This window comes from Mycobacterium sp. NAZ190054, from assembly GCF_001545925.1.
Classification (GTDB): Bacteria; Actinomycetota; Actinomycetes; order Mycobacteriales; family Mycobacteriaceae; genus Mycobacterium.
Genome location: NZ_LMVQ01000560.1, coordinates 1 through 51,049 on the forward strand (window position 1 = coordinate 1; position 51,049 = coordinate 51,049).

48 protein-coding genes and 3 tRNA genes are annotated in these 51,049 nt (G+C 69.1%); 33 read left to right on the forward strand and 18 right to left on the reverse strand.

Features of this window, described 5'->3' with window-relative positions; all coding sequences use genetic code 11:
- The 4 genes from ASJ79_RS27125 to ASJ79_RS27140 form a co-directional block, all read left to right on the forward strand.
- Positions 1–2,147: beta-ketoacyl synthase N-terminal-like domain-containing protein (locus ASJ79_RS27125; RefSeq protein ID WP_304439126.1), on the forward strand; the 2,147-nt coding region annotated here is incomplete at its 5' end.
- 22 nt (positions 2,148–2,169) lie between these two features.
- The gene (locus ASJ79_RS27130) at positions 2,170–2,562 is read left to right on the forward strand and encodes a holo-ACP synthase (RefSeq protein ID WP_197420393.1); all 393 of its coding nucleotides are present in this window, start codon (positions 2,170–2,172) and stop codon (positions 2,560–2,562) included.
- A gap of 79 nt (positions 2,563–2,641) precedes the next feature.
- The gene (locus ASJ79_RS27135) at positions 2,642–3,460 is read left to right on the forward strand and encodes a formate/nitrite transporter family protein (protein ID WP_067962020.1); all 819 of its coding nucleotides are present in this window, start codon (positions 2,642–2,644) and stop codon (positions 3,458–3,460) included.
- 26 nt (positions 3,461–3,486) lie between these two features.
- Positions 3,487–4,845 carry a dipeptidase gene (locus ASJ79_RS27140; protein WP_067962021.1) on the forward strand — a complete coding sequence of 453 codons (1,359 nt, stop codon included), beginning with the start codon at positions 3,487–3,489 and terminating at the stop codon, positions 4,843–4,845.
- On the opposite strand, the gene bcp is transcribed toward ASJ79_RS27140, so the two are convergent.
- The gene (bcp, locus tag ASJ79_RS27145) at positions 4,822–5,295 is read right to left on the reverse strand and encodes a thioredoxin-dependent thiol peroxidase (RefSeq protein ID WP_067962024.1); all 474 of its coding nucleotides are present in this window, start codon (positions 5,293–5,295) and stop codon (positions 4,822–4,824) included. The genes ASJ79_RS27140 and bcp overlap by 24 nt on opposite strands.
- 144 nt (positions 5,296–5,439) lie before the next feature.
- On the opposite strand from bcp, the gene ASJ79_RS27150 reads away from it, so the two are divergent.
- On the forward strand, positions 5,440–5,661 hold the full coding sequence (locus tag ASJ79_RS27150) for a DUF3618 domain-containing protein (protein ID WP_067962090.1): 222 nt from the start codon (positions 5,440–5,442) through the stop codon (positions 5,659–5,661).
- A gap of 12 nt (positions 5,662–5,673) precedes the next feature.
- On the opposite strand, the gene ASJ79_RS33510 is transcribed toward ASJ79_RS27150, so the two are convergent.
- On the reverse strand, positions 5,674–5,844 hold the full coding sequence (locus ASJ79_RS33510; RefSeq protein WP_197420394.1) for a hypothetical protein: 171 nt from the start codon (positions 5,842–5,844) through the stop codon (positions 5,674–5,676).
- A 347-nt stretch (positions 5,845–6,191) separates the two neighbouring features.
- Here ASJ79_RS33510 and ASJ79_RS27155 point away from each other — a divergent pair, with 347 nt between their 5' ends.
- Entirely contained in the window at positions 6,192–6,563 is a 372-nt protein-coding gene (locus ASJ79_RS27155) for a hypothetical protein (RefSeq protein WP_067962026.1), read from the forward strand.
- A 109-nt stretch (positions 6,564–6,672) separates the two neighbouring features.
- Here the strand turns inward: ASJ79_RS27155 and ASJ79_RS27160 are convergent.
- Positions 6,673–6,745, reverse strand: a tRNA-Lys gene (locus ASJ79_RS27160).
- A gap of 158 nt (positions 6,746–6,903) precedes the next feature.
- Between ASJ79_RS27160 and ASJ79_RS27165 the strand changes: the two genes are divergently transcribed.
- Positions 6,904–8,124: an Ig-like domain-containing protein gene (locus tag ASJ79_RS27165; protein WP_156448671.1), complete on the forward strand. Its 1,221-nt coding sequence runs from the start codon at positions 6,904–6,906 to the stop codon at positions 8,122–8,124.
- 91 nt (positions 8,125–8,215) lie between these two features.
- On the opposite strand, the gene ASJ79_RS27170 is transcribed toward ASJ79_RS27165, so the two are convergent.
- From ASJ79_RS27170 to orn, 3 genes are all read right to left on the reverse strand, one after another.
- Positions 8,216–8,614, reverse strand: coding sequence for a VOC family protein (locus ASJ79_RS27170; protein ID WP_067962028.1), 399 nt, complete (start codon positions 8,612–8,614; stop codon positions 8,216–8,218).
- A gap of 111 nt (positions 8,615–8,725) precedes the next feature.
- Positions 8,726–8,798: transfer RNA gene (locus ASJ79_RS27175), tRNA-His, on the reverse strand.
- Between the two features lie 27 nt (positions 8,799–8,825).
- Positions 8,826–9,461: an oligoribonuclease gene (gene orn, locus ASJ79_RS27180; RefSeq protein WP_067962094.1), complete on the reverse strand. Its 636-nt coding sequence runs from the start codon at positions 9,459–9,461 to the stop codon at positions 8,826–8,828.
- Between the two features lie 81 nt (positions 9,462–9,542).
- Here orn and ASJ79_RS27185 point away from each other — a divergent pair, with 81 nt between their 5' ends.
- Positions 9,543–11,156 carry a helicase HerA-like domain-containing protein gene (locus ASJ79_RS27185; RefSeq protein WP_067962029.1) on the forward strand — a complete coding sequence of 538 codons (1,614 nt, stop codon included), beginning with the start codon at positions 9,543–9,545 and terminating at the stop codon, positions 11,154–11,156.
- 76 nt (positions 11,157–11,232) lie between these two features.
- Here the strand turns inward: ASJ79_RS27185 and cmrA are convergent, their stop codons facing one another.
- Positions 11,233–12,036 (reverse strand): mycolate reductase, encoded by an 804-nt coding sequence (gene cmrA, locus ASJ79_RS27190; RefSeq protein ID WP_067962095.1) that lies wholly within the window; start codon positions 12,034–12,036, stop codon positions 11,233–11,235.
- Positions 12,037–12,061: 25 nt separating this feature from the next.
- Here cmrA and ASJ79_RS27195 point away from each other — a divergent pair, with 25 nt between their 5' ends.
- Positions 12,062–13,387: an MFS transporter gene (locus tag ASJ79_RS27195; protein ID WP_067962031.1), complete on the forward strand. Its 1,326-nt coding sequence runs from the start codon at positions 12,062–12,064 to the stop codon at positions 13,385–13,387.
- On the opposite strand, the gene ASJ79_RS27200 is transcribed toward ASJ79_RS27195, so the two are convergent.
- On the reverse strand, positions 13,384–14,181 hold the full coding sequence (locus ASJ79_RS27200; protein WP_067962097.1) for an MmpS family transport accessory protein: 798 nt from the start codon (positions 14,179–14,181) through the stop codon (positions 13,384–13,386). The genes ASJ79_RS27195 and ASJ79_RS27200 overlap by 4 nt on opposite strands.
- Positions 14,182–14,317: 136 nt before the next feature.
- Here ASJ79_RS27200 and ASJ79_RS27205 point away from each other — a divergent pair, with 136 nt between their 5' ends.
- The 3 genes from ASJ79_RS27205 to ASJ79_RS32885 all read left to right on the forward strand — a co-directional run bounded on the left by ASJ79_RS27205 (position 14,318) and on the right by ASJ79_RS32885 (position 16,638).
- The gene (locus tag ASJ79_RS27205; RefSeq protein WP_156448673.1) at positions 14,318–16,144 is read left to right on the forward strand and encodes a S9 family peptidase; all 1,827 of its coding nucleotides are present in this window, start codon (positions 14,318–14,320) and stop codon (positions 16,142–16,144) included.
- An 87-nt stretch (positions 16,145–16,231) separates the two neighbouring features.
- On the forward strand, positions 16,232–16,435 hold the full coding sequence (locus ASJ79_RS31720) for a hypothetical protein (RefSeq protein WP_082754093.1): 204 nt from the start codon (positions 16,232–16,234) through the stop codon (positions 16,433–16,435).
- A gap of 47 nt (positions 16,436–16,482) precedes the next feature.
- Positions 16,483–16,638 (forward strand): hypothetical protein, encoded by a 156-nt coding sequence (locus ASJ79_RS32885; protein WP_156448672.1) that lies wholly within the window; start codon positions 16,483–16,485, stop codon positions 16,636–16,638.
- Positions 16,639–16,642: 4 nt separating this feature from the next.
- On the opposite strand, the gene ASJ79_RS27210 is transcribed toward ASJ79_RS32885, so the two are convergent.
- Positions 16,643–17,260, reverse strand: coding sequence for a TetR/AcrR family transcriptional regulator (locus tag ASJ79_RS27210; RefSeq protein ID WP_067962034.1), 618 nt, complete (start codon positions 17,258–17,260; stop codon positions 16,643–16,645).
- 92 nt (positions 17,261–17,352) lie between these two features.
- Between ASJ79_RS27210 and ASJ79_RS27215 the strand changes: the two genes are divergently transcribed.
- The 8 genes from ASJ79_RS27215 (at position 17,353) to ASJ79_RS27250 (ending at position 26,758) form a co-directional block, all read left to right on the forward strand.
- Entirely contained in the window at positions 17,353–18,903 is a 1,551-nt protein-coding gene (locus ASJ79_RS27215; RefSeq protein WP_067962037.1) for a carboxyl transferase domain-containing protein, read from the forward strand.
- A 5-nt stretch (positions 18,904–18,908) separates the two neighbouring features.
- Entirely contained in the window at positions 18,909–20,903 is a 1,995-nt protein-coding gene (locus ASJ79_RS27220) for an acetyl/propionyl/methylcrotonyl-CoA carboxylase subunit alpha (protein WP_067962039.1), read from the forward strand.
- The gene (locus ASJ79_RS27225) at positions 20,900–22,060 is read left to right on the forward strand and encodes an acyl-CoA dehydrogenase family protein (RefSeq protein WP_067962041.1); all 1,161 of its coding nucleotides are present in this window, start codon (positions 20,900–20,902) and stop codon (positions 22,058–22,060) included. Before ASJ79_RS27220 ends, ASJ79_RS27225 begins: the two co-directional genes overlap by 4 nt.
- Positions 22,057–22,551 carry a MaoC family dehydratase gene (locus tag ASJ79_RS27230; RefSeq protein ID WP_067962043.1) on the forward strand — a complete coding sequence of 165 codons (495 nt, stop codon included), beginning with the start codon at positions 22,057–22,059 and terminating at the stop codon, positions 22,549–22,551. The genes ASJ79_RS27225 and ASJ79_RS27230 overlap by 4 nt, the downstream gene beginning before the upstream one ends.
- 1 nt (position 22,552) lies before the next feature.
- The gene (locus ASJ79_RS27235) at positions 22,553–23,368 is read left to right on the forward strand and encodes a CoA ester lyase (protein ID WP_067962045.1); all 816 of its coding nucleotides are present in this window, start codon (positions 22,553–22,555) and stop codon (positions 23,366–23,368) included.
- A 99-nt stretch (positions 23,369–23,467) separates the two neighbouring features.
- Positions 23,468–24,553 carry a pyruvate dehydrogenase (acetyl-transferring) E1 component subunit alpha gene (pdhA, locus tag ASJ79_RS27240; RefSeq protein ID WP_067962047.1) on the forward strand — a complete coding sequence of 362 codons (1,086 nt, stop codon included), beginning with the start codon at positions 23,468–23,470 and terminating at the stop codon, positions 24,551–24,553.
- 1 nt (position 24,554) lies between these two features.
- Positions 24,555–25,604: an alpha-ketoacid dehydrogenase subunit beta gene (locus ASJ79_RS27245; RefSeq protein WP_067962049.1), complete on the forward strand. Its 1,050-nt coding sequence runs from the start codon at positions 24,555–24,557 to the stop codon at positions 25,602–25,604.
- Positions 25,601–26,758, forward strand: coding sequence for a dihydrolipoamide acetyltransferase family protein (locus ASJ79_RS27250; RefSeq protein ID WP_067962051.1), 1,158 nt, complete (start codon positions 25,601–25,603; stop codon positions 26,756–26,758). The genes ASJ79_RS27245 and ASJ79_RS27250 overlap by 4 nt, the downstream gene beginning before the upstream one ends.
- Position 26,759: 1 nt before the next feature.
- On the opposite strand, the gene ASJ79_RS27255 is transcribed toward ASJ79_RS27250, so the two are convergent.
- From ASJ79_RS27255 to ASJ79_RS27280, 6 genes are all read right to left on the reverse strand, one after another.
- Positions 26,760–27,512 (reverse strand): enoyl-CoA hydratase, encoded by a 753-nt coding sequence (locus ASJ79_RS27255; protein ID WP_067962054.1) that lies wholly within the window; start codon positions 27,510–27,512, stop codon positions 26,760–26,762.
- Positions 27,513–27,516: 4 nt separating this feature from the next.
- Positions 27,517–28,290 (reverse strand): acyl-[acyl-carrier-protein] thioesterase, encoded by a 774-nt coding sequence (locus ASJ79_RS27260; RefSeq protein WP_067962056.1) that lies wholly within the window; start codon positions 28,288–28,290, stop codon positions 27,517–27,519.
- An 11-nt stretch (positions 28,291–28,301) separates the two neighbouring features.
- The gene (locus tag ASJ79_RS27265) at positions 28,302–28,913 is read right to left on the reverse strand and encodes a bifunctional 2-polyprenyl-6-hydroxyphenol methylase/3-demethylubiquinol 3-O-methyltransferase UbiG (RefSeq protein WP_067962058.1); all 612 of its coding nucleotides are present in this window, start codon (positions 28,911–28,913) and stop codon (positions 28,302–28,304) included.
- A 24-nt stretch (positions 28,914–28,937) separates the two neighbouring features.
- Complete coding sequence (locus ASJ79_RS27270) at positions 28,938–30,326, reverse strand: PE-PPE domain-containing protein (protein WP_067962060.1); 1,389 nt, start codon at positions 30,324–30,326, stop codon at positions 28,938–28,940.
- Between the two features lie 60 nt (positions 30,327–30,386).
- A complete protein-coding gene (locus ASJ79_RS27275; RefSeq protein WP_067962062.1) occupies positions 30,387–31,121 on the reverse strand; it encodes a dienelactone hydrolase family protein in 735 nt (244 codons plus the stop codon).
- A 70-nt stretch (positions 31,122–31,191) separates the two neighbouring features.
- Positions 31,192–31,593 carry a hypothetical protein gene (locus ASJ79_RS27280; protein WP_067962064.1) on the reverse strand — a complete coding sequence of 134 codons (402 nt, stop codon included), beginning with the start codon at positions 31,591–31,593 and terminating at the stop codon, positions 31,192–31,194.
- 83 nt (positions 31,594–31,676) lie between these two features.
- On the opposite strand from ASJ79_RS27280, the gene ASJ79_RS27285 reads away from it, so the two are divergent.
- On the forward strand, positions 31,677–32,462 hold the full coding sequence (locus ASJ79_RS27285) for a TetR/AcrR family transcriptional regulator (protein WP_067962066.1): 786 nt from the start codon (positions 31,677–31,679) through the stop codon (positions 32,460–32,462).
- A gap of 57 nt (positions 32,463–32,519) precedes the next feature.
- On the opposite strand, the gene ASJ79_RS27290 is transcribed toward ASJ79_RS27285, so the two are convergent.
- Positions 32,520–32,593, reverse strand: a tRNA-Arg gene (locus tag ASJ79_RS27290).
- 99 nt (positions 32,594–32,692) lie between these two features.
- Here ASJ79_RS27290 and ASJ79_RS27295 point away from each other — a divergent pair.
- The 9 genes from ASJ79_RS27295 to ASJ79_RS27335 all read left to right on the forward strand — a co-directional run bounded on the left by ASJ79_RS27295 (position 32,693) and on the right by ASJ79_RS27335 (position 48,869).
- Positions 32,693–34,180 (forward strand): wax ester/triacylglycerol synthase family O-acyltransferase, encoded by a 1,488-nt coding sequence (locus ASJ79_RS27295; protein ID WP_067962068.1) that lies wholly within the window; start codon positions 32,693–32,695, stop codon positions 34,178–34,180.
- Positions 34,177–35,835, forward strand: coding sequence for an HAD-IB family hydrolase/lysophospholipid acyltransferase family protein (locus tag ASJ79_RS27300; RefSeq protein WP_067962071.1), 1,659 nt, complete (start codon positions 34,177–34,179; stop codon positions 35,833–35,835). Before ASJ79_RS27295 ends, ASJ79_RS27300 begins: the two co-directional genes overlap by 4 nt.
- Positions 35,832–38,183, forward strand: a complete 2,352-nt coding sequence (locus ASJ79_RS27305; protein WP_067962074.1) for a glycerol-3-phosphate 1-O-acyltransferase — start codon at positions 35,832–35,834, stop codon at positions 38,181–38,183. The genes ASJ79_RS27300 and ASJ79_RS27305 overlap by 4 nt, the downstream gene beginning before the upstream one ends.
- Before the next feature lie 31 nt (positions 38,184–38,214).
- The gene (locus ASJ79_RS27310) at positions 38,215–40,233 is read left to right on the forward strand and encodes a cytochrome c oxidase assembly protein (RefSeq protein ID WP_067962076.1); all 2,019 of its coding nucleotides are present in this window, start codon (positions 38,215–38,217) and stop codon (positions 40,231–40,233) included.
- A gap of 282 nt (positions 40,234–40,515) precedes the next feature.
- Positions 40,516–40,986, forward strand: coding sequence for a single-stranded DNA-binding protein (locus ASJ79_RS27315; RefSeq protein ID WP_067962101.1), 471 nt, complete (start codon positions 40,516–40,518; stop codon positions 40,984–40,986).
- A 109-nt stretch (positions 40,987–41,095) separates the two neighbouring features.
- Positions 41,096–42,769 carry an energy-dependent translational throttle protein EttA gene (ettA, locus tag ASJ79_RS27320; protein ID WP_067962078.1) on the forward strand — a complete coding sequence of 558 codons (1,674 nt, stop codon included), beginning with the start codon at positions 41,096–41,098 and terminating at the stop codon, positions 42,767–42,769.
- Between the two features lie 114 nt (positions 42,770–42,883).
- Positions 42,884–47,770, forward strand: a complete 4,887-nt coding sequence (locus ASJ79_RS27325) for an NAD-glutamate dehydrogenase (RefSeq protein WP_067962080.1) — start codon at positions 42,884–42,886, stop codon at positions 47,768–47,770.
- On the forward strand, positions 47,767–48,186 hold the full coding sequence (locus ASJ79_RS27330; protein WP_082754094.1) for a thioesterase family protein: 420 nt from the start codon (positions 47,767–47,769) through the stop codon (positions 48,184–48,186). The genes ASJ79_RS27325 and ASJ79_RS27330 overlap by 4 nt, the downstream gene beginning before the upstream one ends.
- Positions 48,183–48,869: a hypothetical protein gene (locus ASJ79_RS27335; RefSeq protein WP_231751064.1), complete on the forward strand. Its 687-nt coding sequence runs from the start codon at positions 48,183–48,185 to the stop codon at positions 48,867–48,869. Before ASJ79_RS27330 ends, ASJ79_RS27335 begins: the two co-directional genes overlap by 4 nt.
- A 7-nt stretch (positions 48,870–48,876) precedes the next feature.
- On the opposite strand, the gene ASJ79_RS27340 is transcribed toward ASJ79_RS27335, so the two are convergent.
- Positions 48,877–49,278: a globin gene (locus tag ASJ79_RS27340; RefSeq protein WP_197420395.1), complete on the reverse strand. Its 402-nt coding sequence runs from the start codon at positions 49,276–49,278 to the stop codon at positions 48,877–48,879.
- Between the two features lie 152 nt (positions 49,279–49,430).
- Here ASJ79_RS27340 and ASJ79_RS27345 point away from each other — a divergent pair, with 152 nt between their 5' ends.
- From ASJ79_RS27345 to ASJ79_RS27355, 3 genes are read left to right on the forward strand one after another with little or no spacing between them, the layout of a single operon-like run.
- Positions 49,431–50,096 (forward strand): HNH endonuclease, encoded by a 666-nt coding sequence (locus ASJ79_RS27345; RefSeq protein WP_067962086.1) that lies wholly within the window; start codon positions 49,431–49,433, stop codon positions 50,094–50,096.
- Between the two features lie 25 nt (positions 50,097–50,121).
- Entirely contained in the window at positions 50,122–50,355 is a 234-nt protein-coding gene (locus tag ASJ79_RS27350; protein ID WP_067962105.1) for a hypothetical protein, read from the forward strand.
- Complete coding sequence (locus ASJ79_RS27355; RefSeq protein WP_067962088.1) at positions 50,342–50,818, forward strand: DUF5130 domain-containing protein; 477 nt, start codon at positions 50,342–50,344, stop codon at positions 50,816–50,818. The genes ASJ79_RS27350 and ASJ79_RS27355 overlap by 14 nt, the downstream gene beginning before the upstream one ends.
- A 44-nt stretch (positions 50,819–50,862) precedes the next feature.
- Here the strand turns inward: ASJ79_RS27355 and ASJ79_RS27360 are convergent.
- Positions 50,863–51,049: HNH endonuclease (locus tag ASJ79_RS27360; RefSeq protein WP_197420396.1), on the reverse strand; the 187-nt coding region annotated here is incomplete at its 5' end.

Sequence of the window (51,049 nt, forward strand, 5' to 3'; positions counted from 1 at the left end):
TGAGCGCCGTGGATACACCGGCCAGCTTGTCCGGCGTGGTGCCGAGCGCCTCCCGGTTCTCCGCGACGAACGTCTGCACCTCGCCGACGGCGTCGTTGAGATCCCTGACCGCGGTGGCCACTTCGTCGGGGCCGGCTGACGAGGAGGACGACGAGGCCGCCGGTCACCTGATCGCCGCGCTGCCGTCACCGCCGCGGCCGGCCACCCCGGCGCCCCCGCCGGAGTGGGCGGACCTCGACGTCGACCCGGCCGATCTGGTCGTCATCGTCGGCGGTGCCGAGCTGGGCCCGTACGGGTCGTCGCGCACCCGCTTCGAGATGGAGGTCGACAACGAGCTCTCGGCGGCCGGTGTGCTGGAGCTGGCGTGGACCACCGGGCTGATCAAGTGGGAGGACGATCCCCAACCCGGTTGGTACGACACCGAATCCGGTGAGCTGGTCGACGAGTCCGAGCTGGTGGAGCGCTACCACGACGAGGTGGTGAGCCGTTGCGGCATCCGCGAGTTCGTGGACGACGGTGCGATCGATCCCGATCACGCGTCCCCGCTGCTGGTCAGTGTCTTCCTGGACAAGGACTTCCGGTTCGTGGTGTCCAGTGAGGCCGACGCGCGCGCGTTCGTGCAGTTCGATCCCGAGCACACCGTGGCCCGGCCGATCCCGGATTCCGGTGACTGGGAGGTGATCCGCAAGGCGGGCACCGAGATTCGCGTGCCGCGCAAGACGAAACTGTCGCGCACCGTGGGCGCGCAGATCCCGACCGGCTTCGACCCGACCGTGTGGGGCATCAGCCCGGACATGGCGACGTCGATCGACCGGGTGGCGCTGTGGAACATCGTGGCGACCGTCGATGCGTTCCTGTCCTCGGGTTTCACCCCGTCGGAGCTGATGCGCTGGGTGCACCCCAGCCTGGTGGCTTCCACGCAGGGCACCGGCATGGGCGGCATGACGTCGATGCAGACCATGTATCACGGCAACCTGCTGGGCCGGAGCAAGCCCAACGACATCCTGCAGGAGGTCCTGCCGAATGTCGTTGCCGCACATGTGATGCAGTCCTACGTCGGTGGTTACGGCGCGATGGTGCACCCGGTGGGTGCGTGCGCCACGGCCGCGGTGTCGGTCGAGGAGGGCGTGGACAAGATCCGCCTCGGCAAGGCCGAACTCGTGGTGGCGGGCGGCTTCGACGACCTGACCCTGGAGGCCATCATCGGCTTCGGTGACATGGCGGCCACCGCCGACACCGAGGTGATGCGCGCCAAGGGGATCAGCGATTCGAAGTTCTCCCGCGCCAACGACCGGCGCCGGCTCGGCTTCCTGGAGGCCGAGGGTGGCGGCACCGTGCTGCTGGCCCGCGGCGACCTGGCGCTGAAGATGGGTCTGCCGGTGCTGGCCGTGGTCGGCTACGCCCAGTCGTTCGCCGACGGTGTGCACACCTCGATCCCGGCGCCGGGCCTGGGCGCGCTGGGTGCCGGCCGCGGAGGCCGTGACTCGATGCTGGCGCGCTCACTGGCCAAGCTGGGGGTGGGTGCCGACGACATCGCGGTGATCTCCAAGCACGACACCTCGACGCTGGCCAACGATCCCAACGAGACCGAGCTGCACGAGCGGCTCGCGGACTCGCTGGGACGCTCCGAGGGCGCACCGCTGTTCATCATCAGCCAGAAGAGCCTGACCGGGCACGCCAAAGGCGGTGCGGCGGTCTTCCAGATGATGGGTCTGTGCCAGGTGCTGCGCGACGGCGTCATCCCGCCGAACCGCAGCCTGGACTGTGTCGACGACGAGCTGGCGACCTCGGCGCACTTCGTGTGGCCGCGCGAGACGCTGCGGCTGGGCGGGAAGTACCCGTTGAAGGCGGGTCTGGTCACCAGCCTCGGGTTCGGTCACGTGTCGGGTCTGATCGCGTTGGTGCATCCGCAGGCGTTCCTGGCCACGCTGACACCCGAGCAACGCGCGGAGTACACCGCCCGGGCCCAGGAGCGGACACTGGCCGGTCAGCGCAGGCTGGCCTCGGCGATCGCCGGCGGCCGGCCGATGTTCGAGCGGCCCGACGGCCGGCGCTTCGACGGCGACCTGCCGGAGAAGACCCAGGAAGCCGCGATGCTGCTGGACGCGTCGTCCCGGCTCGGTGAGGACGGCGTGTATCGCCGGTGAGCCGTGAGATAGGTTGCTGCCCGTGGCCATCGTCGGGATAGGCATCGACCTCGTCTCCATTCCGGAGTTCGCCGAACAGGTGGACCGGCCCGGGACGGTGTTCGCCGAGACGTTCACCCCGGGCGAGCGGCGCGACGCCGCCGACAAGAGTTCGTCGGCGGCGCGCCACCTCGCGGCGAGGTGGGCGGCCAAGGAGGCGGTGATCAAGGCCTGGTCCGGCTCCCGGTTCGCCAAGCGGCCGGTGCTGCCCGAGGCGATCCACCGCGACATCGAGGTCATCACCGACATGTGGGGCCGGCCCCGGGTCCGTCTGTCCGGGGCGGTGGCCGAGCACCTCAAAGAGGTGACCATCCACCTGTCGCTGACCCATGAGGCCGATACCGCCGCGGCCGTCGCGGTCCTCGAGGAGCGCTGACCGTCCGCTGCACCGCGCGGTTCGCCGCCCGGGTTTCGGGTACCCGGGCGGATCACCACGCCGCACCGGGAGGACCAAGGTGTCTCAGACGAGCCAACGCGAACTGGGGGAGTCCGACAGTCCCATCGAGGACGAGCTTGAGTACGCCTTCCGGCGGATGGTCGACGAAGGCACCCAACGGCTGCACCGCAACTGGCGTGAGGTGCTGGTCACCGGGTTCTTCGGGGGGACCGACATCGCGGTCGGGGTGCTGGCCTACGTGGCGGTACTGGATGCCACCCACCAGCCGTTGCTCGCGGGACTGGCGTTCTCGGTCGGCTTCCTCGCGTTGCTGCTCGGCCGCAGCGAGCTGTTCACCGAAGGCTTCCTGATACCGGTCACCACCGTCGCCGCCAAGCGGGCCGGCGTCGGTCAGCTGCTCAAACTGTGGAGTGGCACGCTGGTCGCGAACCTGGTCGGCGGTTGGGTGCTGATGTGGCTGATCATGACGGCGCTGCCCCGGCTGCACGACCAGACCATCGAGTCCGCCGCGCACTACGCGACCGCGCCGTTGTCCGCGGAGACGGTGGCGCTGTCGTTGCTGGGCGGCATGGTCATCACGTTGATGACGCGTATGCAGCACGGTACCGACGCGATGGTCGGCAAGATCGCCGCCGCTGTCGCGGGCGCGCTTCTGCTAGCCGGGCTGCAGTTGTTCCACTCGATCCTCGACTCGTTGTTGATCTTCGGTGCGCTGATCACCGGACGCGCGTCGTTCGATTATCTCGACTGGCTCGGGTGGTTCGGGTACACCGTGGTCCGCAACGTCGTCGGTGGACTTCTGCTGGTGACGTTGCTGAGACTGCTGCGCAGCAAGGACCGCCTGCAGCAGGAGCGCCACGACGCCGAGACGGCGTGAGCATCTGACCGGTTAACCTCGACGCCATGAGCGATCTCGTCCAACGCGTCCGTGACGTGCTGCCGTCGGTGCGTGCCGATCTCGAGGATCTGGTGCGCATCCCGTCCGTCTGGGCCGACCCGGCCCGACGGCCAGAGGTGCGGCGCTCCGCGGAAGCGGTGTCGAAGTTGTTGTCGGAGGCTGGGTTCGACGACGTCCGGATCGTCGCCGAAGGCGGCGCGCCGGCCGTGATCGCCCGGCATCCGGCGCCCGACGGGGCACCGACGGTGCTGCTCTACGCCCATCACGACGTGCAACCGGAGGGTGATCCGGCGCAGTGGCACACGGCGCCGTTCGAGCCGACAGAACGGGACGGCCGGCTCTACGGGCGCGGCACCGCCGACGACAAGGCCGGTATCGCAACACATCTGGCGGCCTTCCGCGCACACGGCGGCAATCCGCCGGTCGGGGTGACCGTCTTCGTCGAAGGGGAGGAGGAGTCGGGTTCGCCGTCGCTGTCGCGGCTGCTCGCCGCGCACCGCGACGCGCTGGCCGCCGACGTCATCGTCATCGCCGACTCCGACAACTGGAGCACCGACATCCCGTCGCTGACGGTGTCGCTGCGCGGGCTCGCCGACTGCGTGGTGGAGGTCGCCACACTCGACCACGGACTGCATTCCGGGATGTGGGGAGGCGTGGCGCCCGACGCGCTCTCGGTGCTCGTGCGCCTGCTGGCCACCCTGCACGACGACGACGGCAACGTCGCGGTGGAGGGTCTGCACGAGGCGGACACCGCCGGCCGCGACTTTCCCGACCACACACCCGAGCGGGTGCGCGGCGACACCGGACTGCTCGCCGGCGTGTCCGAAATCGGTTCCGGTTCAGTGGCGCAACGGCTGTGGGCCAAACCGGCGATCACCGTCATCGGCATCGACACCACGCCGATCGCCCACGCCTCGAACACGCTGATCCCGCGGGCGCGGGCCAAGGTGAGCATGCGGGTCGCGCCCGGCGGGGACGCCGCCGGGCATCTCGCGGCGCTCACGCGGCATCTGGAGAGCCACGCCCCATGGGGTGCGCACGTCACCGTCACACCGGGCGATCTCGGCGAGCCCTACGAGATCGACGCCACCGGCCCGGTGTACGACGCGGCGCGCAGCGCGTTCCGCGACGCGTGGGGACACGACGCCGTCGACACCGGAGTCGGTGGGTCCATCCCGTTCATCGCCGAATTCGCGGCCGCCTTCCCGGACGCGAAGGTACTCGTCACCGGGGTCGAGGATCCCGACACGCAGGCGCACGGCATCAACGAGAGCCTGCACCTGGGTGTGCTGGAACGGGCGGCGACCGCCGAGGCGTTGCTGCTGGCCCGGCTCGGCAGGTCAGACGGACAGGTCGCGCCGTAGTTTCGCGACGTGTCCGGTGGCGCGAATGTTGTACTGCGCCACCGCGATCTTGCCGTTCTCGTCGACGACGAACGTCGAACGGATCACGCCCTGCACGGTCTTGCCGTACATCTTCTTCTCGCCGTAGGCGCCCCACGCTTCGAGGACCTCGCGATCGGGGTCGGACAGCAACGGGAACGTGAGCCCCTCCGCGTCGCGGAACTTGGCGAGCTTCTCGGGCTTGTCGGGGGAGATGCCGACGACATCGAGGCCGGCCTCGTTGAGTTCGGCGAGGTTGTCCCGGAAGTCGCAGGCTTCCTTGGTGCAGCCCGGTGTGGAGGCGGCCGGATAGAAGTAGACGATGACCTTGCGCCCCTTGTAATCGGTCAGGTTGACGGTGTTGCCGTCGGCGTCCGGCAGGCTGAACGCGGGCGCTATGTCGCCGACCTCGAGTCGGGGGGTTTGCGGCATCGGTGTGTTGTCCCTTCACGCGGTCCGAGCTGGGTGCTGGTCGTTCGGTCGACCGGGCGCTCGCGCGCGCTCCGGCTCAACTAGGGTAGTGCGGCAGAAACTGATCGTCGGGGTACGGCCGGCGCTGTGGCAATGGAGGCAGATGTGGCGGACCGGGATCCGGACACCATCAAGGCTGAGATCGATCAGGCGCGTGAGCAACTGGCGGTCACCGTCGACTCCCTCGCGGTGCGGGCGAACCCCCGCCGCCTCGCCGACGATCTGAAGGCGGGCGTTGTTCGCTTCGTCACCCAGCCTCAGGTGATCGCCTCGTTGGCCGGTATCGGCGTGGTGATCGTCATCGTCGCGGTCCGCCGCAACAGGTAGTCCCGGCGTAGGTCAGCGCCCGCGGCCGGACCGGAACCACCCGGAGAACGAGAAGCCCGGGGGATTGGCGACGCGGCCGATCCTGGTGCAGTTGTGCACCGCCACCGGCCGTTGCGCCTTTGCGCCCCGAGCCGAGTTCTCGCCGTCAACGCCGGCGACGACCGGTTCGCGTGGCCCTGACATCAGCAAAGTCCTCGATTCATGGTTGCCAGCTCGGCGGGGCGCGCCCTCTCCCGCACCAGCTAACTGGCACCCTAGCATCATCGCATCTCTTTGCCCAGCGCAGCGGGCATAAATTTCTTCGGCAACGGAAGATTCCGTTACCGAGTCGCTCGGACGGGCCGTGCGAGAGAAGTCACCGTTGCGTGACAACCAGCACAGGAGTAGGCACGGAGGCGCGGGAACTGTACAAAATAGTCGTATGCGTAAATCGCGGTCCGGCTGATATTCGCTGTGGCCCGGCCGGCGATCTGCGGCACCGCTGTCCTCTACGCTGACGCTGATCCGAGGACGAGCGAAGGAGACGCGGTATGTCGTGGTTTCTGGCCCTGCAGGGGCCGAACCAGTCCAGCCATCAAACATCTGTCTATGAGCTGCAGGACTCCACCGACGTGGACAAGCTCGCCCAGGAGCTGGCCAGCGCCGTGACGTTGGACCGGGTGGTCGCGATCCCGGCGATGCTGCCGCAGAACACCCGCAAGCGGCAGAAGGTCACCCTCTACGTGCGGCCGGCGGCCTGGGGGATGTGGACGTTCTACGAGCTGTCTGAGGAAGACCGCCGCCAGCTGATGAAGGACAACCCGCTGGTGCAGGCGATCGCACAGCATCAGCGCGAGCACACGGGTCAGCCCGGCCAGGTCAACCCGCTACTGGGGAACCCCGGCGCGGGTCCGCGTCGCTGACCAGCGGGGACGGGTGGGGCGGCGCGGCCGCTCCACCCGGACCGCCGACACTGCGGCGTCGATGATGCGCCGATGACAAAGCCCCGCCGAGGCGGGGCTTTGTGATGAGTGCGCCGTCAGGGTTTCGAACCCCGGACCCGCTGATTAAGAGTCAGCTGCTCTACCAACTGAGCTAACGGCGCGCGTGTGAGACAATAACAGGCCCGTGGCGCTGGAACGAAATCCCCACGTCCACGCGGTTTTCAGGCGCGACATCGCGGTCGGGCTCCCATGTCGGAACTGACCGTAGAATTGGCGGCGACAGTTTGCGGGCAAACCCTTAGGCGAGGTGGATCGGTTTATGTGGCAGGTCAACGCGGCGACCCGGACGCGCCGGCGGCGGTCCTGGCTGACGGCTGCTGTGCTGATTCCGGCGATCGTGCTCGGCCTCAGCGGATGCGGCGGCAGTGCCGAGGCACCGCAGGCGCAGGTGATCACGGAGAAGGGCACGCCGTTCGGCGATCTGCTGATCCCGAAGCTGACCGCATCCGTGGAGGACGGCGCTGTCGGCGTCAGCGTGGATTCGCCGGTGACGGTCAGCGCCGAAGACGGCGTGCTGGGTTCGGTGACGATGGTCAACGAGAACGGTAGAACCGTCGAGGGCAAGCTGTCGGAGGACGGGCTGACCTGGGAGACGGCCGAGCCGCTTGGTTACAACAAGAGCTACACGATCACCGCGCAGTCGCTCGGCCTGGGCGGCGTGACCAGCCGCGAGATGACGTTCGAGACGCACTCGCCGGAGAACCTGACGATGCCGTACGTGCTGCCCAACGACGGTGAGGTGGTCGGGGTCGGGCAGCCGGTGGCCATCCGGTTCGACGAGAACATCCCGAACCGCCTCGCGGCGCAGCGTGCGATCACCGTCAAGACCGACCCGCCGGTCGAGGGCGCGTTCTACTGGCTCAACAACCGCGAGGTGCGTTGGCGCCCCGCCGAGTACTGGAAACCCGGGACCACCATCGAGGTCCAGGTCAACGCCTACGGCGTGGATCTGGGCGACGGGCTCTTCGGGCAGGACAACGTCAAGACGAGCTTCAAGATCGGTGACGAGGTGATCACCACCGTCGACGACAACACCAAGACGCTGACTGTGCGCCGTAACGGCGAGGTGGTCAAGAGCATGCCGGTGTCGATGGGCAAGAACAGCACCCCGACCAACAACGGCGTGTACATCGTCGGTGACCGGCGGTCGCACATGGTGATGGACTCGTCGACCTACGGTGTTCCGGTCAACTCGCCCAACGGGTATCGCACCGAGGTCGACTGGGCCACCCAGATCTCGTACAGCGGCATCTACGTCCACGCCGCGCCGTGGTCGGTGGGCAGCCAGGGCAGCAGCAATGTGAGCCACGGATGTATCAACGTGAGCACGAGCAACGGCAAGTGGTTCCACGACAACTCCAAGCGCGGAGACATCGTCGAGATCGTCAACACGGTCGGCACGACGCTGCCGGGCACCGACGGGTTGGGCGACTGGAATATCCCCTGGGAGCAATGGAAGGCGGGCAACGCCAGCGTGTGACGGTCGATACCACCGCGTCGTCGACGCCGTCCTGATGCACATCAGGGCGGCGTCGATGCGTTCCGATGCTTCTGTGTCGGAGCGCCGTGCGTCAGTCCCGGTCGTGGTGGCATACCGCTTCCAACATCACTCCGAACGGGTCGGTCCAGAAGGTCGCGAAGTACGGCGGGGGATATTGAGGAAACGATCGCGGCCGGTGCAGCACCTCGCCGCCCGTCTCTTCGACGAACCGATGGACCGCGTGAACCTCTGACCGTGACTTGACCATGAAGGCGAGGTGCTGAAGGCCGACGCGGTGACGCGAATAGGGGTCACTGTCGCCCGCCGGATAGAAGAACAGGAAGGTGCCCGGCTTTCCACCGGCCGGCCGGAAGGCGAACTGGTCTTCCGCATCGAGAAACTCCTCGAACCCTACGAGGGGCATCAGTCGGCCGTAGTAACTTCTCGCCGCTGCGAGATGAGGCACGTTGATTCCGATGTGGCCCAGCATGGCTGGAAACTATCCCCGTGTTGCCCGGCCGGCAATGGCCCCGGGGCCAATGGCTGCGGACATGCCACTAACGCAAATGGTGGGAGGGCGAAAACGCCCTCCCACCTGCAGGGTGGCTGACGGGACTCGAACCCGCGACAGCCAGGATCACAACCTGGTGCTCTACCAACTGAACTACAGCCACCATCGCCGCGTGTGCGGCTTGGTCATACTAGCTGCTGTTGTCCCCCGGAGCCGAATCGTCATGGCCGAGGGGCCCGAGTTCGGCCGCGACGGCGGCGATGTCGCTGGTCGACGGGCCCGGTGGCGGCACGAACGCGGTCTGCCGGTAGTAACGCAGCTCCCGGATCGACTCGTGGATGTCGGCCAGCGCGCGGTGCGCCAGGCCCTTCTCCGGCTGCCCGAAGTAGATCCGCGGATACCAGCGCCGGCACAGTTCCTTGATCGAGCTGACATCGATCATGCGGTAGTGCAGGAAGTCGTCGAGCTTGGGCATGTCGCGCGCGATGAAGCCGCGGTCGGTGGCGATCGAGTTGCCCGCCAACGGTGCGGTCTTGGCCTGTTTGACGTGCTCCCGGATGTAGGTCAGCACCATGTCCTCGGCGGTCGCGACGTCCACGGTCGATGCCCGGACCTCGTCGACCAGGCCCGATCTGGTGTGCATCTGGGCGACGACGTCGATCATCGAGGACAGCGCCGCATCGTCGGCATGGATCACCACGTCCAGCCCGTCGCCCAGGATGTTGAGCTCGGAGTCGGTCACCAGCACCGCGATCTCGATGAGCAGATCGGATTTGAGGTCCAGGCCCGTCATCTCGCAGTCGATCCATACCAGTTCGTCACGCACAGCGCTCACAGTAAGCCCCGAGGCCGTGGCGGGCAGACCACACCCGGTCAATCGCCGCCCGGCCCGGATAGGGTGCGACACATGACCAGCGACTCGGCCGTCACCCCCGCTAAGCAGATCGCCGCAGGTTATGCCGTCGACGGCGCGGCGTTGGAGTTGGGTTCCGTCGTCATCGACGGCGTCTGTGATCCGTCGGCCCGGGTGCGCATCCCGCTGGCCACTCTGAACCGGCACGGCCTGGTCGCCGGGGCGACGGGCACCGGGAAGACCAAGTCGCTGCAGGTGATCGCCGAGCAGCTGTCGGCGGCCGGTGTCCCGGTGGTGATGGCCGACGTGAAGGGCGATCTGTCGGGCCTGTCCAGGCCCGGTGAGCCCGACGACAAGGTGACCCAGCGCGCCGCCGACACCGGCGACGTGTGGACCCCGACCGGGTATCCGGTGGAGTTCCTGTCGCTGGGCACCTCCGGCATCGGGGTGCCGGTGCGCGCCACGGTCAGCAGCTTCGGACCGATCCTGCTGTCGAAGGTGCTCGGGCTGAACCGGACCCAGGAGTCGACGCTGGGCTTGATCTTCCACTTCGCCGATCAGCAGGGGCTCCCGCTGCTGGATCTGAAGGATCTTCGGTCGGTGATCCAGTACCTGACCAGTGACGAGGGCAAGCCCCAGCTGAAGGCGCTCGGTGCGGTGTCGACCACCACCGCGGGGGTGATCCTGCGCGCTCTGGTGAATCTGGAGGCCGAAGGCGCCGACACGTTCTTCGGTGAACCCGAGCTCGAGCCCGAGGACCTGTTGCGGGTGGACGCGTCCGGCCGCGGTGTGATCACGCTGCTGGAACTGGGGAGCCAGGCGGCGCGGCCGGTGATGTTCTCGACGTTCCTGATGTGGGTGCTGGCCGACCTGTTCACGTCGTTGCCCGAGGTCGGTGACGTCGACAAGCCCAAGCTGGTGTTCGTCTTCGACGAGGCGCACCTGTTGTTCGCCGACGCGTCGAAAGCCTTCCTGGAGCAGGTGGAGCAGACGGTCAAGCTGATCCGTTCCAAGGGCGTCGGGGTGCTGTTCTGCACGCAGCTGCCCACCGACGTGCCGAAAGAGGTGCTCAGTCAGCTCGGCGCCCGGATCCAGCACGCACTGCGCGCGTTCACTCCCGACGACCAGAAGGCGCTGACCAAGACCGTCCGCACCTACCCGAAAACCGCCGTGTACGACCTGGAGTCGGCGTTGACCTCGCTGGGCATCGGAGAGGCGGTCGTCACCGTGCTCTCCGAGAAGGGGGTGCCGACCCCGGTGGCCTGGACCCGGATGCGTGCGCCGCGCTCGCTGATGGACACCGTCGGCGCCGACGCGATCGCCGCGGCCGCCGCGGCCAGCCCACTGCAGGCCGAATACGGGAAGACCGTAGACCGAGAGTCGGCCTACGAACGGCTCGCCGCGAAGCTGGCCCCGCCACCGGCCGTCACGCCACCGCCTGTCCCGCCGCAGCCTCCGGTCACCCCGCCGCCGCCGGTCTATGTGCCGCCGACGGCGGAGGTGCCGCCGATGCCGGCTCCGGCATCCCCCGACGGGCCCGGCCTTCTCGACAAGATGATGGAGAGCCCGGCGTTCAAGAGTGCGATGCGCTCGGCGGGCACGGTGATCGGCCGGGAGATCACCCGCAGCATCTTCGGCACCGGCCGCCGCCGCCGGCGCAGGCGCTGACGCCCGCCGAACTTGCATTCCAGCAGGCCCGCACTCGCAAAACTCCTGCCGGAATGCAAGTTCGGCGCTAAGGGGGCTAGCCGCCGAGCTTCTTGTACACCGCGCCGACGATCGGGGCCACGATCGCGCGCGGGGCGTACCCGCTGGCCGCCGACATCGCCTTGGACGTGATTCCCGGCACCACACGCATCTTGTTGCGCTCCAGGCCGTCCAGCGACACCTTGGCGGTGTACTCGGTGTCGATCCACAGGAAGTCGGGGATCAACCGCTCGACGAGCGACTGCTCCTCCGGGTCGGGCAGTTCGGTGCGCACGGGGCCGGGCGCGAGCACGGTGACGTGCACCCCCACCGACGTCAGCTCACCGCGCAGCGACTCGCTGAACGTGTTCGCGAACGCCTTGGTCGCGGCGTAGGTGGCGTTGTTCGGGATCGGGGAGTTACCCGCCGCCGATCCGGAGATCAGGATCCCGCCGGCGCGGCGCTCGACCATGCCGGGCAGCACCGCCAGTACGAGGTCGTGCACGCCGAGCACGTTGAGCTGCACCTGTTTCCGTTCCTCTGCCGGGTCCAGAGAAGCCACCGGGCCGAACGTCGCGGTGCCGGCGTTGGCGCACAGTATCGAGATGTGCCGGGTGGCCAGCTCCTCGCAGAACGCGCCGCGGGCCGCCGGATCGGCCAGGTCGACGGCGCGCACCTCGACCGTCACACCGTAGGTGTCGCGAAGCCGCTCGGCCAGCGAGTTCAGCACCTCCTCGCGGCGGGCGGTGATGATCAGGTGGTGGCCGCGGTGGGCGAGCTCGACGGCGAGTGCCTCGCCGATGTTCTGGGACGCACCGGTGACGACGGCACGGGCATCCGCACTGGGAGCGGGGACGGGCATGGGCCGGACTATATCGTGGGCGACCATGAGCGAGGTGTCGCCCACGACCGGTCCGCCCGCCCGCACCGCGACACGCTCGCGTGTGCTGGCCTGGGCGATGTGGGATTTCGGGGCGACGGCGATCAACGCGATCGTCATCACGTTCGTCTTCACGGTGTATCTCACCGCGACGGTCGGCGACGATCTTCCCGGCGCCACCAGTCCGGCGAGCTGGCTCGGCCGCGCGCTGGCACTGGCGGGACTCGTCGTGGCGCTGCTGGCGCCGGTGACCGGGGTGTGGGTGGACGCGCCCGCCCGGCGCCGTCGCGTGCTGGCGTTGTTGACCGGGCTGGTGGTGCTGCTGACCGCGTCGATGAGCCTGATCCGCGACGACCACCACTACCTCTGGCCCGGTCTGGTGTTGCTGGCCTGCACGGCGACCTGCAGCGAGCTCGCGACTGTGCCGTACAACGCGATGCTGCGCGAGCTGTCGACGCCGTCGACGTCCGGGCGCATCTCCGGATTCGGTTTGGCGCTCGGGTATTTCGGCAGCGTGCTGGCGCTGCTCGTCGTCTACGTCGGCTTCATCGCCGGTGACGGCGCCACCCGCGGCCTGCTGCATCTGCCTGCCGAGGACGGCCAGAACGTGCGTGCGGCCATGCTGCTGGTCGCCGCGTGGTTCACGCTGTTCGCGCTGCCGCTGCTGATCTCGGTTCCGCGGGTGCCCGCGCACGAGGCCCCGGCGCGGGTCGGCTTCACCGGCGCCTACCGCCGGCTCTGGAGCGACATCCGCGGTGAATGGCGCCGCGACCGCAACTTCGTCTACTACCTCGGCGCCAGCGCGGTGTTCCGGGACGGGCTCACCGGGATCTTCACGTTCGGCGCCGTTCTCGGGGTGAACGTCTACGGGGTCTCCGAGGCCGACGTCCTGCTGTTCGGGGTGGCTGCGTGCGTGGTCGCCGCGCTGGGCGCGATCCTCGGAGGCCGGGCCGACGACCGGCTGGGGTCCAAGCCCGTCATCGTGGCGTCGCTGGTCTCGATGATCGTCGTGGGCCTGGTGCTGATGGGGTTGTCGGGGGTGCTGGCCTTCTGGGTGTGCGGCCTGATGCTGTGCCTGTTCATCGGCCCGACGCTGTCCTCGGCCCGGACGATGATGCTGCGGATGTGCGCCCACGGCAAGGAAGGCGTGACGTTCGGTCTGTACACGATGGCCGGGCGCGCGGCGACGTTCCTGGCGCCCTGGCTGTTCTCCCTGTTCATCGACGTCTTCGACAGCCAGCGCGCCGGCATGGGCGGTCTGGTGGTGGTGCTGGCGCTGGGGCTGCTGCTGTTCCTGCCGGTCCGACCCCCGCGCCGGCCAGAACCCGTCTAGCGCCGCGGCGTGCAGATCGTCAGGCCGGCTCCGCTGCGCTGGTCCAGTTGCGTGCCGTTGACCGAGATCGAGCAGGTCACCTCACGGCCGACGTTGATGATGCTGATGCTCGCCGAGTCCTCGCCGGGCTGGGGCAGCGCGACTTCCTTGCTCCACGGCAGCATCACGTTGAACTCGGTCTGCAGCAGTCCGCCGGTGTCGACGTAGGTGATGTTGATGGCGCGACCGGTGCCGGCGACGGTGTAGACCACCGTGTCGGTGGCCCCCGGCACGGTGGGCTCGGCGGGAGAGGTTCTCGGTGTGGTCGGCAGGGTCGGAGCGGGCAGCACCGGCGTCGACGGCCGGGTGGTCGGTGTGCGCGACGTCGTCGTGGGTGTCGGGGTGGTGAACGACGGTTCCGGAGCCGACGGCAGCGGCGCCACCACGGTCTGCTGCCGGGAGCTGTTGACGATCACGAGCGCGATCACCAGGCCGATCACCAGCAGCACGGCCAGAGCCGCGACGATCCACAGCCATCGTGGCGACCTGGGGCCCTCCGGTGGTGGTGGCTCCGAGCCGTACCCCGGTGGCTGCGCCGGCGGATACTGGCCGGTCGCATACGGGTCGTAACCGTAGGGCGAGTAGGCGGGCAGGGGCTCGGTCGGTCGGGGCGCCGGCGGCGGCTGGTACGGCGGGCCGTACGGCGTCTGGCTGGCGTACGCGGGATCGGAGTAACCGGAATAACCCGATTGCTCCTCACGGCCACGCCAGCCGGATTGCTCCTCGCGTCCGCGGCCGTAGGGTGACTCCGTCATGCCCACCTCATGGCTGCAGGGTACCTGTGCGACCGCTCAGTGCGCCGCGCGCACCGGCCCACACCCCATCGCCGGCCCCGACCGTGCAGAATCGGGAAGCGTGGCAGAACAGGTACGCCGGATCTATGGCGCGTCGATGTCTCCCGACGCCACCGCGTTCGCCCACCTCGTCGACGACGGAGGGTACCCGCGGGCGGTCCAGCGCTTCCTGCGCGGGTGGCGGGCGAGTTCGTCGCGCGATGTCGAGCTCCCCGTCGACGGTCCCGTCACGCGGGTGCTGCACTCGGCCGACGGGCACTGGCTGGCGTGTCAGGTCGCGCCCGAGGGCGGCACGCGCACCCAGATCTGGGTGGTGACAACGGATCCCGATGACCGTGACGCGCGCAGGATCGACAGCTGGCCGTCGGGGGTGGAGGGCACCGCGGAGCTGATCAGCTGGGACGGGTCCCACGTCGCGGCGATCCTGACCGGTGAGGACGGGGTGGGCAGTTCCTGCCTGCTCGACCCGTCGGGCGGGGCGGTCACCGTGCTCGACCGCCGCTCCGGCGGCCGGCTCGTCGACTCCTGGTGCGGGGCGTCACTGGTGCGGGTGGGTCCGCGCGGTTACCGCGATCTCATCATGTTGCGAGGGCTCACCGAGACCGCGCTGCTGCCATACGATCCGGGGTCGACGACCGACACCGGCGTGATCCTCGACGACCACAGTCCCCGTCGGTTGCGCTCAGGACCGGAGGGCGAGATCACCCAGCTCTACCACCCGGCGAAGGACTACGGAGTCAACAGCACCGAAGGCTATGTGCGGGCGCTGATCCGCAGCGAGAACGGGGCCCAGCACGCCCGGCTGCTGGAGGTGACCGTGACCGCGGACGGGGTCTCCTACCAGGTGCTGGCCGAGCGGCCCGGATACGAACTCGACGAGTTCACCGTCAGCGACGATCTGTCCACCGTGGCGATGTTGTGGAACCTGCACGGCGCCAGCGAATTACAGATCCTGGAGTACGCCGACCAGACGCTCAACGACCCGATCCCGCTGCCGGGCATGGTGGCCGGCGAGTTGAGCATCAGCGCGGGCGGGTCGATGCTGGCGCTGACGGTCGAGGGCCCGTCGAAACCGCCCACGGTGGAGTTGGTCGATCCGCGCACCGGCGAATGGCAACTGGTCGACCGCGAACCGAGCAGCGGCCCCGTCTCGGCCGACCCCACGTTGGAGACGGTCACCGCACGCGACGGGCTGACGTTCAGCGGCTGGCTGTTCCGGCCTCCCGCCGGTGTCGAGACGATCGGCGCCATGCTGTTCCTGCACGGCGGGCCCGAGGGGCAGGGCAGGCCCGGCTACAACGAGTTCTTTCCGGCGCTACTCGACGAGGGCATCTGCGTCTTCCTTCCCAATGTGCGCGGGTCCGGCGGGTTCGGGCGCGCCTTCATGCACGCCGACGACCGGGAGCGCCGGTTCGCCGCCATCGACGATGTGTCCGACGCGGCGCGCTTCCTGGTCGGCAACGGGCATGCGCCGGCCGGCCGGGTGGCGTGCTGCGGCTGGTCCTACGGCGGTTATCTGACCCAGGTGGCGCTGGCGTTCCACCCTGACGAGTTCGCCGCCGGGATCAGCATCTGCGGTATGAGCGACCTGAACACCTGGTACCACAGCACCGAGCAGTGGATCGCCGCGGCCGCGTACCCGAAGTACGGCCACCCGGTCAGCGACCGGGATCTGCTCGAACGGCTGTCGCCGCTGCCGCGCGCCGACAAGGTGACCGCGCCGCTGCTGCTGGTGCACGGCCTCAACGACACCAACGTGCCGCCGAGCGAGTCGCAACAGATGTACGACGCGTTGACCGAGCTGGGTCGGCCGGTACAGCTGTTGACCTTCGACGACGACGGCCACGAGATCGACAAACGCGAGAACCGCGCCGTGTTGCGCAAAGCCATGACCGCATGGCTGACCGACGCTTTCGCCGATTGACCTGTCCCCGCGAAGGTTTACCGCAATTTTCCGCGGGGTAAAACTCTGCTGCGCGCCACACGGCCGCGCAAACGGAGGAGGCACGGCATGCGAGGAGCTCTCGGCGTCATTGTGCTCGTCTGGTTGTTGATCGGCGTCTTCGCCGCTTATCAGCGCGACTATTTCAGCGGTGGCGAAACCAATTGCGCCACAGCGGGAAGCATCGCGTTGACGGTGGTGGCGGGGCCGCTGAATTACGCGGGAGTAAATCCGAAGGTTACGGATTGCAACGTTCCGCAGCCCAGTCAGTAATCGCTGGCTGGATAAAACTGAATTAGAACTGGAAGGGAAGAGTGACCATGATCGTCCTCGGTGCGATCCTGCTGATCCTGGGTCTGATTTTCGGTATCTCGATCCTCACCTACATCGGTGTGGTGCTGCTCGTGATCGGAGCCGTGTTCTGGGTGCTCGGGTCCGTCGGCCGACCCGTCGGAGGCAGGAAAGTCTGGTATTAGCGCGTCACGCGCGTAATCCGGCCGAGGTCAGCGCCGCGACCGTCATCGCCTTGAGGACGGTCCGCGAACTGGCCTCGGCCGTTTTCGTCAGCCCGGGTTTGATGCCGTGCGGAGTCGAATTGAGCAGGCCGAACGCGGCATGTGCCATCAACCGGGCGTCGGCCTCGGTCAGAGCGGGCGTGCGCCGTTGCAGCACCTCGACCCAGATCTCGACGTACTGCCGCTGTTTGCGCCGGACCTGCCGCTTCGCCGCGGCGGGCAGATTGCCGAGGTCGCGATCCTGGATGCGGATCAGATCCGGCTCGCCGAACGCGAAGTCCAGATGGAAGTCGATCAGGCTCGCCAGTGCGGTGTCGGCGTCGACGGCCCGCGCGACCACCTCGGTGGCCCCGGCGAGCAACCGGGTGCTGATCCCGACCAGCAACTCGACCAGCAGCGCCTCCTTGTTGGGGAAGTGCCGGTAGATCGCGGGTCCGCTGACCCCCGCCGCGGCGCCGATGTCCTCGAGCCGGACCGCGAGGTAGCCGTGCTCGGCGATCAGCCGCTCGGCCGCGGCGACCAGTTGACTGCGGCGGTCGGACTTGGCGCGGCTGCGCGGCGAGGACGCCTCGGTGGCCGTCATGACGTGAACCTCCCGCCGGTGCTGGACATCGTCAGTTAATCGTGATTAACATACCATCCGGTTAGTCGTCATTAACTAAAGGTGGTTCAGGGATGGCAGCGCGGACATCTCATCGTGACAGTCATGTCGCGCTGGTCGATCAGTTGCGCACCAAGCTCGCGGCGGCGGCCCTCGGTGGACCCGAGCGTGCGCGTGAGCGCCACGTCAGCCGCGGGAAACTGTTGCCGCGCGACCGCGTCGACGGCCTGCTCGATCCCGGCAGTCCGTTCCTGGAGTTGGCGGCGCTGGCCGCCGACGGAATGTATGACGACGAATGCCCCGGTGCGGGCATGATCGCCGGGATCGGGCGGGTCTCCGGGCGCGAATGCATGATCGTGGCCAACGACGCCACCGTCAAGGGCGGCACCTACTACCCGATCACGGTCAAGAAGCACCTGCGGGCCCAGGAGATCGCGCTGCACAACCGTCTGCCGTGCATCTACCTGGTGGACTCCGGCGGCGCCTTCCTGCCGCGCCAGGACGAGGTGTTCCCGGACCGCGAGCATTTCGGTCGCATCTTCTACAACCAGGCGACCATGAGCGCCAACGGAATCGCGCAGATCGCCGCGGTGCTCGGTTCGTGCACGGCCGGCGGCGCGTATGTTCCCGCGATGAGCGACGAGGCCGTGATCGTGCGCAACCAGGGCACCATCTTCCTGGGCGGCCCGCCGCTGGTGAAGGCCGCCACCGGCGAAATCGTGACCGCCGAGGAGCTCGGCGGCGGTGACCTGCACTCCAAGGTCTCCGGGGTGACCGACCACCTGGCCCACGACGACCGGGATGCGCTGCGCATCGTGCGACAGATCGTCGGCACGCTGGCGCCGAAGGCGGCCCCGCCCTGGGAGGTTGCCCCGACGGTGGAACCGGTCGCCGACCAGACCGAGCTCTACGACGTCGTTCCGGTCGACTCCCGAGTTCCCTACGACGTGCACGAGGTCATCACCCGCATCGTCGACGGCGGCGAATTCGCGGAGTTCAAGGCCGGTTACGGCACCACGCTGGTGACCGGCTTCGCCCGTATCCACGGGCACCCGGTCGGCATCGTCGCCAACAACGGGGTGCTGTTCGGAGAATCGGCGGTCAAGGGTGCGCACTTCATCGAGCTGTGCGACAAACGCGTCGTCCCGTTGTTGTTCCTGCAGAACATCTCCGGGTTCATGGTCGGCCGCGACTACGAGGCGGGCGGTATCGCCAAGCACGGGGCCAAGATGGTCACCGCGGTCGCGTGCGCGCGGGTGCCGAAGCTGACCGTGGTGATCGGCGGGTCCTACGGAGCCGGGAACTACTCGATGTGCGGTCGGGCGTATTCGCCACGCTTCCTGTGGATGTGGCCCAACGCCCGCATCTCGGTGATGGGCGGTGAGCAGGCCGCCTCGGTGCTGGCCACCGTCCGCGGGGACATGACCCCGGAGGAGGAAGAGGCGTTCAAGGCGCCCATCCGTGCCCAGTACGAACACCAGGGCAACCCCTACTACTCGACCGCGCGGCTCTGGGACGACGGCGTCATCGACCCCGCCGAAACCAGAACCGTTGTCGGACTGGCACTTTCGGTGACCGCGCAGGCGCCCCTGGAGCCGGTGTCCTACGGCGTCTTCAGGATGTGAGCCCCATGACCGACAACCTCTTCGACACCGTTCTGGTCGCCAACCGCGGCGAGATCGCGGTACGGGTGATCCGCACGTTGCGCGCCATGGGGATCCGCTCGGTGGCGGTGTTCAGCGACGCCGACGCCGGCGCCCGCCATGTCGCCGAGGCCGACGTGGCGGTGCGGATCGGACCCGCGCCGGCGAGACTGAGCTACCTGTCGATCGAGGCGTTACTCGACGCCGTCGACCGCACCGGTGCGCAGGCGGTGCACCCCGGTTACGGATTCCTCTCGGAGAACGCACAATTCGCCGACGCGCTGAGCGCGGCCGGTGTCGCGTTCATCGGCCCGCCGGTGACCGCGATCCAGACCATGGGCGACAAGATCTCGGCGAAGGCCGCGGTCTCGGCGTTCGGTGTGCCCGTGGTTCCCGGGGTGTCCCGTCCGGGTCTCACCGACGACGACCTGATCGCCGGTGCGGCCGACGTGGGCTTCCCGGTACTGGTCAAACCGTCTGCCGGTGGCGGCGGCAAGGGCATGCGTGTGGTGCACGGGGCCGCCGAACTTCCTGCCGCGCTGGCCGGTGCGCGCCGCGAGGCGGCGTCAGCGTTCGGCGACGACACGCTGTTCCTCGAGCGGTTCGTGCTCAACCCGCGGCACATCGAGGTGCAGGTGCTCGCCGACACCCACGGCAACGTCGTGCATCTCGGCGAGCGCGAGTGCAGCCTGCAGCGCCGCCACCAGAAGGTCATCGAGGAGGCCCCGTCGCCGCTGCTCGACCCGCAGACGCGGGCCCGGATCGGCGCGGCGGCCTGCGACACCGCGCGCAGCGTCGACTACACCGGCGCCGGCACGGTCGAGTTCATCGTGTCCGCCGACCGGCCCGACGAATTCTTCTTCATGGAGATGAACACCCGGCTGCAGGTCGAGCACCCGGTCACCGAGATGGTCACCGGTCTGGACCTGGTCGAGCTGCAGGTCCGTGTCGCCGCGGGGGAGAAGCTGCCGGTCGCCCAGGACGACATCCGCCTCGACGGCCACGCCGTCGAGGCCCGCGTCTACGCCGAGGACCCCGCGCGCGGCTTCCTGCCCACCGGCGGTGAGGTCATCGGGCTGCGCGAACCCGCCGGTCCGGGGGTGCGGGTGGACTCCGGGCTGGCCCGCGGCACCGTCGTCGGCAGCGATTACGACCCGATGCTGGCCAAAGTGATCACCCATGCCGGCGATCGTGCCGGCGCGCTGCGTGCCCTCGACACGGCGCTGGCCGACACCGCGGTGCTGGGTTTGACCACCAACGTCGAGTTCCTGCGCTTCCTGCTCGCTGATGCCGACGTCATCGCCGGGGATCTCGACACCGGGCTGTTGGACCGGCGCCTGCCGGATTTCGCGTCGGCACCCACGTCCGACGAGGAGCTGATCGCCGCCGCCGCCTATCGCTGGTTGCGGTCGTGGCCGGTGGCGCCGACGAGTCCGTGGGAGGTGCCCTCCGGGTGGCGGATCGCCGGGCGCGCTGCCACGCCGGTGCGGCTGCGGGCGGGGGAGCGGACCGATCACGTGTGGCTGACCGGCATACCGAGCGACGCGACGGCGACGGTCGAAGGCGGCGAAAGCCGAACCCTGAGCGCCGATTTGACCGATGACCGGCTGGCGGTGACCGTCGACGGGATGCGCACCGAGTACCTCGTCGCCGCGTCCGGTCATCAGGTGTGGCTGGCCGGCGCGGGACGGGTCACACTCGTCGAAGAGGTCAGGGAAGCCCCCGTGCGGCCGGACGACGCCCACAGCGGCGACGCCGAGCTCACCAGCCCGATGCCGGGCGCGGTGGTCGCCGTCGGCGTCGAGGACGGGGCCACGGTGTCGGCCGGGACCGTCGTCGTCACCGTCGAGGCGATGAAAATGGAACACGCGCTGTCCGCCCCTGTCGACGGGGTGGTCGACCTGCTGGTGGGCGCGGGCGAACAGGTGAAAGTGGGCCAGGTGCTGGCCCGGATAACGGCAATCGAGGAGCCGCAGTCATGAGCAATAACCTGGCCACCGGGACACTTCCCGACCACTATGAGCAGCTGGCCAAGACCGTGCGGGACTTCGCGCAGAGCGTGGTGGCGCCGGTCGCGGCCAAACACGACCAGGAACATTCGTTCCCGTACGACGTGGTGTCGGGGATGGCCGAGATGGGGCTGTTCGGCCTGCCGTTCCCGGAGGAGTACGGCGGCATGGGCGGCGACTACTTCGCGCTGTGCCTGGCACTCGAGGAGCTCGGCAAGGTCGACCAGAGCGTCGCGATCACCCTGGAAGCCGGCGTGTCCCTCGGCGCGATGCCGGTCTACCGGTTCGGCACCGATGCGCAGAAACAGGAATGGCTGCCGCTGCTGGCCAGCGGCAAGGCTCTCGGCGCGTTCGGTCTGACCGAAGCCGGTGGCGGCAGCGACGCCGGCGCGACGAAGACGACCGCCCGCCTCGACGACGGGCACTGGGTGATCAACGGGTCCAAGCAGTTCATCACCAACTCCGGCACCGACATCACCAAACTGGTGACCGTCACCGCGGTCACCGGCGACACGGACGGCCGCAAGGAGATCTCGTCGATCCTGGTGCCGGTGCCGACGCCCGGTTTCACCGCCGAACCGGCGTACAACAAGGTCGGCTGGAACGCCTCGGACACCCACCCGCTCAGCTTCGACGACGTCCGCGTCCCCGAGGAGAACCTGTTGGGCGAGCGGGGCCGCGGTTACGCGAACTTCCTGCGGATCCTCGACGAGGGGCGCATCGCGATCGCGGCGCTGTCGGTCGGCGCCGCGCAGGGCTGTGTGGACGAGAGCGTCAAGTACGCCAAGGAGCGCCACGCGTTCGGCCGTGCGATCGGCGCCAATCAGGCCATCGCGTTCAAGATCGCGCGGATGGAGGCCAGGGCGCATACCGCCCGCGCGGCCTACTACGACGCGGCGGCGCTGATGCTGGCCGGCAAGCCGTTCAAGAAGGCCGCCGCGGTGGCCAAGCTGGTCTCCAGCGAGGCGGCGATGGACAACGCCCGCGACGCCACGCAGATCTTCGGCGGCTACGGATTCATGAACGAGTATCCGGTCGCCCGGCACTACCGCGACAGCAAGATCCTCGAAATCGGTGAGGGCACAACGGAAGTGCAGCTGATGCTGATCGGGCGGGAGCTGGGGCTGTGAGCGTCGACAGCGACAAGAAGATCGTCGTCCAGCGCGGGCTGTGGTTCGAGGAGTTCGAGACCGGGGTGCTCTATCAGCACCGCCCGGGGCGCACCATCACCGAAGCCGACAACGTCTTGTTCACTACGCTGACCATGAACACCCAGGCGCTGCACCTGGACGCCGCATTCTCGGATGCGTTGCCGCCGTTCAACCAGCGCCTGGTCAACTCGATGTTCACGCTGTCGACGCTGGTCGGGCTCTCGGTCGCGCAGCTCACCCAGGGCACCATCGTCGGCAATCTGGGCTTCGGCGAGGTCGCGTTCCCGAAGCCGCTGTTCCACGGTGACACGCTGTACGCCGAGACCGAGGTCCTCGACAAGCGGGAATCCAGAAGCCGCCCCGGTGAGGGCATCGTGACCTTCGCCCACACCGGGCGCAACCAGCACGGCGACATCGTGGCCACGGCGTCACGCAAGACGATGGTGCGCAAGCGCCCCGAAGGAGAGTGACATGCCGCTGGCAGTCGGTCCCGCATGGTTGTTCTGCCCGGCCGATCGGCCGGAGCGGTTCGAGAAAGCCGCGGCGGCAGCCGATGTGGTGATCCTGGACCTGGAGGACGGCGTCGCGGCCAAGGACCGCGATTCCGCGCGCGCCGCGCTCGTGGACACCCCACTGGATCCGGCGCGCACCGTGGTGCGGGTCAACCCCGCCGGCACCCCCGACCATGCACTGGACCTCGACGCGCTCGCACGCACGCCGTACACCACGGTGATGCTGGCCAAGACCGAGTCACCCGAGCAGGTCGCCGCGCTGGCGCCACGCGAGGTCGTCGTGCTCATCGAGACCCCGCGCGGCGCGCTCGACGTCGTCGAGCTGGCGCGGGTCGACAACGCCTACGCGTTGATGTGGGGCGCCGAAGATCTCTTCGCGGTGCTCGGCGGCACGGCCAACCGCTACCCCGACGGTTCGTACCGCGAGGTGGCCCGCCACGTGCGCTCCCAGACGCTGCTGGCCGCCAAGGCGTACGGCCGGCTGGCGCTGGACTCGGTGTTCCTCGACATCAAGAACCTCGACGGGTTGCGTGCCGAGGTCGACGACGCCGTCGCGGTCGGGTTCGACGTCAAGGTCGCCATCCACCCGTCCCAGGTCGCGGTGATCCGCGCCGGGTACACGCCGACCGACGCGGAGGTCGACTGGGCGCGCCGGGTCCTCGACACGGCGCGAACACAGCGTGGGGTCTTCGCGTTCGAGGGCATAATGGTGGATGCCCCAGTGCTACGGCGAGCGGAGCGCATCGTCGAGCTGGCGCCACACCCCGGCGCCTAGCCGGCAACCCCACACCAGGGGTCCAGTTCCACCGCCGCTGCCCTGAGCACCTCAGTCGTCTGACGGCGCGATCCGCCGCCAGTGACCCAAGGAGGCGGTATGGCTGGATGGTCGGCGTTCGAGGAACTCGGCGAACCGATTCAACTGGTGGCGCCCGACGGCGCACCGACCACCGAAGCCCGATACCGACGAGACCTCCCACCCGAGACGCTGGCCTGGCTCTACGAGTCGATGGTCGTGACCCGCGAACTCGACACCGAGTTCGTCAACCTGCAACGACAGGGCGAACTGGCGCTGTTCGCGTCGTGCCGCGGCCAGGAAGCGGCTCAGATCGGCGCCGCGGCGTGCCTGCGCAAGACCGACTGGCTGTTCCCGCAGTACCGCGAACTGGGCGCGTTGCTGGTGCGGGGGATCGCGCCGGCCCAACTGGGGGCGCTGTGGCGGGGCCGATGGCACGGCGGGCTGGGGTTCACCGACAAGTGCGTGGCACCGGTGTCGATCCCGATCGGCACCCACGGGCTGCACGCCGTGGGCGCGGCGATGGCCGCGGAGCGGCTGGGCGAGGACTCGGTGACGGTGGCGTTCCTGGGTGACGGCGCGACCTCCGAGGGGGACGCCCACGAGGCGCTGAACCTGGCCGCGGTGTTCGGTGTGGCCTGCGTGTTCTTCGTGCAGAACAACCAGTGGGCCATCTCGGTTCCGGTGGAGCGGCAGCAGGCCGGTCCGACGCTCGCACACCGGGCGGTCGGTTACGGCATGCCCGGGGTGCGGGTCGACGGCAACGACGTGCTGGCCTGCTACGCGGTGACGGAACAGGCAGCGGCCCGGGCCCGCGCCGGCGGCGGTCCGACCTTCATCGAGGCGGTGACCTACCGGATGGGCCCGCACACCACCTCCGACGACCCCACCAGGTACCGGTCGGCCGACGAGGTGGAGCGTTGGCGGGCAAAGGATCCGATCACCCGTTACCGCACCTATCTGCAGCGGTGCGGAGTCTGGACCCCACGCCTGGAGGAACGCGTCGCGCACCGCGCACAACGGCTGCGGGCCGGCCTGCGTGACGCGGTGATCCACGAACCCGACATCGACATCGGTGAGGTGTTCGACACCGTATACCACGACATCACCCCGGACCTGGCGCGGCAACGCGACGAGTTGCTCGCCGAACTGGCCAAGGAGGCGTGAGATGACCCAGCTCATCGAGCGGCCGTTCGGTTTCGACGACGAGGTCCCCGAACCGGTCCGAACGTCCGGCCCGGTGGCAGCGGCCGCCCCGATCTCGCTGGCGCAGGCGGTCAACCTCGCCCTGCGCGACGCCATGCGGGCCGACGAGCGCGTGCTGGTCTTCGGTGAGGACGTCGCCACCCTGGGCGGTGTCTTCCGCGTCACCGAGGGGCTGGCCGAGACCTTCGGCGACCAGCGGTGTTTCGACACCCCGCTGGCCGAGTCCGCGATCATCGGCATCGCGGTCGGGATGGCCGTGCGCGGGCTGGTCCCGGTACCCGAAATCCAGTTCGACGGGTTCGCCGCACCGGCGTTCGACCAGATGGTCAGTCATCTGGCGAAATACCGGATGCGTACCCGCGGCGATATCGACATGCCGGTGACGGTGCGCATCCCGTCGTTCGGCGGCATCGGGGCGGTGGAACACCATTCGGAGTCGACGGAGACGTTCTGGCTGCACAGCGCGGGCCTGAAGGTGGTGACCCCGTCGACGCCGACCGACGCGTACTGGCTGCTGAGGTACGCCATCGCGGGCCGGGATCCGGTGATCTTCCTGGAACCCAAGCGCCGGTACTGGTCCAAGGAAGTGGTGGACACCAAGAATCCCGCACCGCCCATCGGGCGGGCCGAGATCAGGCGCCGCGGCGACGACGTCACCGTCATCACCTACGGACCGCTGGTGGCCACGGCGCTCAACGCGGCCGAGATCTCCTCTGCCGGAATGGAAGTCGTCGACCTGCGTTCGTTGAACCCACTGGACTTCGGCACCGTCGCGGCGTCGGTCCGCAAGACCGGCCGGGCGGTGGTGCTGCACGAGGGTTCGCGGACGCTGGGATTCGGCGCGGAACTGGCGGCACGGATCCAGGAGGAGTGCTTCTACGAGCTGGAGGCCCCGGTGTTGCGTGCCACCGGATTCGACACGCCGTATCCACCGGCGCGGCTGGAGAAGCTGTGGCTGCCCGGCGTGGATCGTCTGCTCGACTGCGTCGAGAACGCGATGAGCCGGCCGTGAGCACCGTGCAGGACTTCCTGGTCCCGGATCTCGGTGAGGGTCTGGAGGACGCGACGATCAGCGGCTGGAGCGTCGCGGTGGGGGACGAGGTCGAGCTGAACCAGACGCTGTGCACCGTCGAGACCAACAAGGCCGAAGTCGAGATCCCGAGCCCGTTCGCGGGCCGGATCACCGAACTCGGCGGTGCGGAAGGTCAGACGCTGCCCGTCGGGGCGGTGCTGGTGCGCATCCAGACCGACAGCGCGACACCGGGCCCGCGGAAAGCCCCGCCACGTAAAGCGGTGCTGGTCGGTTACGGCGCCGACGACACCATGGACGGCAGCCGGCGACGGGCCAGGGCCCGGCCTCCGGTGCGCAAACTGGCCGCCGACCTCGACGTCGACCTGGCACAGGTCGACGGCTCCGGGCCGGACGGCCTCGTGACGCGTGACGACGTGCTCGCCGCGGCGGAGGCACCGCGGGCGGGAAGTGTCGCGGTCGCCGGTGTCCGGCTGGAGATGGCCCGGCGGATGGCGTTGTCCCGCCGGGAGATCCCCGATGCGACGGCGTCGGTGGAGGTCGACGGCACCGAACTGCTGCGGCTGCGGGACCGGCTCCGGGCGGCCGGCGCGGACACGGTCACCCCGTTCGTGCTCGTGCTGCGTCTGCTGGTCGTCGCGCTGCACCGGCATCCGGAGCTGAACTCGACCTGGGTGGACACCGTCGACGGTCCGCGCGTGCACCTCCATGAAGCGGTTCACCTCGGTGTCGGTGTCGCCGCGCCCCGCGGGCTGCTCGTGCCGGTGGTGACCGACGCGCAGAGCCGGACCACGCGGCAGCTCGCCGACGAGGTCGCGCGGTTGGTCGCCGGCGCCCGGGACGGCACGCTGAAACCCGTTGAGTTACAGGGGTCGACGTTCACGGTGTCGAATTTCGGGGCGCTCAGCCTCGACGACGGAGTGCCGGTCATCAACCATCCCGAGGCGGCGATCCTCGGCATGGGCGCTCTGAAGCCGCGCGCCGTGGTCGTCGACGGCGCCGTGGTCGCGCGCCCGACGATGAGGCTCACCTGCGCGTTCGACCATCGCGTCGCCGACGGTGCGCAGGTGGCGGCGTTCCTCGGCGGGTTGCGGACGATGATCGAGGCACCGGACCTGGCGTTGCTCGATCTGTGAGCTACTTGCGCCTGGCCGCGGCCAGGCGGGTCGCGAACTCGGGCGATTCGATCGAGCGGGCCTGCGGCACGATCTCGATGTCGACCGCGAGGCGGTGCTGATCGACGTCGACGGTGCCCGGGTTCGCGGTGGCCCGCATGGAGGCCTTGGTGGCCAGCACGACCTCGCGGGGCGCCGCGGCGGGGCCGGCGGCCAGTTCCCGCGCCGCGGCCACCGGGTCGTCGGCGACGTCGAGTACCAGGCCGTGGCGCACCGCGGCGCCGGCGTCGAACCGCATGCCGAACAGCAGTGCGGCGCGGGCGGCCTGCGGTCCGACGATGCGGTGCAACATCCAGGTCGCGCCGCCGCCGGGATGGATGCCGAGTTTCTGGAAGCGCGGGTCGAACATCGCGGCCGGCCCGGCGATCCGGACGTCGGCGGCCAGCGCCAGGTTGAGCCCGGCGCCGACGGCGGGACCATTGACCGCGGCGATGGTCGGCAGCGCGCAGTCCGCCACGGCCAGGAAGCCGTCGTAGATCGCCCGCAGGCCGTCCTCGGTCGCCGCGCCGAGGGCCGTCAGGTTGGCACCGGCGCAGAACGCCTTCCCGGCGCCGGTCACGATCACCGCGTGCACGTCGGGGTCGGCCTCGGCGGCCGCGACGGCCGCGCGCAGCTCCGCGGAGATCTCCGCGGTGACCGCGTTGCGGCGGTCGGGGTCGTTGATGGTGATCAGCGCGACGCGGTCCTCGACCTGCGTCAGTACGAGTTCGGACACCCGGTCAGCCTATCGGCAGCCGTCGCAGCAGGGCCGCGGCCCGGACGTCGTCACCGACCGTCAGCGCGATGTGCACCTCCGGCGCGCCGGAGCCGTCGCGGCGACCCCACCGCACCGTGACGTCCTCGCCGTATCGGATCGGCTTGCGGTACTCCAGCACGGCGCGGTAGGGCGGCGTGCAGACGTCGGGCGCGACGGCCGTCACCTCGTGGACGGCGTGCCAGTACGCGGTGTTGGTGACGTGTTCGAACAGGTCGATGTCGGTGCGCCGCAGCGCGAACGGCATCGCGTGTTCCGGGGCGACGGGGTCCTGCAGCCACCGCCGCCATCTGAGGCGGTGCTCGTCGGTGGTGGTGGCGAACTTATCGATCAGCGATTCGGTGGCCCGTTGCGGGGTCAGCGTTTTCGCGTTCATCGCGATCCAGAAGCCCTCGGTCTCGATGCGGCCGCCGTCGCTACCGACGAGGTCGACACGCATCGTGCACCAGCGCAGCGACAGGGCCGAGCACCACCTGCTGAACGCCACCTCGTTCGGGAACTCGATGGGTTCGATCACGTCGATGACGGTGCGTTGCACGAGCCAGTGTGGATGCGCTGCGGCTTCACCGGCGTCGACGAGGTTCTCGGCGCCGACTTCCTGGATGTAGCGGGCCACACCGTCGAGGCGCAGGTTCAGGTCGCCGCCGATGTCTCCGGTGGCCACCCGCCACGCGGTGCGGTAGACGTAGCCGGAGTCCGGGCATGCGGCGAGGCGATGGTCGGCGGGGTGGGGAGGCATCGCGTGCGAGCTTACGGATCCGGCCGCGGCGCTGACGACGGTTTCCGCCAGCGCAGCAGGTAGCGGTAGTACAGCGCACGGCGCACCACGGCGCCGGGGACGACGCCGTCGGCGACACGCCGGATCTCACGCAGGCTCTCCCGCGGTTGAGCTACGGCCACCCCGATGTCGCGGGTGTCGCGGTGCAGCAGCGAGCCGATGCGTACGGCGGGCAGCCACAGCGCCGACCATATCCAGTCGCCGGCCGACCTGTTCGCGGCGAGCCCGACCACCGCGAGTTCACCGCCGGGACGAAGCAGCTCACGGGCTTTCGACAAGGACGTCCGTAGGTCCATGTGGTGCAGCGTGGCGACGAACGTGATCACGTCGAACCGCGGCTCCACCGGTCCGAACTGCTGGAAGGAGATCGGTGAGACGTCGGCCCGGCCGGTAAGCCTGCTCTGTGCCTGCCGCACCACATCGGGATCGGGATCGATCGCGGTGACCGAACGCGACACCGGTAGCAGGCGCTGCGCCAACAGGCCGTCACCACAGCCGACGTCGAGCACGTCGCCGCAATGCGCGCCGGCGATACCGATCAGCCACGGATGGTAGGCGGTGTTGTGATTCCAGTACTCCCGCATGCCTCGACTCTGCCTACGGGTGTGCTACCCGGTCGAATCCGCACCGTCCGCGCCGGTCTCCTCGCCCGCATCGGCGGTCGCGCCGTCGTCGTCCGATGCGGACGCCTCGGTGTCGGTTTCGGGCTGCGCCTCGGTGTCGGTTTCGGACCGCTTATCGGTGTCTGAGGCGGCCGGGTCGTCGACCGGCTCCGGATCGATCTCGGACTCCTCCGGGGAGGCCTCATCGGGATCGGCGTCATCGGCCGCGGCCGGAGCGTCGTGCTCGTCGTGCTCGTCGTGATCGGGCTGACCGGACACCCGGGTGGCGCCGGTCTCGCGCGCCGCGGGTTCCTCCGCCTCCGGGGTCTCAGAATCGTTGTCCGCCAACGTCTCCAGTCCTTCCCGGAGGGCAGCCGGGACCTTGGACGCGGTGCTGACCAGTTCGCCCAGGGACGGCATGAGCCGGGCGGGACGGTACCGGCTCGGGTCCGACGGAATCGGGTTGCCGTCGTAGTACGCCGAATCGACGATCAACTCGAGCAGCGGCGCGGAGGCGTCGGCGACGGTGTCGCCGAGCACGTCGCGGATCAGCCGGGCCAGCGGCAGCTCTTCGGTGGTGTACGTGACGTAGGTGGTGTTTCCGCGGGTGGTCACGTAGGCGACCACCCGGTCACCCGGGGGCGGGTCGCAGCGGGCGTCGTCACAGGGCACGGCCTCCCCGCCGGTCAGCACCGCGCACGTGTTGGCGGTGCCGCAGGCCACCGCGGGCCGGCCGTCGACATCGACGGGAAGGTCGATCTCGGACTGTTCCCGGTAGCCGTAGAGATACGCCACGAGCGAGTTCACGTGCGCGACGACGTTGAAGAGGTCCGCGGGCGCGTTCGAGTTGTAGTTGTACTGGTAGGCGATGTCGACCACCGCCTTGGCGGTGGTATCGGTCCGGGACGGGAAGGGATTCACCCCGATCAGCGCGAACAGCGGATACCGGGTGCCGAAGCCGCCGTCGGGACGGGACACGTTGTTGTCCAGCACGAACAACGTCGCCGGCAACGCCGGATCGTCGTCCCGGTCGAGCCGGTTCAGCACCAGGCTCGCATTGGCAGCGCCCCAGCCCGACGACAGCACGGCGTTGTCTTCACCGGCGTTCTGTTGCAGGGCTTCGTTGATCGCGGCCGGGCCGCCGCGGAAGTCGACCCCGATGAGGTCCGCCCCCGGTTGGCCGGCCGGGTTGTACGGTGCCTGGTTGAACTTGCCGCCGAAGAAGTCCTCGTTGCCGGTCGGGTCGGGATGGGTGGAGCTGCCGACCACGATCAGCGCGGTCAGATCGACGAGCGAGGCCGAGATGGACGCCGGATGCGTGGCGGCGACCCCGCCGACCGTGATCGCCATCCCGATGGCGGCGGCACCGGCGGCCGTATTGCGAAATTTGCCCATACCTGTCTCCTCCCCGCGACACGGTATCGCGCCACATCGCAAACCGCGACCACCTCAGGTTCAGTGTGCTGCGGCGTCGCCGGCGAAACACTCGGCGAGGAAGAGTTCGAGCGATGCCCATGCCCGCCGGGACGCGGATTCGCTGAAAAGCACCCCTCGGGTCGGATCGTCGGCGAACGGCGCCATGAACGCGTGCATGGTGTCGCCGTAGGCGTGCAGTTGCCAGTCGATGCCGCGACCGGAGAACTCCCGGCCCAGGGCGACGACGTCCTCCGGCGTGGCGAACGGGTCGTCCCAGCCGTGGAACACGATGACCTTGGCCGTGACGGGATGCGGTCCGGGCGGCGCGGGCGGGGTCAGCAGCCCGTGGAAGCTCGCCACCGCGACGAGGGGATGCCCGGCCCGGGCCAGGTCGAGCACGCACAGTCCGCCGAAGCAGAACCCGATCGCCGCGACGCGGTCGGCGTCGACGGCGGGTGTGGAGACGAGCGTCTCGAACACCGTGCCGAGGCGGCGGGCCAGCGCTTGTCGGTCGCCGAGGAAACCGGTCATGGCGGCGCTGGTGGCTTCCATGCCGCCGGCGCTGACGTCCTCGCCGAACAGGTCGACGGCGATGGCCTGATATCCGCGCGCCGCCAGCCGGGTCGCGATGTCGAGTTGAGCGTCGCTGCGGCCCTCCATGCCGTGGAAGACCAGCACGGTCGGTGCCGCGGCGGCGCTGTCGTCCCGGACCAGCACGGCGTCGAAGTGTTTGCCGTCGATGGTGTGGCGCAGGGGAATTCGCTGCACGGTCACGCGGCAGACGTTGCCACGCCCGACCGGAATCGGACAGTGGGTTCGCTGCGCGCGTAACCGGCTGCGCCGGTCACGTCTCGCCCCAGCCGCCTTGCACCATCGTCTGGAATTTCCACCGCCCGCCCGATTTCACCAGCAGGTCTCCATAGCGGACCTGCTGGCTGTGCCCGCCGGCGGTGATGGTCGCGTCGGTGATCACGAACACCAGGTTCTCGTTGATGAAGTGGGGAGTGCGCACCGAGTCCATCGTGACCTCACCGGCCCCGCCGAGCTCGTGAGTCATCTGCGCGACGAACCTGTCCCGGTCGCACGACTCGGCCCGGCCGTCGGTGACCTCGTTGAGCGGGAACATTGCCTGATCGGCCATTCCGCCGATGTCCTTGGCCACGGTCAGCGCGTCGTAGTGGGCGAACCACTCCAGCACCTCCTCGACGTCGGCCGGCGACGGAGCGTAAGCACCACGGGCGGTCATGTGACCACATCCTCTCAATAATGACGTACAAGGTACACAGTACCTTGTACGGAAAAAGGGTGCGAGCGGTTACGATCAGCCGGATGAACAGGCGCGCAGCAGTTCCGGACCGGACCGGTGCGGGTGACCCGGTGCGCACACTGGAACTGCTGTGGCGTACGCGCGGCGACGCCCGCACGCACCGCGGTCCCAAACAGCGCACCACGGTCGACGCGGTGGTCGGCGCCGCGATCGAGATCGCCGACGCCGACGGACTCGGTGCGGTCACCATGCGGGCGGTCGCGACCAGGCTGGGCATCGCGACCATGGCGACCTACACCTACGTCCCGGGCAAGGCCGAACTGCTCGACCTGATGCTCGACACCGTCTACGCGCAGATGCCCCGTTCGGATCTGAGCGGAATGCCCTGGCGCACCAGGGTTTCGGCGATCGCCGCGGAGAACCGCGAGCTGCTCGAACGGCATCGGTGGGTGGCCGCGCTGGCGACCACCCGCCCGCCACTGGGACCGGGGATGATCGCGAAGTACGAGCACGAGCTCGGCGCGTTCGACGGTCTCGGTCTCAGCGATCTGGAGATGGACTCGGCGCTGACCTTCGTGCTGGGGTTCGTGACGTCGGTGGCGCGCATCGCCATCGATTCCCGGAACGCCGACGCCGACAGTGGCCTCAGCGACCGGGCGTGGTGGGAACGCGCCGAGCCGCTGCTGGCGAAGGTGTTCGACGCCGCACGTTTCCCGCTGGCCTCGCGGGTCGGCGCCGCCGCCGGGCAGACCCACGCCGCCGCGTACAGCGCCGAGCACGCCTACCAGTTCGGGCTGGCGCGTGTGCTCGACGGGCTGGCACCGGTGATCGAGGCCACAGCGCGGTAGCGACCACCGGCAGCCGGGTGAACGCGGCGCTGCTGAACTTCCTCGCGGAGGATTCTGCGCCCCCGGCAGGAATCGAACCTGCGACCTAGAGATTAGAAGGCTCTTGCTCTATCCAACTGAGCTACGGAGGCAACGCCGTGCAGTGTATCTCGCCGGGCGGCGGTTGACGGGCCCGGCAACGGCGACTAAAGCCGCCTCGGACGGCGGGGCCGCCGACTAGCGTGGTGCGCATGAGCAATGAGCCGGAACTGGACGCGGCGGGACTCCCGGAGGAACTCAGCCCGCTCGACCAGATCCTGCACCGCGGTGAGGCCAATCCGCGCACCCGCTCGGGCATCATGACCGTCGAACTGCTCGACACCACCCCCGACTGGGACACATTCCGCACGCGGTTCGAGTTCGCGTCGCGCAAGGTGTTGCGGCTGCGCCAGAAGGTGGTCACGCCCACGCTTCCCACGGCCGCGCCGCGCTGGGTCGTCGACCCCGACTTCAACCTCGACTTCCACCTGCGCCGGGTGCGGGTCCCCGAACCCGGCACCTTCCGGCAGGTGATGGACATCGCCGAGGTCGCGGCGCAGTCGCCGCTGGACATCTCCCGCCCGCTGTGGACGGCGACCCTGATCGAAGGGATGGAGGACGGACGCGCCGCGCTGATGCTGCACTTCAGCCATGCCGTCACCGACGGGGTCGGCGGCGTCGAGATGTTCGCCAATCTCTACGACTTCGAGCGCGAACCGCCGCCGCAGCGCCCCCCGCCGCTGCCGGTGCCGTCCGACCTTTCGCCGAACGACCTGATGCGCGCCGGTCTGAATCGCTTGCCCGGCACCATCGTTGGTGGCGTTCGCGATGCGTTGTTCGGGGCGGTCCAGGCGGTCGGGCATGTGGTGCGCGACCCGGTGACCCGGCTGGGCAGCGCGATCGACTACGCGATGTCCGGGGCCCGGGTCATCGGCCCGGTCGCCGACCCGTCGCCGATCCTGCGCCGGCGCAGCCTGTCGTCACACAGCGAGGCCATCGACATCGAGTTCGGTGCGCTGCACCGCGCCGCCAAGGCCGCGGGTGGTTCCATCAACGACGCGTATCTGGCCGGGGTGTGCGGGGTGCTGCGCCGCTACCACGAGGCCAAAGGCGTGCCCGTGGACTCGCTGCCGATGGCGGTGCCGGTGAATCTGCGCTCCGAGGCCGACCCCGCCGGCGGCAACCGGTTCGCCGGGGTCAACCTCGCGGCACCCATCGGGCGCGCCGACCCCGCGATGCGTATCCAGGAGATCCGGTCGCAGATGACGCGCAAGCGTGAGGAGCGGGCCATCGACGTGGTCGGAGCCATCGCCCCGGTCGTCAGCCTGCTTCCCGACACGGTGCTGGAGTCGATGGCGGGTTCCATCGTGAACTCCGACGTGCAGGCCAGCAACGTGCCGGTCTACGCCGGAGACACTTTCATCGCCGGAGCGAAGGTGTTGCGTCAGTACGGTCTTGGGCCGCTGCCCGGCGTGGCGATGATGGTCGTGCTGGTGTCGCGTTCGGGATGCTGCACGGTCACCGTCCGGTACGACCGCGCGTCGGTCACCGAACCCGACCTCTTCGCCCAGTGCCTGCTCGCCGGCTTCGACGAAGTGCTCGTCCTCGGCGGTGACGGCCGTGCCGTTCCGGCGACCTTCACCGTGCCGACCACGCCGGTCGAACAACCGGTCCGACTGAATGGAAGTGGCCCCCAGTGACATCGGCGACACCGGAGAACCGTCAACTGCGCCTGCCTGGTTCGGTCGCCGAAATCCGGGCCAGTCCCGAAGGGCCCCGGATCGGCGCGTTCTTCGATCTCGACGGCACGCTCGTCGCCGGTTTCACCGGCGTGGTGATGACCCAGGATCGGCTGCGCCGCAGGCAGATGTCGGTGGGCGAGTTCATCGGCATGGTCCAGGCCGGCCTGAACCACCAGCTCGGCCGGTCCGAGTTCGAGGACCTGATCGGCAAGGGCGCGCGCATGCTGCGCGGCAACTCGGTGGCCGACGTCGACGAACTCGCCGAGCGGCTGTTCGTCCAGAAGATCGTCAGCAGGATCTACCCGGAGATGCGCGAGATCGTGCGTGCGCACATGGCCCGCGGGCACACCGTGGTGCTGTCCTCGTCCGCGCTGACGGTGCAGGTGGAGCCGGTCGCCCGCTTTCTCGGCATCGAGAACGTGCTGAGCAACAAGTTCGAGACCGACGCCGACGGGTTGATCACCGGAGAGGTGCAACGGCCGGTCATCTGGGGGCCCGGCAAGGCCAGGGCGGTCCAGGAATTCGCCGCCGACCACGGCATCGACCTGGCGAAGAGCTACTTCTACGCCGACGGCGACGAGGACGTCGCGCTGATGTACCTCGTCGGCAACCCGCGCCCGACCAACCCGGCGGGCAAGATGGCCGCCGTCGCCGCCAAGCGCGGCTGGCCGATTCTGCGGTTCAGCAGCCGCAGCGGCTCGAGCCCCGCCTCGCAGGTGCGCACCGCGGTCGGTGTCGCGTCGATGGTGCCGATCGCCGCAGGAGCTGTCGGGATCGGACTGTTGACCCGCAGCAAGCGCACGGGGGTCAACTTCTTCACGTCGATGTTCGGCCGCACGCTGCTCGACACGATCGGCATCGAACTGCAGGTGCTCGGCAGGGAGAACCTGACGGCGCAGCGGCCGGCGGTGTTCATCTTCAACCATCGCAACCAGGCCGACCCGCTGATCGCCGGACGGTTGATCAACGACAACTTCACCACGGTCGGCAAGAAGGAACTCGAGAACGACCCCATCATCGGCACGATCGGCAAGATCCTGGACGCGGCGTTCATCGACCGTGAGGACCCGCAGAAGGCCGTCGAAGGCCTCCGCAAGGTCGAAGACCTTGCCCGCAAAGGTCTTTCGATCCTGATCGCCCCCGAGGGGACGCGCCTGGACACCACCGAGGTGGGGCCCTTCAAGAAGGGCCCCTTCCGCATCGCGATGTCGGTGGGTATCCCCATCGTGCCGATCGTGATCCGCAACGCCGAGGTGATCGCCGCACGCGATTCCAGCGCGTTCAACCCCGGCGTCGTCGATGTCGTTGTCTACCCGCCCATTCCGGTCGACGATTGGACCCACGAGAACCTGCCGGACCGCATCGAGCAGGTGCGTCAGCTCTACCTCGACACCATCAAGGACTGGCCGCACGACGAGCTTCCGGTGCCGGATCTGTACAAGCGTGCCGAACCGGTGAAGAAGGCGGCCAGGAAGAAGACCGCGGCGAAGAAGACCGGGGCGAAGAAGACCGGGGCGAAGAAGACCGGGGCGAAGAAGACCGCGGCGAAGAAGACCGCGGCGAAGAAGACCGCCCCGTCCAAGCGCTCCGGTGGCACGAAGGGCCGGCCGTGAAGGCCCGGGCCGACGACTTCGCCGCCTACACCGCTGTCGACGGCGCTCTGGTACTGGCGTCGGTGTCCTCACCCGCCGAGCAGGCGCTGCTGCGCGACTGGCTGGAAAGTCAGCGGCGCACACACCCCGAGTCGAAGATCGAAGTGCTCACGTTGCCCGTCGACGACGATCCGCCCGCCGCCGTGCTGGCGCAGCTGGTCGAGCTGCTCCAGGCCGACGACGACCGCTCGGTGGTGCCGGTGCGGGTGTTCTGGGTTCCGGGCGGCCTGCCGACCCGGTCCAAGGTCGTCGCGGTGCTGTCCGGGCGTGATACCTACCGCCCGCCCAGAGTCCTGCAACACGCGATCCTGAAACGGGATCCGTCCCGGGCCCGCGTGGTCGCCGGGGAACCGGCAAAGGTGTCCGAACTCCGGCAGCGCTGGAGTGAGACCACTGTCGCCGAGAACCCCAGGGAGTTCGCGCGTTTCGTGATCCGGCGGGCGATCCTGGCCATCGAACGCGTCGAGTTGCGACTGCTCGGCCCTGAGTACAAGTCGCCCCGGCTGATCAAACCGGAGGTGCTGACCTCGGCGCGGTTCCGTGAGGGGCTGGCGAAGATCCCGGGTGCCACCGTCGAGCAGGCGGGGGAGATGCTCGACGAACTCGCCACCGGCTGGAGCCGCTTCTCGGTCGACCTCATCCCGTCGCTGGGACGCGCGATCTTCAGTCGCGGCTTCGACCCGAACATCGACTACGACCGCGGCGAGGTCGAGTCGATGCGCCGCGCCCTGGAAGCCCACCCGGCGGTGCTGCTGTTCTCGCACCGGTCCTACCTCGACGGTGTCATCGTCCCGGTGGCGATGCAGGAGAACCGGTTACCACCGGTGCACACCTTCGCGGGCATCAACCTGTCGTTCGGTTTCATGGGCCCGCTGATGCGCCGCTCCGGGGTGATCTTCCTGCGGCGCAAGCTCGACGATCCGCTGTACAAGTTCGTGCTGCGCCAGTTCGTCGGCTACATCGTCGAGAAACGGTTCAACCTGTCGTGGGCGATCGAGGGAACCCGGTCACGCACCGGAAAGATGTTGCCGCCCAAGCTCGGTCTGCTCGCCTATGTCGCCGACGCCTACCTGGACGGCCGCAGCGACGACATCCTGTTGCAGCCGGTGTCGATCAGCTTCGACCAGCTGCACGAGACCGCCGAGTACGCGTCCTACGCCCGGGGCGGCGAGAAGACCCCCGAAGGGTTGTCCTGGCTGGTGAACTACATCCGGGCCCAGGGTGAGCGCAACTACGGCAAGATCTATGTCCGCTTCCCGGAAGCGGTCTCGATGCGCGAATACCTCGGCGAGCCGCACGGACCGTTGGCGACCGACGAGGCCGCCAAACGTCTGGCCATGCAGAAGATGGCCTTCGAGGTCGCGTGGCGCATCCTGCAGGTCACCCCGGTGAACGCGACCGGGCTGGTGTCGGCACTGTTGCTCAGCACCCGCGGCATCGCGCTGACCCTCGACCAGTTGCACCACACCCTGCAGGACTCGCTGGACTATCTGGAGCGCAAGCAGACCCCGATGACCAACAGCGCGTTGCGGTTGCGGACTCCCGAAGGGGTGCGGGCCGCGCTCGACGCGCTGTCGGGCGGGCACCCGGTGACCCGGACCGACGGCGGCCGCGTCACCGTGTGGAACATCGCCCCTGAGGACGAGTTGGAGGCCGCGTTCTACCGCAACTCCGTCATCGACGCGTTCCTGGAGACCTCACTGGTCGAACTGGCGCTGGCCTACGCCGCCCGCGCGGACACCGACCGGCTGGACGCGTTCTGGACCCAGGTGATGCGGCTGCGCGACCTGCTCAAGTTCGAGTTCTACTTCGCCGACTCGGCCGGCTACCGCGAGCACGTCGCACAGGAGATGTCGTGGCATGCGGACTGGGAGGACGACGTCCTGGCGGGCGGGGAGCGGATCGACGCGCTGCTGCAGGAGAAACGGCCGGCGATCGCGGGACCGCTGCTGCGCCCGTTCTTCGAGGCGTATCAGATCGTCGCCGACGCGCTCATCGACGCCCCGGCCGAGATCTCGGAGAAGGACCTGACGGCCAAGGCGCTCGGGCTCGGCCGGCAGTACGTCGCGCAGGGCCGGGTGCAGAGCACCGAGTCGGTGTCGGCGCTGCTGTTCGCGACCGCCCGGCAGGTCGCCGCGGACCAGCATCTGCTGGAGCCGGCCGCAGATCTGGCCGAACGCCGGAAGGCCTTCCGCGCGGAACTGCGCGGCATCCTCGGGGACATGGACGCGGTCGACCGCTGCGCGCGCAGGCAGTTCTTCGCCCGCGAGCGCAGGCCCCGGGAGCAGCACAACGACCCTGTGTCGTAGATCGCCCTGGAGAAGGTCATACGCTGGGCACATGACCTCTGCCGCCCGCACCGCGCCGATCGGTGTGCACCGCGCACCGGTGCCGGCGGTGCTGTACGGCGTCGCGGTGCTGGCCGGTGTCACCGCCGCGGCGCTGTCGGCGCTGTCGCTCGCCGAGGCGCTGACCGCCACCGGGCTGCCCGATCCCGGACCGGTGACCAGCTACGGCCTGCCGTTCGTGAGAGCCGCCGGCGAGATCGCGGCGGTGACCGCCACGGGCGCGTTCCTGTTCGCCGCGTTCATGGTGCCGCCCCAGCCGAACGGTGTCCTCGACGCCGCCGGCTACCGCGCGCTGCGCACCGGGACCGCGGCCGCGGGCCTCTGGGCGGTGTGCGCGGTGCTGATGGTGCCGCTGACGGTGTCCGACGTCAGTGGTCAGCCGCTGACGACGCGGCTGAGCCCGGCCGACATCTGGGCGGTGGCCGACCTGATCGACATCGCGGGCGCGTGGCGGTGGACGGCGTTGCTGGCGGTCCTGGTCACCGTCGTCAGCATTCCGGTGCTGCGCTGGTCCTGGACCCCGGTGCTGTTCGCCGGTTCGCTGCTCACGCTGCTGCCGCTGGGGCTGACGGGGCACTCGTCGTCGGGCGGCGCGCACGACATCGCGACCAACAGCCTGCTGATCCACCTCGTCGCCGGGGCGATCTGGGCGGGCGGACTGCTGGCGCTGCTGGCGCACGCGATGCGGGGTGGCGATCACGGGGCTCTGGCCGCGCGCCGGTTCTCGGCGGTCGCGCTGTGGTGCTTCGTCGCGATGGCGCTCAGCGGTTTGATCAACGCGCTGGTCCGGGTGCGGCCCGCCGACCTGGTGAGTACCGGCTACGGGATGTTGCTCCTGGCCAAGGCCGCGGCGCTGATAGCCCTCGGCGTGCTGGGCTGGCAGCAGCGCCGCCGGGGGCTGGCCGCGTTGCGCCACGATCCCGGTGCGCGGGGTCCGCTGATCCGGCTCGCACTCGTCGAGGCCGTCATCTTCGCGCTCACCTTCGGTGTCGCGGTCGCGCTCGGGCGCACCCCGCCGCCGCCCCCGCTGAACACGGATTTGTCGATCCCCGCGGTCGAGATCGGCTACGACCTCGCCGGCCCGCCGACGCTGGGGCGGATGCTGTTCGACTGGCGCTTCGACCTGGTGTTCGGCACCGCAGCGATCGTGTTCGCGCTGGTGTACGTCGCCGGTGTGATCCGGCTGCGGCGACGCGGCGACGCGTGGCCGGCGGGGCGGATCGTGGCATGGCTGCTCGGTTGCCTGGTTCTGCTGCTGGCGACGTCCTCGGGGATCGGGCGCTACATGCCGGCCATGTTCAGCATCCACATGGTCGCGCACATGCTGTTGTCGATGCTCGCGCCGATCCTGCTGGTGCTCGGCGCGCCGGTCACGCTGGCGCTGCGGGCCCTGCCCGCCTCCGGCCGCAACGACCCGCCCGGCCCGCGGGAATGGCTGCTCGCCGCGCTGCACTCGCGCGTCTCGCAGGTGCTGACCAACCCGTTCGTCGCGACCGCGCTCTTCATCGTCGGGTTCTACGGCCTGTACTTCGGCGGCATCTTCGATGCGGCCGCGGGCAGCCACTTCGCCCACCTGGCGATGAACCTGCACTTTTTGCTCAGCGGCTACCTCTTCTACTGGGTGGTCATCGGTGTCGACCCCACCCCGCGGCCGCTCCCGCCGCTGGGCAAGCTCGCGATGGTGTTCGCGTCGCTGCCGCTGCACGCGTTCTTCGGGGTGGTGCTGATGAGCACGCAGTCGGTGATCGCCGAGAGTTTCTACCGCTCACTGCAACTGAGCTGGCACACCGACCTGCTCGGGGACCAGAAGCTCGGCGGCGGCATCGCCTGGGCCGCGGGCGAGGTGCCGCTGGTGGTGGTGCTCGTCGCGTTGTTCGTGCAGTGGCGCCGCACCGACGAGCGGACCGCCAAACGTCTGGACCGCGCCGCCGAACGTGACGACGACGCCGACCTCGCGGCCTACAACAACATGCTGGCCGAACTCGCGCGCCGGGAGCGCGAGCGCGGCTGAGGCCACCAACGTCATATTTTCAGATGTTCAGATATTCAGGTCTTGTGTTAGCGTCGGTGTAGCGGGCCGGCCCGGGCGACACGATGCAGCACATCGAGGTCGTGGCCGGCCCGCATCGGCGGTGGGTGTCGTCATCCCCAATCCGCGATTCATCCACAGGCTGCGGCATCCCTCCGGCCGGCCCGCCGCCCGGTGTCGGCGGCCGAGCGCTCAATGGCGGTGTCATCGACGGATCGGGCACGGTGTCCGATCCGCAGCCAGGAAATCGAGAAAGGCACCACCATGTTCGAGACACCGATCACCGTCGTCGGCACCATCGTCACCGCCCCGGATCGCCGGTGGGTGGGCGACCAGGAGCTGTTCAAGTTCCGGGTGGCCAGCAATTCGCGGCGCCGCACCGCCGACGGCACCTGGGAGCCGGGCAACTCGCTGTACGCGACGGTCAACTGCTGGGGCCGCCTGGTCACCGGGGTCGGCGCCGGCCTCGGGAAGGGGGACCCCGTGATCGTTGTTGGCTATGTGTACACCAACGAATACGAGGACCGCGACGGTAATCGGCGGTCCTCGCTGGAGATCCGGGCCACCTCGGTGGGCCCCGATCTGGCGCGCTGCATCGTCCGCATCGAGAACCGCAGGCATCCCGAACCCGCGGCGCCGGCTGCCGACGTCGATCCGCAGGCCGGCGACAGCGAGGACCTCACCGACGGGCCCGATCCCACCGAGGACCCCCAGGCGCTGAAGCTGACCGCCTAGCGGCCAACGCCGTCGATGCGGCCGCGCCTAGGATGGGGCCCGACTATCGCGCAGTCCGACATGATCCCGCAGATCGAGTACCGGGATCGAGAAAGGCACATCGAAGGCAATGGCCGAATTCATCTACACGATGCGGAAGGTCCGCAAGGCGCACGGCGACAAGGTCATCCTTGACGACGTCACGCTGAACTTCCTTCCGGGCGCGAAGATCGGCGTCGTCGGTCCCAACGGGGCCGGTAAGTCGAGCGTCTTGCGGATCATGGCCGGCTTGGACCAGCCCAACAACGGCGACGCGTTCCTGCAGCCGGGCGCCACCGTCGGCATCCTGATGCAGGAGCCGCAACTCGACGAGACCAAGACGGTCCGTGAGAACGTCGAAGAAGGAGTGGCCGTCAAGGCCAAGCTCAACCGGTACAACGAGGTCGCCGAACTGATGGCCACCGACTACACCGACGAGCTGATGGAAGAGATGGGCAAGCTCCAGGAGGAGCTGGACGCCGCCGACGCGTGGGACATCGACAGCCAGCTCGAGCAGGCCATGGACGCGCTGCGCTGCCCGCCGCCCGACGAGCCCGTCACCCACCTGTCCGGCGGCGAGAAGCGCCGCGTCGCGCTGTGCAAGCTGCTGCTGTCCAAGCCGGACCTGCTGCTGCTCGACGAGCCCACCAACCACCTCGACGCCGAGAGCGTGCTGTGGCTCGAGCAGCACCTCGCCGACTACAAGGGCGCGATCCTGGCGGTCACCCACGACCGCTACTTCCTCGACAACGTGGCGGAATGGATCCTCGAGCTCGACCGCGGCCGCGCCTACCCCTACGAGGGCAACTACTCCACGTACCTGGAGAAGAAGGCCGAGCGCATCGCGGTCGCCGGCCGTAAGGACGCCAAGCTGCAGAAGCGGCTCAAGGACGAACTGGAATGGGTGCGTTCCGGCGCCAAGGCCCGCCAGGCCAAGAACAAGGCGCGTCTGGCGCGCTACGAGGAGATGGCCGCCGAGGCGGAGAAGACGCGCAAGCTCGACTTCGAGGAGATCCAGATCCCGACCGGCCCGCGGCTGGGCAACGTCGTGGTCGAGGTCGAGCACCTCGACAAGGGTTTCGACGGCCGCCAGCTGATCAAGGACCTGTCGTTCACACTGCCGCGCAACGGCATCGTCGGCGTCATCGGGCCCAACGGCGTCGGCAAGACCACGCTGTTCAAGACGATCGTCGGCCTCGAACAGCCCGACAGCGGCACCGTCAAGGTGGGCGAGACCGTCAAGCTCAGCTACGTCGACCAGACCCGTGGTGGCATCGACCCCAACAAGACGGTGTGGCAGGTCGTCTCCGACGGACTCGACTACATCGAGGTCGGCCAGAACGAGGTGCCGTCGCGGGCGTACGTGTCGGCGTTCGGGTTCAAGGGCCCCGATCAGCAGAAGCCGGCCGGCGTGCTCTCCGGCGGTGAGCGCAACCGGCTCAACCTCGCGTTGACCCTCAAAGAAGGCGGCAACCTGATCCTGCTCGACGAGCCGACCAACGACCTCGACGTCGAGACGCTGAGTTCGCTGGAGAACGCGCTGCAGAACTTCCCCGGCTGCGCGGTGGTGATCAGCCACGACCGCTGGTTCCTCGACCGCACCTGCACGCACATCCTGGCGTGGGAGGGCGACGCGGACAACGAGGCCAAGTGGTTCTGGTTCGAGGGCAACTTCGGTGGCTACGAGGAGAACAAGGTCGAGCGGCTCGGTGCGGATGCAGCGCGGCCCCACCGGGTCACCCACCGGAAGCTGACTCGGGACTAGTCTCGTCGTGCGGACCAGGTAACCGGCGCGGACGCGAACGCACGATCAACACCCAGTCAGGCGCCCGGTTGCGGCCAACGGCGGCCGGGGGCGCGTGCGAGTCAGGAGCGGCGAATGTCGTTGAATCCAGGTGCCATCACCGGCTCGGCCGGCCGAGCGGTCCCCGCGGAGGTCGTCGACCGGTTGCTTCCCGCCTACCTGGCGACCTATCGCGGGCCCCACGCCGGCGCCCCCGGCTCGGAGGGCGCCGTCACGGGTCCGCTGCGGCGGCCCGGGACGGACACGGTCGACGGTCCCGCACTGGTCGGGGCCCAGTACCGGCTCGGCGCGCAACGGCCGCCGGGAGCCACCCGGGTCGCGGTGTACGCCGCGGACGTCGAGGGCGGGTTCGGGCCTGCGCTGCAGGTGGTCACGGACAACGCGACCATGCTGATGGACTCGATCACGGTGCTGCTGCACCGCACCGGGGTGGCCTACACCGCGATCATGAACCCGATCTTCCGGGTTCGCCGCGGCGCCGGTGGCGAGCTGCTGGACATCGTGCCCGCATCGCATGCGACTTTCGGCGACGGCGTCGACGAGACCTGGGTCCATGTGCAGCTGGCCGGCTCGGTGGACCGGCGTGCGCTGGCCGAGGTCGAACAGCTCCTGCCGCGGGTGCTCGCCGACGCCCGGCAGGTCGCACTGGATTCCACCGACATGGCCGCCGCGCTGCGCATCCTGGCCGCCGAGCTCGACGGCGACTCCGGGCGCCGGTTCCCGAGCCCCGACCGCAAGGACGTCGCCGCGCTGCTGCGGTGGCTGGCCGACGGTCATTTCGTGCTGCTGGGCTACCAGCGGTGCCCGGTCCGGGACGGCGAGGCCACCGTCGACGCCTCCAGCCGGCTCGGCGTGCTGCGTCTGCGCCAGGATGTGCTGCCGCAGCTGACCAACAAGGACGAACTACTCACGTTGGCGCAGGCCACGATTCCGAGTTTCCTGCGTTACGGCGCCTATCCGCAGATCGTGGTGGTCCGTGAGCAGCCCGCCGACGCCGGGGCCGACGACACCGCCGCGATCGAGCACCGCTTCGTCGGGCTGTTCACCGTCGCGGCGATGAACGCCAATGTGCTGGAGATCCCGTTGGTCTCCCGGCGCGTCAACGACGCGCTGGCGATGGCGCACCGGGACCCCAGCCATCCGGGACAGCTGCTGCTCGACATCATCCAGACCATTCCGCGCGCGGAGCTGTTCGCACTCAGTGCCAGGGGCCTGCTCGAGATGGCGATGGCGGTGGTCGACCTGGGGTCGCGGCGGCGCACGCTGCTGTTCCTGCGGGTGGACCCGCTCGCGCACTTCGTGTCGTGCCTGGTGTACCTGCCGCGTGACCGCTACACCACGGCCGTGCGGCTGCAGATGCAGGACATCCTGGTCCGCGAGCTCGGCGGCGTCAGCATCGACTACGCCGCCCGGGTCAGTGAATCCCCGTGGGCGGTGGTGCATTTCACCGTGCGGTTGCCGGAGGGGTCGCGCAGGCAGGACGTCGACGTCTCCGAATCCAACGAGTCACGCATCCAGGATCTGCTGACCGAAGCCGCCCGCACCTGGAGTGACCGCCTGATGGGCGCCGTCGCCGCCGGCAGCGCGGTCGACCACGCCACCGCCGAGCATTACGCGTCGGCGTTCTCCGAGGTGTACAAGCAGGCGATCGAGCCCGGGCGCGCTCTCGAGGACATCGCGATCATCGAAGAGCTGCAGGACGATTCGGTCAAGTTGGTGCTCACCGACGGTGACGGCAGCACCGACGAGGGGGTCGCGGTCCTGAACTGGTACCTCGGTGGCCGGTCGGCGTCGCTGAGCCGGCTGCTGCCGATGCTGCAGTCGATGGGTGTCGTGGTGCTCGAGGAGCGGCCGTTCACGGTGACCCGCCCCGACGGCCTGCCGGTGTGGATCTATCAGTTCAAGGTGTCGCCGCACCGCGGCGTCCCGGAAGCCCCGCCCGGCGCGGAGGGCGAGGCCCGTGCCCAGCGTTTCGCCGATGCCGTCACCGCCATCTGGCACGGCTACGCCGAGATCGACCGGTTCAACGAGCTGGTGCTGCGGGCCGGGCTGACGTGGCAGCAGGTGTCCGTGCTGCGCGCCTACGCCAAATATCTCAAGCAGGCCGGGTTCTCGTACAGCCAGTCCCACGTCGAATCGGTGCTCAACGACAACGCCGGCACCGCGCGCTCGCTCATCGAGCTGTTCGAGGCGTTGTTCCGTCCGGTCGAGCAGAACGCCGGCGGCGCCAACCGCGACGCGCAGGCCGCCGCCGCCGCGGTCGCCGCCGACATCGACGCGCTGGTCAGCCTCGATACCGACCGGGTGCTGCGGGCGTTCGCGTCGATGATCCAGGCCACCCTGCGCACGAACTACTTCGTCACCCGCCCGGACTCGGCGCGGGCGCGGAACGTGTTGTCGTTCAAGCTGGATCCCGAACACATCGACGAGCTCCCGTTGCCGCGGCCGAAGTTCGAGATCTTCGTGTACTCGCCCCGCGTGGAGGGGGTGCACCTGCGGTTCGGCTTCGTCGCCAGGGGCGGGCTGCGCTGGTCGGACCGCCGCGAGGACTTCCGCACCGAGATCCTGGGGCTGGTCAAGGCCCAGGCGGTGAAGAACGCGGTCATCGTGCCGGTCGGCGCCAAGGGCGGCTTCGTGGTGAAGAACCCGCCGGCGCCCACGGGTGACGCCGCCGCCGACCGCGACGCCACCCGCGAGGAGGGCGTGGCCTGCTACCGGTTGTTCATCTCCGGCCTGCTGGACGTCACCGACAACGTCGACAAGGTCAGCGGTGATGTCGTCACCCCGGCCGAGGTCGTCCGCCGCGACGGTGACGACGCGTATCTGGTGGTCGCCGCCGACAAGGGGACCGCGACGTTCTCCGACATCGCCAACGATGTCGCGAAGTCCTACGGGTTCTGGCTGGGGGACGCGTTCGCCTCCGGTGGATCGGTGGGTTACGACCACAAGGCGATGGGGATCACCGCCAAGGGCGCGTGGGAATCGGTGAGGAGGCATTTCCGCGAGATGGGTGTGGACACCCAGACCGAGGACTTCACCGTCGTCGGGGTCGGCGACATGAGCGGGGACGTGTTCGGCAACGGCATGCTGCTCTCCAAGCACATCCGGCTGCTCGCCGCGTTCGACCACCGGCACATCTTCATCGACCCGAACCCCGACGCCGCGACGTCCTGGGAGGAACGCAAGCGGCTGTTCGACCTGCCGCGCTCCAGCTGGGACGACTACGACAAGTCGCTGATCAGCGCGGGCGGGGGAGTGTACAGCCGGCAGCAGAAGTCGATCACGGTCAGCCCGGAGGCGCGGGCGGCTCTCGGCCTCGACGACGCCGTCACCGAGCTGACGCCGCCGGCGCTGATGAAAGCGATCCTCAAGGCGCCCGCCGATCTGCTGTGGAACGGCGGCATCGGCACCTACGTCAAGGCCGAGACCGAAGCCGACATCGACGTCGGTGACCGCGCCAACGACGCGGTGCGCGTCAATGGAAATCAGGTGCGCGCCAAGGTGATCGGCGAGGGCGGCAACCTCGGCGTGACCTCGTTGGGGCGCATCGAGTTCGACTTGTGCGGCGGTCGCATCAACACCGATGCACTCGACAACTCGGCCGGGGTGGACTGCTCCGACCACGAGGTCAACATCAAGATCCTGATCGACTCCCTGGTCACCGCCGGCAAGGTGGCGGCCGAGGACCGCACCGACCTGCTGCTGTCGATGACCGACGAGGTGGGCCGGCTGGTGTTGGCCGACAACGAGAGCCAGAACGATCTGATGGGCACCAGTCGGGCCAACGCGGCCAGCCTGCTGAACGTGCACGCCCGGATGATCAAGGACCTCGTCGCCGAACGGGGGCTCAACCGGGAGCTGGAGGCGCTGCCCTCGGAGAAGGAGATCCGGCGCCGCACCGACGCCGGGCTGGGGTTGACCTCACCGGAGCTCGCCACGCTGATGGCCCACGTCAAGCTGGCGCTGAAGGCCGACCTGCTCGACGGCGACCTGCCCGACCAGGAGGTGTTCGCCTCCCGGCTGCCGTCGTATTTTCCCGCCACTCTGCGCGAGCAGTTCGGACCCGACATCCGGGCGCATCAGCTGCGCCGCGAGATCGTCACCACGATGCTGGTCAACGACGTCGTCGACACGGCGGGCATCTCGTATGCCTACCGCGTCACCGAGGACGTCGGGGTCGGGCCCGTCGACGCGATCCGCAGCTTCGTCGCCGTCGACGCCATCTTCGGCGTGGGACGGGTGTGGCGCCAGATCCGGCAGGCGGGCCTCAACGGGGCGCCGGTGGCGGTCACCGACCGGATGACGCTCGACCTGAGGCGGCTGATCGACCGGGCCGCGCGGTGGCTGCTGAACTACCGCCCGCAGCCGTTGGCGGTCGGCGCCGAGATCAACCGGTTCGCCGAGAAGGTGGCGGCGTTGGCACCGTCCATGCCGGAGTGGCTGCGCGGTGACGACAAGGCGATCGTCGCCAAGGAGGCCGGTGAGTTCAGCTCCCACGGCGTGCCTGACGACGTCGCGTACAAGGTGGCCTCCGGGCTGTACCAGTTCAGCCTGCTCGACGTGATCGACATCGCCGACATCGTCGACCGCGATCCGGCCGAGGTCGCCGACGCGTACTTCGCGTTGATGGATCACCTCGGCACCGACGGACTGCTGACCGCGGTGTCCCGACTGTCACGCAACGACCGGTGGCACTCGTTGGCGCGCTTGGCGATTCGCGACGACATCTACGGGTCGCTGCGAGCGCTGTGTTTCGACGTGCTGGCCGTGGGGGAGCCCGACGAGAACGGCGTCGAGAAGATCGCCGAGTGGGAGATGACCAACAGCTCCCGGATCAGCCGGGCGCGGCGCACCCTGACCGAGTTGTACGAGAGCGGGGAGCACGATCTGGCCACCCTGTCGGTGGCGGCCCGCCAGATCCGGAGCATGACGAGAACCAGTGGAACGGGATCGAACGGGTGACGGGTCAACAAGGGTTCACCGCGCCGGTGCACGTGCGGTGGTCGGACATCGACATGTACCAGCACATCAACCACGCCACCATGGTCACGATCCTCGAAGAGGCCAGGATCCCGTTCCTGCGTGAGCCTTTCGGCGACGAGATCACGACGATCGGTCTGTTGATCGCCGAGGTGAACATCTCCTACAAGGCCCAGCTGAGGCTCATCGATTCGCCGCTGCAGGTGACGATGTTCGCCAAGCGGGTGCGCGCGGTCGACTTCACGGTGGGCTATGAGGTGCGCTCCGTCGGCGCAGCGCCGGACTCGCGTCCCGCGGTGACCGCCGACACCCAGCTTGCCGCGGTGCACATCGAAGAGCAGCGGCTGCAACGGCTGTCGGAGGCGCAGCGCGAGTATCTGCAGCGCTGGATGCGATGAACACCGACCGCGGGTTGTGGCTCGGGCCGGGGTCGCGCACCGCGCAGCAGGAAGATCTGACCAGGTTCGCCGAGCGCGTGCTGCGCCTCGACGAGGCCGGCATCGTGCGCCTGCGCCGTCGCGACGACCACTCGGTGGTGGCCTGGGCGGCTACGGGGTTCGATGTGCTCGCCAGCCGGGTGGTGACGGGCCGGATCGCGCCGGCCGATCTGTGTGCCGGCGCGGACGCGCTGTTGTGCGGGTTGGGCGACGTCGCGGCCGACGGATACGTCGACCCGGGCTTCGCGATGGATTCGGCCTGGCGTGGCGCGCTGCCACCCGACACCGGTTTCGTCCACCTCGACGACGTCCCGGCCCGTGTCGTGCTCGACCTGGCGCAGCGCGGCACCAGCCTGGTCAAGGAGCACTCCGGGGGCCACGGCCCGCCGGCGTCGCTGCTCGATCAGGAGGTCGTCGCCGTCACCTCGCCGCAGGACAACGTCGGCGTGCCGATGCGTTGCGTGTTCGCGCTGACGGCGATGGGGTTCCTCCCGCAGTCGCCGGCCGGGGACCGGTTCGCGCCGGAGTCGGTCGGCGCCGACGAGGTGGTGCGGGTGCGGACGACGTCGGCCTGGCTGCGCGTCGACGCCCGGTTCGGCAGTGTGTACCGCCGCCGCGGTGATCCTGCGGTGGTGCTGCGCTGAGCCCCGGTCAGAACGCCGAATTGACCATCGACTGGGCGGCCATCTCCAGATAGGCGATCAGTTCCTGGCGGTGCAGGTCGTCGAGGGTCTCGGCGTCGATCTCGGCCACCGCTGTGTGCATGCAGCGCAACCAGGCGTCCCGTTCGAGGTACCCGATCCGGAAAGGCGCGTGGCGCATCCGCAGCCGCGGGTGACCGCGCAGATCGGAATACGTGCGCGGACCACCCCAATACTGCTCGAGGAACATGCGCAGCCGCTCCTCGGCGCCGTCGAGGTCGTCCTCCGGGTAGAGCGGCCGCAGGATCTCGTCCTCCCGCACGAGCTGGTAGAACCGCGACACCAGGGTGCGGAAGGTGTCGTGCCCGCCCACCGCGTCGTAGAACGACTGCTGCTTGTTCTGCGCGTCCATCGCCTCCATTGTGGGCCATCGCCGGATCAGGCCGCCTCAGCCGGTCCGGCAGGCGGCCGGTCACGCGATGTTCATCGGACTGACCAGCGAACACCTGCAGAATTGCCGTGCGATCGATCAGAATCCATGGTGGACTGTCCGTCGGAGGACGTATGGCGCAGCGTAAGAACGGACGCGGCCACCGGCATCACCGGGCCGCGGCGGGCTCATCCGGGCCGGCATCGGTCTCGGCGTCGCGCGCCCTGCACAGCGTCACCCCCACCACCGACACCGCACCTCCGGCCTCCCACGACGCGTCGATCTGGGGCCGCAGGCGTGTGCTTCTGCTGAACTCGACGTTCGAACCTCTCACGGCGCTGCCGATGCGCCGCGCGGTGATCATGCTGATGTGTGGCAAGGCCGACGTCGTCCACGACGACCCGGTCGGGCCGGTGATCCACTCGGCGACCCGCTCGATCGTCGTCCCGACGGTGATCCGGTTGCGCACCTACGTCCGGGTGCCCTACCGGGCCCGCATCCCGATGACCCGCGCGGCGCTGATGCACCGGGACCGTTTCCGCTGCGCATACTGCGGGGGGAAGGCCGACACCGTCGACCACGTCGTCCCGCGCAGCCGCGGCGGTGCGCACTCCTGGGAGAACTGCGTGGCGGCCTGCTCGTCGTGCAACCACCGGAAAGCCGACCGCCTGCTCAGCGAGCTGGGCTGGGCCCTGCACACGACGCCGCTACCGCCGAAGGGGCAGCACTGGCGGCTGCTGTCCAGCGTCAAGGAACTCGACCCGGCCTGGGTGCGATACCTGGGTGAGGGAGCGGCCTGACCCGGCGGTGGGATACGGTTTGCGCGTGAACTCAACAGCTCTTGCGCATGCAAGTTTCGTAGTGGTCCCGCTGGCGCTGGCCGGGCTTCTGTCGCTGTTCATCTTCACCAAGAAGGGCCCGCATCCCGAGACATTCGACATGTCCGAGAAGTGGACGCACGAGCCCATCTTGTGGGCGGCCGATGAGCCGAAGGACCACGGCCACGGCGGTCACGGTTCGCACCTGACGATCGGAGGTGGCGCAAGTGGTAAGTGGTGAAGTGACCAGGGCAGGCGCGCTCGACGTAGCGGAACTTCCCTACGGGTCGGCGATCACCGCCAGCGGACGGATCTCGGCGGTCACCGAGCCCGGCGTGCTGTCGGTGCAGTACCCGTTCCCGATCAAGGACCTGGTGGTCCTCGACAACGCGTTGAAGTTCGGGTCACGCGCGGCCAAGGCGCGTTTCGCCGTGTACATCGGTGACCTGGGCGCCGACACCGCCGCCACGGCCCGCGAGATCCTGGCGAAGGTGCCCACCCCGAACAATGCGGTGCTGCTCGCCGTCTCGCCGGACCAGCGCGCGATCGAGGTCGTGTACGGATCCGAGGTCAGGGGCCGCGGCATCGAGGAGGCCGCTCCGCTCGGCGTGTCCGCGGCGGCGGCGTCGTTCAAGGAGGGCAACCTGATCGACGGCCTGATCAGCGGTGTCCGGGTGCTCTCGGCCGGGGTCTCGCCCCGCTGACGTCTCCGCGAACGTGCATTCCCGGTAGCCGTGCCCGGCAGTCGTTACCGTGAGTGCACGTTCGCAGTCAGTTCGGCGCGGATCCGGACGTAGCGTTCGAGGAACCGGCGTTCATCGAGGCGTTTGCGCCGCAGCCAGCCGGTGACCTCGTCGTTGCACTTGCTCGCATTGCACGCCGCGCAGGCCGGCACCACGTTGTCGATCGTGTAGCGGCCGCCGCGGGAGATGGCC

Coding starts and splice junctions, on each gene's coding strand:
- ASJ79_RS27220 (WP_067962039.1), top strand. CDS start 18,909: ATGACCGACAACCTCTTCGACACCGTTCTGGTCGCCAACCGCGGCGAG.
- ASJ79_RS27260 (WP_067962056.1), bottom strand. CDS start 28,290: ATGCCTCCCCACCCCGCCGACCATCGCCTCGCCGCATGCCCGGACTCC.
- ASJ79_RS27195 (WP_067962031.1), top strand. CDS start 12,062: ATGAGCGAGGTGTCGCCCACGACCGGTCCGCCCGCCCGCACCGCGACA.
- ASJ79_RS27315 (WP_067962101.1), top strand. CDS start 40,516: ATGTTCGAGACACCGATCACCGTCGTCGGCACCATCGTCACCGCCCCG.
- ASJ79_RS27235 (WP_067962045.1), top strand. CDS start 22,553: ATGCCGCTGGCAGTCGGTCCCGCATGGTTGTTCTGCCCGGCCGATCGG.
- cmrA (WP_067962095.1), bottom strand. CDS start 12,036: ATGCCCGTCCCCGCTCCCAGTGCGGATGCCCGTGCCGTCGTCACCGGT.
- ASJ79_RS27200 (WP_067962097.1), bottom strand. CDS start 14,181: ATGACGGAGTCACCCTACGGCCGCGGACGCGAGGAGCAATCCGGCTGG.
- bcp (WP_067962024.1), bottom strand. CDS start 5,295: ATGCCGCAAACCCCCCGACTCGAGGTCGGCGACATAGCGCCCGCGTTC.
- ASJ79_RS27280 (WP_067962064.1), bottom strand. CDS start 31,593: ATGACCGCCCGTGGTGCTTACGCTCCGTCGCCGGCCGACGTCGAGGAG.
- ASJ79_RS27140 (WP_067962021.1), top strand. CDS start 3,487: ATGAGCGATCTCGTCCAACGCGTCCGTGACGTGCTGCCGTCGGTGCGT.
- ASJ79_RS27295 (WP_067962068.1), top strand. CDS start 32,693: ATGAGCAATGAGCCGGAACTGGACGCGGCGGGACTCCCGGAGGAACTC.
- ASJ79_RS27225 (WP_067962041.1), top strand. CDS start 20,900: ATGAGCAATAACCTGGCCACCGGGACACTTCCCGACCACTATGAGCAG.
- ASJ79_RS27345 (WP_067962086.1), top strand. CDS start 49,431: ATGGCGCAGCGTAAGAACGGACGCGGCCACCGGCATCACCGGGCCGCG.
- pdhA (WP_067962047.1), top strand. CDS start 23,468: ATGGCTGGATGGTCGGCGTTCGAGGAACTCGGCGAACCGATTCAACTG.
- ASJ79_RS27245 (WP_067962049.1), top strand. CDS start 24,555: ATGACCCAGCTCATCGAGCGGCCGTTCGGTTTCGACGACGAGGTCCCC.
- ASJ79_RS27340 (WP_197420395.1), bottom strand. CDS start 49,278: ATGGACGCGCAGAACAAGCAGCAGTCGTTCTACGACGCGGTGGGCGGG.
- ASJ79_RS27335 (WP_231751064.1), top strand. CDS start 48,183: ATGAACACCGACCGCGGGTTGTGGCTCGGGCCGGGGTCGCGCACCGCG.
- ASJ79_RS27325 (WP_067962080.1), top strand. CDS start 42,884: ATGTCGTTGAATCCAGGTGCCATCACCGGCTCGGCCGGCCGAGCGGTC.
- ASJ79_RS27215 (WP_067962037.1), top strand. CDS start 17,353: ATGGCAGCGCGGACATCTCATCGTGACAGTCATGTCGCGCTGGTCGAT.
- ettA (WP_067962078.1), top strand. CDS start 41,096: ATGGCCGAATTCATCTACACGATGCGGAAGGTCCGCAAGGCGCACGGC.
- ASJ79_RS27270 (WP_067962060.1), bottom strand. CDS start 30,326: ATGGGCAAATTTCGCAATACGGCCGCCGGTGCCGCCGCCATCGGGATG.
- ASJ79_RS27310 (WP_067962076.1), top strand. CDS start 38,215: ATGACCTCTGCCGCCCGCACCGCGCCGATCGGTGTGCACCGCGCACCG.
- ASJ79_RS27210 (WP_067962034.1), bottom strand. CDS start 17,260: ATGACGGCCACCGAGGCGTCCTCGCCGCGCAGCCGCGCCAAGTCCGAC.
- ASJ79_RS27155 (WP_067962026.1), top strand. CDS start 6,192: ATGTCGTGGTTTCTGGCCCTGCAGGGGCCGAACCAGTCCAGCCATCAA.
- ASJ79_RS31720 (WP_082754093.1), top strand. CDS start 16,232: ATGCGAGGAGCTCTCGGCGTCATTGTGCTCGTCTGGTTGTTGATCGGC.
- ASJ79_RS27185 (WP_067962029.1), top strand. CDS start 9,543: ATGACCAGCGACTCGGCCGTCACCCCCGCTAAGCAGATCGCCGCAGGT.
- ASJ79_RS27170 (WP_067962028.1), bottom strand. CDS start 8,614: ATGCTGGGCCACATCGGAATCAACGTGCCTCATCTCGCAGCGGCGAGA.
- ASJ79_RS33510 (WP_197420394.1), bottom strand. CDS start 5,844: ATGTCAGGGCCACGCGAACCGGTCGTCGCCGGCGTTGACGGCGAGAAC.
- ASJ79_RS27165 (WP_156448671.1), top strand. CDS start 6,904: ATGTGGCAGGTCAACGCGGCGACCCGGACGCGCCGGCGGCGGTCCTGG.
- ASJ79_RS32885 (WP_156448672.1), top strand. CDS start 16,483: ATGATCGTCCTCGGTGCGATCCTGCTGATCCTGGGTCTGATTTTCGGT.
- ASJ79_RS27285 (WP_067962066.1), top strand. CDS start 31,677: ATGAACAGGCGCGCAGCAGTTCCGGACCGGACCGGTGCGGGTGACCCG.
- ASJ79_RS27265 (WP_067962058.1), bottom strand. CDS start 28,913: ATGCGGGAGTACTGGAATCACAACACCGCCTACCATCCGTGGCTGATC.
- ASJ79_RS27205 (WP_156448673.1), top strand. CDS start 14,318: ATGTCTCCCGACGCCACCGCGTTCGCCCACCTCGTCGACGACGGAGGG.